This is a genomic window from Micromonospora zhanjiangensis, from assembly GCF_042650605.1.
Taxonomy (GTDB): domain Bacteria; phylum Actinomycetota; class Actinomycetes; order Mycobacteriales; family Micromonosporaceae; genus Micromonospora_J; species Micromonospora_J zhanjiangensis.
The window spans coordinates 54,340-110,504 of sequence record NZ_JBHSBN010000009.1 but is presented as its reverse complement, the minus strand read 5'-3'; the positions used below and the strand labels follow the sequence as shown (position 1 = coordinate 110,504).

Sequence of the window (56,165 nt, the reverse complement as noted above, 5' to 3'; positions counted from 1 at the left end):
GGGGGATCGCGCTCTGCCTGGCGATGCTGGCGCGCGGCCACGGCTGGTCCCTGCGGTACGGCCACCGACCCGAACGGCACCGGCCCGGTTGGGTGGTGGCCGGCTGGCTGGTCGCCGCCTGGCAGGTGAGCCTCGGTTTCGGCATCGGCCTGCCGCTGGTCTACTTCCTGCTGGGCGCCGGGCTGGTGGTGGCCGCCCGGTTCGCCTGGTCCCGGGTGCGGACCGGCCGGTGGCCGGCGTTCGGCCGCCGGCTGCTGGTGGCGGACCTGTGCGGGGGCGTGTTCTTCGCCGGGGTGTGCGTCTGGCTCGGCACGGTCTTCCTGCGCGTGGTCGACCTGAACCCGCAGGCGAAGCGCGACCTGAGCTGGACGAAGATGTTCTCGCCGCCGCTGCGGGGTTTCTTCGTCGCGCCGGCCGACTCGTGGCTGTGGGGCGAGTGGTTCGCCGGGGCCCGCGCCAAACTGACCTGGCCGCCGGAGATGGCCCTGCTGCCCGGCGTCACGCTGATCGGCCTGGCCGTGATGGGCCTGGTCGTCTCGGTCTTCCCGGTCCGGCACCGGGTCGCCCTCGGGCTCGGGGTGCTGGCCACCGTCGCGCTCGGTCTGGGCGCCAACCTGGGCGACGGCGACCCGGGCTACCTGACGCTGTCCCGGCTGCTGCCCGGCTGGGACGCGCTGCGTACCCCCGGTCGGTTGATGGTGTGGACCAGCCTGCTGCTCGCGGTCCTCGCGGCGGGCGCGGTCACCGAGCTCGCGGCGCAGTTCCGCACGCCCGCCACGGGTCCCGGATCCCCGCCGGCCGGCGCCGGCGGCGCGGCGGACCCGGCGGGTGACGCCGGCCGCACGGACACCGTCAGGGCGGCCTCGCCGGGTGAGGCCCACGGCCCGGCCACCGTCGCGGCGGGCCCGGATGCCGCGGCGACCGTACCGCCGGGCGGGTCCTCCGGGGCGGCGACCATCCCGACGGCGCGGGCCCCGCTCGGCGCCGAGAGCCCGGCGGTCCCGGTGACCGGCCTGCGGCCGGCCGTTCCCGACGGCGCCGCGCTGCGGTCGGCCGTCCCGGCGGCCAAACTGCGGCTGGCCGTCCCGATGGGCGAGTCACAACCGGCGGGCCGGGCCGCCATCCCGGAGCCGGTCGGCGGTCCCGGGCGGGGCGGTCCCGAACGGGGCGGTCCCGGCCCGGTGGCGCGGGTCCTCCTGCTGATTCCGCTGCTGCTGGTGCTGCTCGAAGGGGTCAACCAGACGCCACATCCCGTCGTCCCGACGGCACCGGCGGCGTTCCGGGCGGCGACCGGGCCGATGCTGGTCCTGCCCAGCGACGGCCTGTTCGAGTTGCACGTCATGTTGTGGTCCACCGACGGGTACCCCAAGGTCGCCAACGGCCTGGCCGCCTTCGTCCCGACCGGTCAGCAGCGGATCCGGGACACGACGGTGTCCTTCCCCGACCCGGCCAGCGTCGCGTTCCTCCGGGAGACCGGCATCCGCACGGTGGTCGTCTTCCCGGACCGGCTCGCCGGCACGGCCTGGGAGGGCGTCCCGGCCCGGCCGGTGGACGGCCTCGGCATCACCCGCGAGGAGATCGACGGGGCGCTCGTCTACCGCCTGGATCAGCCCCGCTGACCACCGCCGGCGGCCCGGCGCCCCGGTCCGCGTGGCGGCGCCGGGCACCGTCCGCCGCGTCGGGGGTGAACAGCCCGGCCTCGACGCCGATGCCCCGCTCGGCGAGCAGGGCCGCGACCTCGGTCGCGCCCGGTTCGTGCCAGTTGACGCTGGCGAAGTCCGGCCCGATCGGCGGTCCGGACCAGCGGGCCAGCAACCGCAGCCGGTCCGGCAGGTCGGGGACGATCTCCTGACGGGTCGACACGCCGACCGGCAGCCCCGGGCAGCCGGCCCGGACCGCGGCCACCGCTGCGGCGACGTCCGGCCAGGCCAGGCTCTCCGCGCCGGCCCGGTCCCGCGGGTGCAGGTGTACGGCGTCGGCGCCGGCCGCCCGGACCGCCGCCGCGTCCTCGGCCAGCCGCTGCGGGGTGACCGGTACGCCGGGATGCGCGGCCGCGTCCCGGTCGCCGTTCAGACACGCCTTGAGGGTCGGCATGGTCGCTCTCTCCTTCGCACCGGACCGGCTCCCGCCCCGGGGTCGGGGCCCTCGTCGATTCCTACCATCGCTCGACGACTTTCGTCGTGTTCGATAAAAGTTCCCGGGGGTCAATCGAAAGATGTAGACACGTTGTTGAAAGGCGATTAAGGTCGCACGTACCCCCAACCCCCACGGCACCACGTACCCCCGAACCACGACACACCGAACCCGGCGCGACGGGATCGGTGCGGTCTGCCTCGCCGTGCCCTCCGCCGGTCCGTGCGGAGTTCCCACGGCGCACCGTCGAACGCCCTGCGCCGATTCCGCGGAGGTTAGCCCGACATGCCCATTCTCCCTGCGCGTCGTACGCCAGCACGAACTCACCGACGCGGACGGTGGCTGCTCACCAGCCACGCCGGCCGCGGCTTCAGCCGACCCACCGCCGCGTTCGCGGCGCTGGCGGTCGCGCTGACCAGCATCGTCGCGGCGGTGGGCCTGGCCGGCGGCCGCCCCGTCGCCGCCGAGCCGAGAGCGGCCACCCCGTCGAAGCAACTGCAGGCCCAGGTGCTCACCTGGACGGCCGGCAACAGCACCACGGAGTACACCTCGGCGCCCACCACCGCGGTCGCCGGCGCGACGACAATCGTCTTCGAGAACAGCGCCGCCACCGGCAACACCAGCGGGATGCAGCACACGCTCACCTTCGACACCGGCAATCCCGACTACAACGACGACGTCGCCGTCAACATCCTCGCCGACCCGTTCGACGCCAACCAGGGCCGGCACAGCGTGGACGTGGTGCTCACCCCGGGCACGTACCGGTATTTCTGCGCCATGCCCGGCCACGGTCAGATGACCGGCCTGCTGGTGGTCACCGGCGGCGCCGACGACACCACCGCACCCGAGGTCGACGCGCAGGTCAGCGGCGAGCGGAACGCCGGTGGTGAGTACCTCGGGGCCGCCACGGTGACGGTCACCGCCACCGACGCCGGCTCCGGCGTCAACCGGATCGAGTACGCCCTGGACGGCGGCACGTACGGCACCTACTCGGCCCCGGTCACGGTCAACCAGCCGGGCCGGCACACCGTCCAGTACCGGGCGACCGACCGGGCCGGCAACACCTCCGCGGTGAAGTCCGTGTCGTTCACGGTGGTCGCCGGCACCGATCCGGACACCACGGCGCCCACGGTGACGGCCGCGGTCACCGGTGACCGGGACGGCAGCGGCGGGTACGTGGGCACCGCCACCGTGACGCTCACCGCCACCGACGCGGGCTCCGGCGTCGACAAGGTCGAGTACGCCCTGGACGGCGCGGCCTACGCGGCGTACACCGCCCCGATCACGGTGAACCAGCCCGGCGCGCACACGGTGGCGTACCGGGCCACCGACCGGGCCGGCAACACGTCGAACCCGCAGCAGGTCGCCTTCCAGGTCGTGGCCGCGCCCGACCCGGACACCACGGCGCCCACCGTGACCGCCGCGGTCACCGGCACGACGAACGACAGCGGCGCCTACCTGGGCAGCGCCACGGTGACCCTCACCGCCTCCGACAACACCGGCGGCTCCGGGGTCGACCGGGTCGAGTACGCCCTGGACGGCGCGGCCTACGCGGCGTACACCGCCCCGATCACGGTGAACCAGCCCGGTGCGCACACGGTGGCGTACCGGGCCACCGACCGGGCCGGCAACACCTCGACGCCGAAGACGGTCACCTTCCAGGTGGTCGCCGGCACCGATCCGGACACCACGGCGCCCACGGTGACGGCCGCGGTCACCGGTGACCGGGACGGCAGCGGCGGGTACGTGGGTGCCGCCACGGTGACGCTCACCGCCACCGACGCGGGCTCCGGCGTCGACAAGGTCGAGTACGCCGTGGACGGCGCGGCCTACGCCGCGTACACCGCCCCGATCACCGTCAACCAGCCGGGCCAGCACACCGTCCGGTACCGGGCCACCGACCGGGCCGGCAACACCTCCGCCGCGCAGTCCGTGACGTTCACCGTGGTCGCCACGCCCGACCCGGACGACACGGCGCCGACCGCCACCGCCACGGTCACCGGCCAGCGGGACGGCGCCGGCGCCTACGTCGGCGCGGCCACGGTGACCGTCACCGCCACCGACAACACCTGCGGCTCCGGGGTCGCCACGGTCGAGTACGCCCTGGACGGCGCGGCCTACGCGGCGTACACCGCCCCGATCACGGTGAACCAGCCCGGCGCGCACACGGTGGCGTACCGGGCCACCGACCGGGCCGGCAACACCTCGACGCCGAAGACGGTCACCTTCACCGTGGTCGCGCCGGCGGACCCGGACACCACCGCGCCGACGGTCACCGCCGCCCTCACCGGCCAGCAGAACGGCAGCTGGGCGTACGTCGGCAGCGCGACCGTGACGCTCACCGCGGCGGACAACACCGGCGGCTCCGGCGTCTACCGCGTCGAGTACGCCCTCGACGGGCGCGGGTACGTCGTCTACACCGGCCCGGTCACCGTCAACACCGTCGGCTCGCACACGGTCAGCTACCGGGCCACCGACCGGGCGGGCAACACCTCCGGCACCGCCTCCGCCGCGTTCACCGTCGTGGCGGCCGGACCACCACCGCCGAGCTGCCGGCTGGCCGACGACCGGCCGACGGTCTGGATCGGCACGCTGAACAGCGGGGTGGCCAACCGGCCGGCCGAGGGCGGCTGCACGATCAACGACCTGATCCGGGACGAGGCGGTCTGGCCCGACCACGCCAGCTTCGTCGAGCACGTCGAGGCCATCGCCGACCGGCTGCACCAGCGCGGCCAGCTCCAGCTCAAGGAGCGCAACACGCTGGTGCGTACCGCCCGGGAGTCCGGGGTCGGCAAGGCCGACGCCCAGCAGGGCTACCAACCGCTGCTGGACCGTACGGTCGCCTCGTTCAACCTGTGGGAGCAGGTCGGTCCGGGCGGGTTCCGGCGCAACGCCGACGGCTCGATCACCAGCAAACCGGTCGACGGCCTGGGGATGCTCTGGTTCCCGGTCCGCACGTACGGCGACTTCTCGGTCAAGCTGCAGTGGCGCGACGACGCGCCGGGCGACGGCCGGGCCAACAGCGGGGTCCTGGTCCGCTTCCCGCAGGTGCACCAGCACCCGCAGGAGCCCCGGCCCGAGTGGGTGGCGGTCAAGTACGGGCACGAGGTGCAGATCTTCGACAGCCCCACCGGTGACGCGTACAAGACCGGTTCGGTGTACGGCTTCGACCGGGTCGACCTCGACGGCGCCCGGGTCACCCCGAAGGGCACCTGGAACGACTACGAGATCCGCGTGGTCGGGCAGCACTACTCGGTGTTCCGCAACGGCGAACTGATCAACCAGTTCAGCAACGCCCCGGGCGGCGTGTTCGACCCGCCCCGCTCCGACGACCCCGGCACGGACGGGCGGCAGAACGCGGTCGGCTACCTGGGCCTGCAGAACCACAGCGCCGCCGACATCGTCAGCTTCCGCAACGTCCGCGTCGCACCGCTGACCCCGTGACCGGAGAGGAGACCACAGTGGACACCGAGAGCACCCGGACCGGACCGGACGGGACCGCCCGTACCGGATCGGTCGTCGGACCCCGGCTGCTGGCCGCCGCGGTCCTGCTGGTGACGCTCGTCGGCGTGGGCGTGCTGCGCACGGTCGGCGCGCCCGGTCCGGCGGCGGCCGCCGCGCCCGCGCCGGAGCCGGCCGACGCCGGCCCGGCGATCGCGGCGGCCGACCGCCCCGACGGCTGCGTCACCCCCGACCGCCGGATCCAGTTGTACGCCGTCGAGCTGCCGAAGGACCCGATCACCAAACAGGTCCGGCTCGGCTACGGCCTGACCCCGCAGACGGCCGCCTACCCGGGGCCGACGATCGAGATGATCGAGGGGGAGTGCCTGGCGATCACCCTGCACAACCAGGTGCCGGCGGCCACCCTGGAGGCGCTGCGCACCGATCCCAACCATCCCGTCGCGGTGTCCCTGCACACCCACGGGGTCAAGTACACCCAGCAGTCCGACGGCACCCTGCACAGCAACTCGTACGTCGCGCCGGGCCAGTCTCGGACGTACGTCTGGTTCGCCAAGCCCCGCAACCCGGCCACCGGGTCGCAGGGTACGGCGGGCTACTGGTGGTACCACGACCACCTGGTCGGCGGGCCGCACGGCACCAAGGGGATCGCCTCGGGGCTGTTCGGCGCGCTGATCGTCCGCCGGCAGGGCGACCCGCGACCGGACCGTACCTACGTGACCGCCTTCGGCGACCGGCAGACCATCAACCTGCGACGCAGCAGCGAGGCCGACACCTGCGACGAGCAGAACCCGGTCCCCGGGCCGACCTGCCTGGTCGCCAGGCTCGGTGAGCGGGTCGAGTTCGTGGCGATCGGCCTGGGCGACGACATGCACACCTTCCACCTGCACGGCCACTCGTGGGCGGACAGCCGCACCGGCGTGGTCGACGGCACCAACCGGGCCCTGGTCGACTCGGTCCCGGTCATCGACAACAAGACCCTCGGCCCCGGCGACACCTTCGGCGTCACGGTGCTGGCCGGCGACTCGGTCGGTCCCGGGCACTGGATGCTGCACTGCCACATGCAGTTCCACTCCGACCTGGGCATGTCGACGATGTTCCACGTCCTGAACCCGGACGGCACCATGCCGCCGCACCCGGCCGCGGCCCCGACCGGCGCGAAGGCCGCGTCCACCGGCACCGGCGCGAACGCCGCACCGGCGCCCGCCGCCGGGCACGCGAACCACCACAGCTGACCCGTCTCGCGAGAAGGAGGAGCAATGGCCCACCATTCGCGGCGCGGTCGCGCCGCCACCACCCGCCGTCGGGCGGTAGCACTGGCCTCGGCCGTCGTGCTGCTGCTCGGCCTGGCCACCGGCCCCGCGGCCACCCCCGCCGCGGCCGCCATCCCACCGGCACCACCCACCTGGGGCGCCAACGCGGTAAACGTGCTGGTGTTCCACGGCCCGGCGGACCGGCAGGACGACCCGGTCGCCCGCGCCGTCACCGCGATCCGCAAGCTCGGCGCGGAACACGGCTTCGGCGTCACCGCCTCCAGCGACCCGGCCGTGCTCACCGCCGACAAGCTGTTCCGCTACCGCAGCGTGGTCTTCCTGTCCGCCAACGGCGTCGTCCTCGACGACGCGCAGGAGGCGGCGCTGCAGGCGTACGTCAAGGGCGGCGGCGGGTTCGTCGGCGTGCACGACGCGGCCCGGCTGCAACCGGACTCGGAGTGGTTCACCGGCCTGATCGGCAGCCGGCCCGCGCCGAGCCTGCCGAACGCCGAGAAGGTCGCGTCGGTCACCGCGAGCGGCAACAACCCGCCCGACGAGACCGAGGCGAAGCTGGTCGACGGGTCCACCCGGACCAAGTGGCTGGTCCGGTCCACCACCGGCTGGGCGGTGGCCAAGCTCGCCGCGCCAAAGGTGGTCAACCGGTACGCCCTCACCTCGGCCAACGACTACCCCGGCCGGGACCCGAAGGACTGGAAGCTGCAGGGTTCCGCCGACGGGCAGAGCTGGACCGACCTGGACACCCGCACCGGCGAGGTGTTCCCGCAGCGGTTCCAGACCCGTCAGTTCGCCTTCGACAACGGCACCGCCTACCAGTACTACCGGTTGAACATCACCGCCAACAGCGGCGAGCCGCTGATCCAGCTCGCCGAGCTCTGGCTGATCGGCGCCGACGCCGCGCCGCCGCCGGACACCACGGCGCAGGAGGCGGTGGTCAGCGTCACCGACCGGCAGCACCCGGCCACCAAGGGCCTGCCGCTGACCTGGAAGCGGTCCGACCAGTGGATCAACTGGGACCCGAACCCGATCGGCAAGGTGCACACGGTCGCGCAGGTGCAGGAGAACACGTACCAGGCCGGACTGAGCGGCAACGGCGCCTTCCACCCGGTCTCCTGGTGCCGGGACTACGACGGCGGCCGGTCCTTCTACACCGGCATGGGCCGCACCGAGGCGAGCTACACCAGCGACACCCGGTTCCTCGGCCACCTGCTCGGCGCGATCCAGTGGACCAGCGGCACGGTCCGCGGCGACTGCCAGGCGACCATCGCCGCGAACTACAAAATCGAGCGGTTGACCGCAACCAACCAACCCGGTCAGCTCGACCAGATCGGCGAGCCGCACGGCCTGACCATCGCGCCGGACGGCACGGTCTTCTACATCGGCAAGGCCGCCTGCCCGACCGGTCCGGTGGCCAGCTGGAACGACCCGAACGTGGGCCTGGGCTGCGGCACCATCCACCGCTGGGACCCGAAGACCAAGCAGGTCAAGCTGCTCACCACGCTCAAGGTGATGGGCAACCGGGGCAGCGGCGACGAACTGGTGAAGAACGAGGAGGGCCTGGTCGGCATCACCCTCGACCCGAAGTTCGCGCAGAACGGCTGGATCTACGTCTACTGGATGCCGCACGAGTCGATCGACCGGGACCGGCGGATCGGCCAGCGGACGGTCTCCCGGTTCACCTACGACGCCGCGAAGGGCACGCTCGACCAGGCCACCCGCAAGGACCTGCTGCACTGGGACACCCAGATCCACAGCTGCTGCCACGCCGGCGGCGGGATGACCTTCGACGAGTCCGGCAACCTCTACATCGGCGCGGGTGACAGCAACTCGTCCGGCGGGTCGGACGGCTACTCCGGCAACAACTGGACGCAGGACTACAAGGGCGTCTCGTTCCAGGACGCCCGGCGTACCGCCGGCAACACCAACGACCTCAACGGCAAGATCATCCGGATCCACCCGGAGGCGGACGGCACGTACACGGTCCCGGACGGCAACCTGTTCACCGGCCAGGAGCAGGGCGGTGGCAAGACCCGGCCGGAGATCTACGTGATGGGCGTCCGAAACATCTCCCGGATCGCCTGGGACCCGGTCAACCACTGGCTCACCGCCGCCTGGGTCGGCCCGGACGCCGGCGGCCCGAACCCGGAACTCGGCCCGGCGAAGTACGAGACGGCCACCATCATCACCTCGGCCGGCAACCACGGCTGGCCGTACTGCATGGGCAACCGGCAGCCGTACCGAGACCGCAGCAACACCGACGCGACGAAGCTGACCGGCTGGTACGACTGCGACAACCCGAAGAACGAGTCGCCGCGCAACACCGGCCTGGTGAACCTGCCACCGGTGCGGGACAACATGATCTGGTACTCGCCGCAGGGCGGGGGCCCGGTCTACCCCAAGCGCGCCGACGGGATCCCCAGCTACAAGGTCGAGGAGGCCACCTACACCCAGCCGTACCTGTCCGGCGGTAGCCAGGCGGTGATGGACGGACCGACGTACCAGCGGTCCAAGGTCGACGTCAACAGCGGCGTGGCCTGGCCGGCGTACTGGGACAACAAGTGGTTCATCGGCGACCAGTCCAGCAGCAACAACCGGATCGCCGTCACCGTCGACCCGGAGGCGGTGCCGTACGCCGGCGCGCCGGCCTTCGCCGAGGACCTGCGCGCCATCATCCAGCCCGGCGGCGGCGCAAACCAACTGCAGTCCTGGATGGACGCCAAGTTCGGCCCGGACGGGGCGCTGTACATGCTGGACTACGCGGGCGGCTTCTTCAGCCTGCACAACAACCAGAAACTGATCCGGATCACGTACACCGGCGGGGCCGCCACGCCGAACCCCGGCCTGGCCACCGCCCGCTCGGTCGCGCCGACCGAGCCGCGCACCGTCGCCTTCTCCAGCGCCCGGGTCGGCGGGGTGGCCTGGGAGTGGGACTTCGGCGACGGCAGCAAGGTCTCGACCGCGCCGCACCCGCGGCACACCTACAAGCGGTACGGCACCTTCACCGCCAGCCTGAAGGTCACCTACGCCGACGGGTCGACGGCCACCTCCGCGGTCCCGGTCACCGCGGGCTGCACCGCGCCGGACGCCCGACCGACGGTGTGGCTGCTGGACACCGACACGCAGATCGCCAACCACCCGGCCGGTGGCGGCTGCACGGTCAACGACCTGATCGACGACGAGAGCACCTGGCCGAACCGGGGCGCCTTCGTCGACCACCTGGAGACCGTGCTCACCGAGTTGACCGCGGCTCACGTGGTCGACAACCGGGAGGCGAACGCCCTGCGCCGGGCCGGCGCCCAGTCACCGATCGGCGCCACCACCGGGTACGGGACCGTCTTCGACGGCTCGGCGTACTCGTTGGCCGGCTGGCGGCAGGCACCGGGCGGGTCGTTCGGGCTACGCCCGGACGGGTCGATCCGCTCGGCCGGCGGCCTGGGCATGCTCTGGTACGCCGGCCAGGCGTACGCCGACTTCTCGGTCCGGGTGCAGTTCCGCGACGTCGCGCCGGGCGACGCCCGGGCCAACAGCGGGCTGCTCGTCCGGTTCCCCGATCCGCGTACGCCGCTGGCGCAGCGACCGGCGGGCAGTTGCGGCACGGTCGGCTCGGCCCGCACCTCGCAGGCCTGGGTGGCGATCTACTGCGGCCACGAGATCCAGCTCTACGACGGCGAGACCGGCGAGCCGCAGAAGACCGGCTCGGTCTACAACTTCTCGCCGCGCGGCCTGGCCGACGCCCGGATCACCCCGAAGAACCAGTGGAACGACTACGAGATCAAGGTGCTCGGCCAGCACTACACGATCAGCCGGAACGGCGTGGTGATCAACGAGTTCGACAACACGCCCGGCAAGAAGTCCTCCCGGGACGGTGACCCGCCGACCGACCTGCGCCAGTTCCTCAGCGGGTACCTCGGGTTGCAGAACCACAGCGACACCGACGCGATCGAGTTCCGCAACATCCGGGTCCGCGAACTCTGACCCGGCGGCGGGAGGGGTCCGGCCGCGCACGGCCGGACCCCTCTCCGCCGGCCATGTCGTGACCTCGGGCCCCGGCAGCGCGGCCGGGCCCGAGGTCACCGGCTGCGCGGCCCGCCCGTCTGACGAGGAGCCGCCGGGTCCCCGCTGGCGGCCTTGGGCGTCCCGGCATCAGCACCCCGGCCCGTGGTCGGGCCTGCCGATTGCCTCCGTTTCGGCCTGCCGGCCGGGCCGGGTCCGTAGCATCGGCATCGACCGGCGGGGCACGGGCGGAAGCGGACCTGTTCTACAGCCGGCGCGCCTACGACGCGGTCGGCGGCTCCTGACCGGCTCGTGGGATCACTCCGCTCGTGGGATCACTCCGCAAGGAAGAGGCAGAACGGGTGACCGGCCGGGTCGAGGTAGACCCGGACGTCGTCCTGCGGCTGGAACCCGGCGAGCGTCGCCCCGGCGGCCTCCGCGTGCGCCCCGGCCACCGCCAGGTCGTCCACCGCGATGTCCAGGTGGACCGACATCTGCGGATCACCCGGCCCGGCCGGCCAGACCGGTCGCACGTACGCCGACTCGGTCTGGAACGACAGGCCCGCCCCACCGCCGGGGGCGCGCAACGTCACCCAGTCCGGCTCGTCCTGCCGGGTCTCCCAACCGAGCAACCGCCGGTAGAAGGCGGCCAGCTCGCGGGCGTCCGGCGCGTCGAGTACGGCGGAGTGCAACTCCAGGCGTGGACGGCTGGCGGTCACGTTCCCTCCTCGGTCGACGTTTCCCCGCGACCGTAGTGCGGCCGTACGACATCGACAGCGCCCCGGTGGCGCGGCCGGCGCCGGGATTCCCCCCGGATCGTCGCGGCGGCCGGCCCACTGGCGGTGACCGCCGCCGTACTGGTGCTGTTGCGGGGGCGCGGTGGACCCGGGCGCGCCCACGAGCCGGCGTGTCCTGCGGTCGTGGGCGGGTCAGGCGTACCGGCCGGGCCGCTCGTTGGACGCCCGGGCGTGGGCGGGTCAGGCGTACCGGCCGGGCCGCTCGTTGGACGCCCGGGCGTGGGCCACGGAGTCGCCGTGCGCGCCGCGGGCCTGCTCTCCGGCCCGACCGGGCCGCGCGTTGGGCGGCCGGTCTTGAGCGGCGGAACCGCCGTGCGCACCGCGGGCCTGCTCTCCGGCCCGGCCGGGCCGCGCGTTGGAGACCGGCAGCCGGGCGGGCTGGAGGCCGGCGAGCTGGACGAAGACCTCCCGCCTGGCCAGCGCCTCGCCGGTCGGGCCGAGTTCGTAGCCGGTGAGCCAGACCCAGCCGTGACAGCCCGACTTGTGGCTGACCGAGGTCAACCGGAACAGCAGCTCGCGCTCCCCGCCGAACTGCACCGACGCCCGTCGGTCGAGCCGGAAGACGTCCCCGGGCCGCAGTTCCAGCCGCCGCCGGCAACACCGCTCGGTGCAACCGTCGCGAGCCGGATCGGATGATGCCGAGGACCGCCGAGACGTAGCCATGGGTCACCTTCCACGAACGGGCAGGTCCGGCCACGGAGCCGTTGTCACGTAACCGGACCGCTTCCCTGTACGCGTCCGCCACCGTTGCCGCGGCGACGAACGCCTCCGATACCGTGCCTGACACATATGCTAACTGCCCAGGTCCGTCAGTCTGCGCTATATGTCAACTGGCACATATGCCCTTAGTGCACCGCCTAGCGTCGGCTCCATGGCTGGCCGGCGGAAGAGGTTGTACGGCGCCCAGGAACTCAGGGAGCGTCTTGGCGTCTCGCGCACCCGGGTGCTCCAGCTCGTGGCACGCCCGGATTTCCCGGAGCCTTATGAGCGACTGGCCGGTGGTGCCATCTGGCTGGCGGAGGATGTGGAGCGGTGGATCGCTGAACACCAGCCATGGAAGAACGACCAGGAGTCGAACGACGAACCCTGACCGGACCGCCGACTGGAGACAAGGCGGCCCTGAGCGGAGTCGGACGGGTCGGTTACGGCGTCATGCTGCCGCCGGGTCCGGATCATATGTGCGGGCGGTGGGGCGTACTCCGCCGAACCCGGCCCGTCGAGCCGGATGAGACGTCCGGGTGATGTGGGTGGCCGGACTCCGCCGCTTCGGCCGGTCAAGCCCGGATCAGATGCGCAGGTGAGGGCGGGGATTGCGGCGTGGGGTCCGGGCCGGGTCGAGCCAGGGTGGCGGCAGGAACTCGGGGTGGCCGTCGGCGGCGAGGCGGACCTGCCAGTCGGTGTGGTGCACGGTCCGGTGGTGGAACCGGCAGAGCAGTACGGCGTTGTGCAGCGCGGTGTCCCCGCCTCGGGACCACGACCTGATGTGGTGCGCGTCGCACCACCGGGCGGGCCGGTCGCAGCCGGGAAAGGCGCAACCCCGGTCGCGCAGCACCAGGGCCCGCCGGAGCGGTCCGTCGATGAGTCGCCGTTGCCGGCCCACGTCGAGGACCTGGCCGGCGCCGCCGAGCACGGCGGGCAGCAGCCTGGCGTCGCAGGCCAGCCGGCGCACCGTCGCCGGGCCCACCGGCGCGCCGGTGTCGAGGGTGCCGGCGGTCAGTTGCCCGCTGAGCGTGTCGTACCGGGTGGTGACGACGACCTGCGGCCGGTCGCCGCCGTTGTCGGGGAGCCGTCCGGTGGCCAGGGTCAACCGGCAGACCTCGGCCAGCGCGTCGTGCCGGCGCTGGCCGGGGCCGCGGTCGTCGCCGAGACCGTGTGGCCTGCACAGCGGGTCGACGGCGGCGTGCAGCAGGGCGGCCGTCTCCGCGTCGAGCCGGCCGGTGAGCCAGGTCGACCCGTCCGAGCGGGTGGACCAGGTGAGGTCCCGCCGGTCGTGCTGGCGGCGCTCGGCCCGGCGTAGCGCGCGCTCCTCGGCCGCCTCGGCCAGGTGCGGGGCGACATGGGCGAGCACCCGCGTGCCGAGCTTGCGCAGCGCGCCCGAGTCGAACTGGCCGGCCCACCCGAGCAGCAGGTCGGTGGCCCGCCGCGCGACCTCGGCCGGTCCGGGATCCGCAGCCACGTCCCGGCCACCGACGCCGCCCGTCCCGGCCGCCGGACCGGCGTCGCCGCAGGTGGCGCCGATCCCACCACGGTCACCAAGGCCCGGACCCACACCCGCGCCGGTCGGGCCGCTGTCCACCCGATCCGGGTACGCCCCGGCGCCGACCGTGCCGCCTCGATCGTCCGCTGCGGCGCCGGCCCGGTCGTCGGCCTCTGCTCCCGGGTGGGTGCGATCGCTGTCCTCATGGCGCAGGGCATCAGGGTCACCGCCACCGTCGGTCGGCAGGTCGGCGATCGTCTCGGCGATGACCAGCGCCTGCTCCACTGTGATCGCCCCGGCGTCGAGGGCCGCCCGCACCGGCTCCGGGGCCCGGTCCAGTAGCGATGCTGTGGTCACCAGCCGGCGGCCGGCCTGCACCGGCAGGCGCAGCCGCTCGCGCAGCAGCACGGCGGTGGAGGTGCAGCCGTACCGCGCGGCCAGGCCCCGACCGTCGACCTCCCGCACCAGGGCGAGCTTGGCGGCGACCGCCCGTTGCTCCCGGACGTGTGCGGCGTCCAGGGCGGCGAGCAGGTCCGCTTCGGGCAGCGCCCACAGCGGCCTGTCCGAGTGGGCATCGAGCCCCTCGTCCAACTCCGCCAACGCCGCGAACACCCGTCCAGATTAGAACGTGCGTACGACAATTTTCCTGCGTGGCGGCGGCCGCGCACGACCCCGGCGGGGAGATTTCGGGTCGCTGTCGCAGGCCGCTGTCACTGCTGGTCGAGGGCGGCAGCGACCTGGTCGATGATGCTCTGCCAGTGGGTTCGTTGCTGTTCGCGTTCTTCGGCGCTCGCCAGGTGCTCTTGGTGGAAGCGCAGTATCGTCCGGGTCCCGCCGGCGGCGGGAGTCAGGGCGACCTGCATCGTGGTGGTTCCGTGGGTGACGCGGATGCGATCTGCTGGGCGGTAGCCGCGCACTTCGCCCACGACTCCCGCCGCCGTCTGGTAGCGGGCGCCGCGTTCGGGAGTCAGGACTGCGTCGGGGCCGAGCCAGAGGGCGAGCCCGTCCGGGCTGCTGATGAAGTCCCAGACGACGGCCAGGGGGTGGGGCAGCGTGCGGGACACGCCGATCTGCCAGCCGGCGTCCTTGGTGAGTCCTGTAGGCACGGCGGTCATCCTTCCTCGTGGTGGCGGGCGCGTAACGCCCTGACCTTGTGACGGTTGCCGCAGTGCTCCATCGAGCACCAACGGCGGCGACCAGGGCGTGAGGTATCGACGTAGATGAGGTGGCAGTCGTCGGCGGCGCAGGTGCGGACGCGGTGGGCGAAGGGGCCGGTCAGCAACTCGATGGCGTCCCGGGCGACGGTGGCCAGCAGGTGTGTGCCGCTGTGGGTTGCGGCCCACTGGCGCTGCCCGTCCGGTGTGATGGCGGGCGCCAGGGCGGGATGGCGGGCCGCCTTGTTGAGGATCTCCAGGTCGTCGGGCGGGTCCTGCTCGCCACGCGTGCGGGCGGTGACCACTCGAAACAGCGCATCACGCAGTCGTCGCGCGTCCGTCACCTCGGCCGCGGAGACCTTCAGGGCCGGCGTGGGAGCCAGCCGCGACCGGTCCACCCAGGCGGTCAAGTCGGCAGGCTCGTGCAGGACCTCGTACCGACGGTAGGGGCCAGGGCCGCCGGTGACCAGCAACTCCAGGCACAACGCACCCGGGTCGAACTGGTAGGCGACGCCGGTATGGGAGCGCAGCGTCAGTCCCTTGGTTGCGAGGGAGTCCACGTAACCAGTATAAACAGTTACATGGCATTGAGCTGGAAGCTGGTCATCGACAGCACGAACGCACCCGCCCTCGCGGACTTCTGGGCGGCCGCCCTGGAGTACGAGGTGGAAGATCCCAGCATGTTGATTGAGCAACTGCTGGCCGCCGGCCGCATCGGCGACGAGGCGGTCCGCGAGCATCGCGGCCGCAAAACCTTCCGCGGCTACGCCGCGATCCGCCACCCCGAGGACCCGTTCGACGTCACCAGCGGCGTCGGCCGCGGCCGACGGCTGCTATTCCAGGACGTTCCCGAGGGCAAGTCCGGCAAGAACCGCCTGCACCTCGACGTCCACAGCGAGCCTGGCGGACTCGCAAAGCTGGTGGCCCGGCTGGAAGACCTGGGAGCGACCCGCGTCCGCGAGGTCAACAAGGGGCCCGCCGGACATTGGTGGATCATGCAGGACCCGGAAGGCAATGAGTTCTGCGCGGCGTAGATTCCGCCGATCCGTCGCTGCGGCGTCGGGCCACCGGTCCGCGTGAACGCTCGGCGCGAGTCGGCATGGGGGCGGTGGGTGCGGGGTAGCGTCGGGCCATGCGGTTCGCCCAGATCGAGACCACCAAGCCCATTTCCAAGATCGGCCTCGGCGCCTGGCAGTTCGGCTCGCGGGAGTGGGGCTACGGTCCGGAGTACGAGAAGCGGGCCCACGAGATCGTCCGCCGGGCCCTGGAACTCGGGGTGACCCTGTTCGACACCGCCGAGATGTACGCGTTCGGGCGCAGCGAGCGGATCCTCGGCGCGGCGCTCGGCGAGGACCGGTCGAAGATATTCCTGGCGTCCAAGATCTTTCCGCTGTTGCCGGTGGCGGCGGTCGTGCAGCAGCGCGCGGTGGCCTCGGCCGGGCGGCTCGGTGTCACCTCGCTGGACCTCTACCAGGTGCACCAGCCGAATCCGGTGGTCCGGGACGGCACCACCATGCGCGGCATGCGGACCCTGCAGGACGTCGGCCTGGTCGACGAGGTCGGGGTCAGCAACTACGGCCTGCGGCGCTGGCGGTACGCCGAGGCGGTGCTCGGCCGGCGGGTGCTGTCCAACCAGGTGCAGTACAGCCTCGCCCACCGTGCCCCGGAGGACGACCTGCTGCCGTACGCGCAGAGCGCCGGGCGTCTGGTGATCGCCTACAGTCCGCTGGCCCAGGGTTTCCTCTCCGGCCGGTACGGCGCGGACAACCCGCCGGCCGGCGCGGTCCGGCGGGCCAATCCGCTGTTCCTGCCGGAGAACCTGGACCGCGGTGCCCGGCTGCTGGGCACGCTCCGCGAGGTGGCCGACGCGCACGACGCGACGCCGAGCCAGATCGCCCTCGCCTACCTGATCCGGCACCCGTCGGTGGTGGCCATCCCCGGCGCGTCGAGCGTGGAGCAGATGGAACGCAACGCCGCGGCGGCCGACCTGGACCTCACCGACGACGAGTACGCCGCCCTGGCCCGCGAGGCCCGGGCCTTCCGGCCGATCACCGGGGCCGCCGCCCTGCCCAAGCTCATCCAGGCCCGGCGGGCCCGGCGATGACGTCATGTTTGACCCGGAAACAGCAAGGAGAACAGCGCCACCATGGACGACATCACCGCTTTGATCCTGGACGACCACCACGCCTTCCGGAAGGGCTTCGCCCGGCTGGACGACGCCCGCGACGAGGCCGAGCTGCTGGCCGTCTGGGACGCCCTCGCGCTGCACCTGGACATCCACGCCGAGGCGGAGGAGACGATCCTCTACCCGCACCTGGTCAAGCGGGGCGACGACGGTGAGGAGGAGACCGACGACGCGATCGGCGACCACAACAAGATCCGGGACGCCATCGCCGCGGCGAAGACCCACCAGGTCGGCTCGGCCGCGTGGTGGCAGGCGGTCGGCCGGGCCCGCACCGAGAACAGCGAGCACCTGGCCGAGGAGGAGGACGAGGCGCTGCCGGACTTCCGGCGTAACGCCAGCGTCGAGCTGCGGGCCGAGTTGGGTGCGCAGTGGCTGAAGTTCTATGGCGAGCACCCCCGGGGTCGTGGCCTCACCTTCGCCGACAAGGACCCGCAGCAGTACATCGAGGACCATCGGTAGGTCGGGCCAGGCCCGGCCGGCCAGGCGCCGTAGCACCCGCACCGGCGGACCCGCGGGCGGCGGCGGGCGCGGCAGCCGGGTGGTCCGCAGCGACGTCGAACCCGGCCGCGCACCCCTCGCCCGGGGGAGGTGCGGGCCGGGCCGGTCGGCCAGAATGGTCGGCGTGTCCATCCGCGCCGTGCTGACTCCGCTGGTCAGCGGCAGCACCTACCGCCGGGGCGTGTTCCTGCTGCTCGGCGGGGTACTGCTGCTGCCGTACCTGCTGCTCGCCTCGGTGTTCGGGCAGATGCTGGTGCGCGCGGACGTACCCCGGTCGTTGGTCGGGCTGCTGATGGCGGTGGCCGCGGTGATCGGTACGGTCCCGCTGTTCCTGGGCGGCGCCCGGGCCCTGGAGATCACGGCCGCCCGCTCGTTGCTCGGCGTCGACCTGCCCGACCCGGCCCCTGGCCACCCGCCCGACCGGGAGACCCGGCTGCGGGCCGCGCTGTGGATCGCCACCCACCTGGCCGCCGGTGGGCTGGTGATGTTCGGCCTGATCAGCGCGTTACCGATGGCACTGGTGTTCGTCGCGCAGCAGCTCGGTCTCGGCGCTGACGTCGTGGCCGGGCAGCCGCTCGGACCGCTCACCGGGTACGCCCCGGGCCGGCTCGCCCTGCTCGGCGTGCTGGTCCTGGTGGCGATGGCGTACGCGGTGGCCGGGCTGGGCGCGTTGGCCCGGTTGATGGCGCCGGTGCTGCTCGGCCCGTCGCAGACCGAGCGGATCGCCGCCCTGGAGGCCCGAGCCGGGCGGCTGGCCGAGCGCAACCGGCTGGCCCGCGAGCTGCACGACTCGGTGGGGCACGCGCTGACCGTGGCCACCCTCCAGGCCGGCGCCGCCCGGGAGCTGCTGGACCGGGACCCCGAGTTCGCCCGGCGCGCCCTGACCGCCATCGAGGAGACCGGCCGCGCCGCGATGGACGACCTGGACCACGTCCTCGGCCTGCTCCGCGAACGCGACCCGGAGAACACCGCACAGGACCGGGACGACGCGGCGCGGCGGTCCGGGGGCGGCGTCGGGCCCGGCCCGGACGACGTACCGCCGGGCGCCGGACCCCGGCCGGCGCCGCAGCGTACGCTGGCCGACCTCGACCGGCTGGTCGCCGACACCCGGGCCACCGGGATGCCGGTCGCCGTCGAGGTGAACGGGCCGCTCGACGGGTTGCCGGCCGCCGTCTCCCGGGAGGGGTACCGGATCGTGCAGGAGGGGCTGACCAACGCGGCCCGGCACGCCGGTGGTGCGCCGGTGACGCTGCGGCTCGACGTACCGGAAGGGATCCTGGAGATCGAGCTGGTCAACGCGCTGGCCGGCGGTCGGGCGGTGACCCGGTCCGGCCGGGGCCGCGGTGGCCGTGGGCTGCCCGGCATGCGCGAGCGGGTCACCCTGCTCGGTGGGTCGATGAGCGCCGGACCGGACGGTACGACCTGGCGGGTCGCGGTCCGGCTGCCGCTGTCCGACGCGGCGGGCGGACGGCGGTCGTGATCAGGAGGACTTCGGCCGGCCCGGGCTCGGCATCATGAGCGGGCGGGGGAGCGGCGACATGAGCATCGGGGTGCTGATCGTCGATGACGACGAGCTGATCCGGGTCGGCCTGCGGGCCATCATCGACGCGCAACCGGACCTCACCGTGCTGGGTGAGGGCGCCGACGGGGCCGAGGTGCCGCCGCTGGTGGCCCGGCTCCGACCCGACGTCGTGCTGATGGACGTCCGGATGCCGGCCATCGACGGGATCCAGGCCACCCGCCACCTGGTCACCACCTCGGCCACCCCGCCGCGGGTCCTGGTGATCACCACCTTCGAGAACGACGAGTACGTCTACGAGGCGCTGCGCGCCGGCGCCAGCGGGTTCCTGCTCAAGCGGGCCCGGCCGACGGAGGTGGTCGAGGCGATCCGGGTGGTGGCCCGGGGCGAGTCGCTGCTCTTCCCGGCGGCGGTCCGCCGGCTGGTCGCCGCCCACGCTCCCGCCGGATCCGGTGACCGGTTGCGCGGTGCCCGGCTGACCGACCGGGAGGCCGAGGTGCTGCGGCTGATGACCACCGGCCGGTCCAACCAGGAGATCGCCGGCGAGCTGGTGGTCGGGGTGGAGACGGTGAAGACCCACGTCGGCAACGTGCTGATGAAGCTCGGCGTCCGGGACCGCACCCAGGCCGTCATCGCCGCGTACGAGTCCGGCTTCGTCACCCCGGCGGGCTGACGGGGCGAGGTCTGGGTTCCGGCGGTCGTCGTGGCTCCGTCGCGGCGTCGGCGGGCCGCGGTCGGGGTCGTTACGCGGCCTCAGGGGCGGCAGCGGATCTCGCCGTGCGGGACGACGATCCAGCCGTCGTCGTCGGCGGCCCACTCCCGCCAGCCGGCCGCGATCCGGCGCAGGTCGTCCCGGGTCGCCGCCCCGCTGTCGACGAGCTGGCGGGCCAGGTCCGACTCCTGGATCCGGTGCGCCCACATGTCGCCCCACCAGCTCCGGTCCGCCTCGTCGGAGAAGCACCAGATGCTCGCCGTGGCGGTGATGTCGGTGCAGCCGGCGGCCCTGGCCCACGACTTCAGCCGGCGCCCGGCGTTCGGCTCGCCGCCGTTGGCCCGGGCCGCCCGCTGGTAGAGCGCCAGCCACTCGTCCAGTGCCGGTACGGCCGGGAACCAGGCGAAGGCGGCGTAGTCGCTGTCCCGGGCGGCCACGATCCCGCCCGGCCGGCACACCCGGCGCATCTCGCGCAGCGCCCGGACCGGGTCGGCCACGTGTTGCAATACCTGGTGGGCGTGCACCACGTCGAACGAGTCGTCGGCGAACCGCAGCGCGTGCACGTCGGCCACGACGAAGTCGACGGTGTCCCGGGCGCGGCCCGCCACCTCGGCGCGGGCCAGGTCCAGCACGGCCGCGTCCGGCTCCACCGCGGTCACCCGGCCGGGCGCCACCCGGGCGGCGAGGTCGGCGGTGAGGGTGCCCGGCCCGCAGCCGATGTCGAGTAGCGTGGCCCCGGCCGTCAGGTGCGGCAGCAGGTAGCCGGCCGAGTTCTCCGCGGTGCGCCAGCGGTGCGAGCGCAACACCGACTCGTGATGCCCGTGCGTGTAGCGAGCGGCTCCGGTCGTCATGCCGCCGACGCTATCTCTCTATCCCATATTGTAGAACATATCTCTCACGTTGTGGAATGCGGCGGTAGGTGAGGGGCGGGTCCGGTGAGTTTGTGCGCGTTGAGTGTCGTTCCCGTGACACTCGATGCGCACGAACCGGCGGCTGCCGGGCCCGGCGCCGGGCCCGCGCCGGGCGGGTGAGTTGATGGGCGCTCGAAGTGGCGGCGAGATAGCGTCGGTCGGGTGACAGAGACCTATCTCGCCCCACCGGCCGAGCTGCCCGGCACGCTCGGTGCGCTGCGCGCCGCCGGGCACCGCCACCGGAGCGTCAAGGCCGAGCTGCGGGACAACCTGCTGGCCCGGATGCGGTCGGGCGCCGAGCGGTTCCCCGGCATCGTCGGCTACGACGACACGGTCCTGCCGGAGGTCGAGCGGGCCCTGCTCGCCGGACACGACATGGTGCTGCTCGGCGAGCGCGGGCAGGGCAAGACCCGGCTGATCCGGGCGCTCGGGCAACTGCTCGACGAGTGGACCCCGGTGATCCCCGGCTCGCAGCTCAACGAGCACCCGATGCACCCGGTCACCCCGGCCGCCCGGCAGGCGGTCGCCGACGCCGGCGACGACCTGCCGATCGGCTGGCTGCACCGGTCGATGCGGTACGGCGAGAAGCTGGCCACCCCGGACACCAGCGTCGGGGACCTGATCGGCGACGTGGACCCGATCCGGATCGCCCAGGGGCGTACCCTCGGCGACCCGGAGACCATCCACTTCGGCCTGGTACCGCGGACCAACCGGGGCATCTTCGCCGTCAACGAGCTGCCCGACCTGGCCGAGCGGATCCAGGTGGCGCTGCTCAACGTGCTGGAGGAACGGGACATCCAGGTCCGCGGCTACCAGCTGCGGCTGCCGCTGGACCTGCTGCTGGTGGCCAGCGCCAACCCGGAGGACTACACCAACCGGGGCCGGATCATCACCCCGCTCAAGGACCGGTTCGGCGCGGAGATCCGTACCCACTATCCGCTGGACCTGGAGCTGGAGCTGGACCTGATCCGGCAGGAGGCCGAGCTGGTCGCGTCGGTCCCGGAGCACGTGTTGGAGGTACTGGCCCGGTTCGCCCGCAACGTGCGCGAGTCGCCGTCGGTGGATCCCCGGTCCGGCGTGTCGGCTCGGTTCGCCATCGCCGCCGCGGAGACCGTCTCGGCCGCCGCCCTGCGCCGCTCCGGCCTGCTCGCCGGGGCCACCGCCGCCGGGTCCGCGGCAGCCGCCGCCGGGTCCGCGGCAGCCGCCGCCGGGTCCGCGGCCACGGCCGCCGGGTCCGAGCCGGCAGCCGGGGCCGCCGCGCCGGCCAGCGCCGATTCCGTCGCGTCCGGTGCCGAGCAGCCGGTGGCGCGGGTGGGGGACGCGGTGTCGGTGACCAGTACGTTGCGCGGGAAGGTGGAGTTCGAGTCGGGCGAGGAGGGTCGGGAGATCGAGATCCTCGGCCATCTGCTGCGGACCGCGACGGCGGAGACGTTCCGGGCCCGGCTGGCCGGGTTGGACCTGTCCGGCTTCACCGCGCTGGTGACCGAGGGCGCGGTGATCGAGACCGGTGAACTGGTCGACTCGGCGGAGCTGCTGCGCCAGGTCGGCACCGTACCGGGGCTGGCCAAGGTGCTCGACCGGCTCGGACTCGGCGACGCGCCGAGCCCGGGTGAGGCCGCCGCCGGAATCGAGTTCGTGCTGGAAGGGCTGCACCTGACCCGGCGACTGGCCAAGGACCTGACCGACGACGGCCGGACCCGCTACGGCGCGGGCCGCGGCGACGGCGGCCGGTCCTCGGGCGGGTTGCGGGGCTGACCCGGTGGACCGGTATTCGCACGGCAACCGCTTCCGGTACGGCTCCTGGCGCGGCGGCCCGGATCCGCTCGCCCCGCCGTACGACGTACGGGCGGCGGTGGACGCGGTCGGCGAGCAGGTGCTGGCCGGCGGCAGTCTCCGGGACGCGCTGCGGGACCTGCTGCGGCGCGGCCCGGACGGCCGCGGCGGCCTGGACGACCTGCGCGCCCGGGCCCGCCGGCTGCGCCGGGAGGCGATGCGCCGGGGCGACCTGGACGGCGCGGTGACCCGGTCGCAGGCCCTGCTCGACCAGGCCCTCGCCGCCGAACGGGAGGAACTGGCCGGCCGGGACGACGACACCGCCCGGTTCAACGAGGCGGTGCTGGACAACCTGCCCCGCTCCACCGCCCGCGCCGTCGAGGAACTGTCCGGCTACGACTGGGCCAGCGACGAGGCGCGGCAGACCTACCAGCGGATCCTCGACGGGCTCCGGGACGAGGTGCTCGGCCAGCGGTTCGCCGGGATGCGGGACGCGCTGCGGTCGTCGGCCGCCGACCCGGCCGCCCAGCGCCGGCTGGCCGAGCTGATGCACGACCTCAACGACCTGCTGGCCCGGCACGCCCGGGGCGAGGACACCACCGACGCGTTTGCCGAGTTCATGCGCCGGCACGGCGAGTTCTTCCCGGAGCGACCCGAGTCGGTCGACGAACTGGTCGACGCGTTGGCCCGCCGGGCCGCGGCCGGGGAGCGCCTGATGAACTCGCTCTCGCCGCAGCAGCGCGAGGAGCTGTCCCGGTTGATGGAGCAGTCGCTGGGCGCCGGGCTGGCCGGTGAGCTGGCGCAACTGGACGCCAACCTGCGTACCCTGCGTCCCGACCTGGCCTGGGACCGGCGCGAGCGGATGCGCGGCGACCAGCCGCTCGGCTACGGCGAGGCGACCGGGGCGCTGTCCGAGATCGCCGAACTGGACGACCTGCTCGACCAGCTCGGCCAGGAGCATCCCGGCGCCACCCTGGACGACGTGGACGTCGACGCGGTGCGCCGGTCGCTGGGCCGGGACGCCGCCGACGACGTACGGCGGTTGCGGGAGCTGGAGCGGGAGCTGCGCCGGCAGGGCTGGGTCACCCGGGACGCGGAGGGCCTGACGCTCAGCCCGAAGGCGCTGCGCCGACTCGGCGGCACCGCGCTGCGTACCGTCTTCGCCGACCTGGCCGGCGGCCGGCGCGGCCAGCACGACCTGCGCTCGGCGGGCGCCGCGGGCGAGGTCACCGGCGCGTCCCGACCCTGGGAGTACGGCGACGAGCAGCCGCTGGACGTGGTCCGCACGATCGCCCGGGCGGTCCGCCGGGGCGGTGCCCGGGTGCCGGTCCAACTGGCCGTCGAGGACTTCGAGGTGGTGGAGACCGAGCGCCGGGCGTCGGCCGCGGTGGCCCTCTGCGTGGACCTCTCCTTCTCGATGATCTCCGAGGGTCGCTGGGGGCCGATGAAACAGACCGCCCTGGCCCTGTCCCACCTGGTCGCGACGAGGTTCCCGCAGGACGCGCTGCAGATCATCGGCTTCGGCCGGGAGGCGGCCCCGCTGACCCAGCAGGAGCTGGCCGGCGTCGAACCGGACGGGCTGCAGGGCACCAACCTGCAGCACGCGCTGCGGCTGGCCGGCCGGCACCTGCGCCGGCACTCCGGGTCCGAACCGGTCGTGCTGGTGGTCACCGACGGCGAGCCGACCGCGCACCTGGATCCGACCGACGGCGAGGCGTTGTTCCACTGGCCGCCACTGGCCGAGACGATCGAGGCGACCGTGGTGGAGGTGGACAACCTGACCCGGTACGGGGCCACGCTGAACCTGTTCATGCTCGGCGAGGACCCGGGCCTGCGCCGGTTCGTCGACGCGGTGGCCCGGCGCAGCGGGGGCCGGGTCTTCACCCCGGACGCGGCTGACCTCGGCCGCTACCTGGTCGCCGACTACCTCCGCGCCCGCCGCGGCCGCCGAGCCGGCTGACCCGCCGGACCGGCTGACCCGCCGAGCCGGCTGACCCGCCGGACCGGCTGACCCGCCGGACCGGCTGACCCGCCGGGCCGGCTGACCCGCCGGGCCGGCTGACACCCGGGAGGGTTGCGTCCGGTCGGTGGCCGGCCGGCGGTCGGTGGGGCCCCCTATCGTGAGCGGCATGGACACCGCCGTGCTGCGCCGGGCGTACGACGTGTTGTTCGCCGAGATCGCCGCCGGCGGGTTCGGCCGACCGCCGGACGGGCAGTGGACCGCCGAGCGGGTGGTGGCGCACGTGGTCAGCAGCGACGTGCTGTTCGCCGAGGCCACCGAGGCGGTGCTCGCCGGCTCGCCGTACGCCTACTACGACCACGACGCGATCGGCCGGTCGCAGCTGGACGAGCTGGTGACCGAGTGCGCCGGCCTGGCCGGTCTGACCGATCGGCTGCGGTCCGGCAGCGGGCGGATCTGCGCGCTAATCGACCGGCTCGGCCCGGAGGCGGCCGGCGTGCCCGTCGAGACGCACATCCACGACGGCGACCGGATCGTGATCGACGAGCCGCTGCCCTGGGGTCGGGTGGTGGATATCCACGAACGGGTGCACCTGCCCGCGCACACCGACCAGCTCCGGGCGCTGCGCCCGGACCCGGCGTGATCCGCGGATGGCACGGACCGCGCCGCGGCGCCGCCACCGCCGGCCCGTGGAGGTGGACGGCCGGTCGGTCACGGTCCGGAACCGGTCCGTGGCGCCGGCTGATCCACCCGCCCTACGGGTCACCATGAAACGGATTCCGGGGCAACCCGCATTGGCGACCATGGCTCTATCCTGAGAGGCTTCACAGGAAGAATCGTCGGCACGGCCGGCCGGTCATCGACACCGGCGAGCGACGAGCACGTATCCGGCACGGGGGCACCGGCACGCCGCCCCCGCCTGCGAACTGGCGTTTGCGCCATCGGCCCGCGAGGGGACTGGTACACCATGCGACGAGTGAACGCACGGTTGCGCACGACCCGGGACCGGCGATGGACGCGGTGAGCGACCTGATCGACCGGGCCCTGCAGGTCATCACCGGCTGGGATCCGACCACGCTGGCGCTGATCGCCGGGGGGTTCGCCGCGCTGGAGGCGACCGCGCTGGTCGGGCTCTTCCTGCCCGGGGACATCGTGGTGCTGCTGGCCGGTTCCACCGCGCACACACCGGCGCGGTTCGCCCTGGTGGCGGCGGCGTCGACGGTCGGCACCTTCACCGGCGAGCTGGCCGGCTACACCATCGGCCGGACGCTGGGGTCGCGGCTGCGGACCGGGCGGATCGGTCGGCTGATCGGTCCGGACCGCTGGGACCGCGCCGAGGCGTACCTGAGTGGCACCGGCGGTCGGGTGCTGGTGCCGATCCGGTTCGTCTCCATGCTGCACGCGGTGGCACCGATCGTGGCCGGTTCGGTGCGCATGCCGTTGCGCCGGTTCGCCGGCTGGGCCGGGTTGGGCGCGGCGGTCTGGGCGCTGGTGTACGTCGCCGTCGGCGCCGCCGCCGGCACCGCCTACCGGCAGTACGGGCACCTCGGGCTGGGCCTGTCGGTGCTGGTGCTCGCCGGCGCGGCGGTGCTGCTGGGCGTCCGGTCCCGGCTGCGGGCCCGCCGCGCCCGCAAGGCCGCCGAGGAGTCGGCGGTGCGGGTCACGGCCGCGACCGACCCGGCCACGACCGATCCGGCGGGAGCCGCACCCAATTTGTCCGGGACGTCATCGGCGGCGACGCCCGGCGAGGGTTCCGCGTCGTACCCGGCGGAACCCCCGGCGCCGGCCGGCGACCCGGACGAGACCGCGGCAGCGGCGCGGGCGGTGGCCGGGCAGACGGGCGGACGCGGCGGGATCCGGTCCGGCCGCCGGTGACCGGACGGGCCGGTCAGACCGGGGCGCGCAGGTCGTCCTCGGGGGCCCGGAACGTCCGCCGGTAGGCGCTCGGCGAGACCCCGATCCGCCGGTGCAGTTGCTGCCGCAGCGCCGCGGTGGTGCCGAACCCCGACCGGTGGGCCACCTGGTCGACCGCCAGGTCGGTGCTCTCCAGCAACAGCCGCGCGTGGTCGGTGCGCTGCTGGAGCAGCCAGTCGGTGGCGCTCATCCCGGTCTCCTCGCGGAACCGCCGGGTGAAGGTGCGGACGCTCATGTTGGCGTGGCCGGCCAGGTCGCGCAGGGTCAGCGGCTCGTGCAGCCGGCGCCGGGCCCAGTCCCGGGTGGCCCCGGTGCCGCTGTCGGTGACCGCCGGCACCGGTCGCTGGATGAACTGCGCCTGACCGCCGTCGCGCCAGGGCGGCACCACGCACCGCCGGGCGGCCAGGTTGGCCACCGCGCTGCCGTGGTCGGTGCGCACCAGGTGCAGGCACAGGTCGATCCCGGCGGCGACCCCGGCCGAGGTGAGCACCTGTCCGTCGTCGACGAACAGCACGTCCGGGTCGAGCCGGACCCGGGGGTGCAGGGTGCGGAACCGGTCCGCCCAGGCCCAGTGCGTGGTGGCCGGCCGACCGTCCAGCAGCCCGGCGGCGGCCAGCACGAACGCGCCGGTGCAGATCGACACGATCCGCGCCCCCCGGCGGTACGCGTCGCGCAGCGCGGCCGTCACCGTCGGGTCGACGGTGCCGTCGGTCAGCGGCGGACCGCCGTGTACGCCGGGGACGATCACCGTGTCGGCCTGCTCCAGCAGCTCCAGGCCGTGCTCCGGCAGGACCTGGTAGCCGGCCGAGGAGCGGACCGGCGCGCGGCCGGGGGTGCAGACCTCGATCCGGTAGAGCGGGACGTTGCCGTCGGCCGTACGGGCGCAGTGGAAGACCTGGCCCGGGGTGCCCAGGTCGAGGCCCACCACGTCGGGCAGGGCGAGGACGGCGATCCGGTGCCGGGAGAGGGCCATGGCCCGATTGTTGCGCAGCATGGCTTTCCGGCCACTCGTCGGGGCGTACCCGGCGGGGTGAGACTGCCCGGGTGAGTCGTCATCGCCTGATCCACCCGGCCTGGCTGGTCGCCGCCGTCACCTTCGTGGCGCTGGTCGGCGCCGCCGGTTTCCGGGCCACCCCGTCCGTGTTGCTGCATCCGCTGCACGCCGAGTTCGGCTGGCCGTTGGCCACCATCTCGGCCGCCGTCTCGGTCAACCTGATCCTGTACGGCCTGACCGCCCCGTTCGCCGCCGCCCTGATGGACCGGTTCGGCGTACGCCGGGTGGTGGCCGGGGCGCTGGTGCTGGTCAGCGCCGGCAGCGGGCTGACCGTGTTCATGACCGCGAGCTGGCAGCTCGTGCTGTGCTGGGGCGTCCTGGTCGGCCTGGGCACCGGCTCGATGGCGCTGGCCTTCGTGGCCACCGTCACCGGTCGCTGGTTCGTCCGGCACCGGGGCCTGGTCACCGGGGTGCTCACCGCCGGCGGGGCGGCCGGTCAACTCGTCTTCCTGCCGCTGCTCGCGGTGGTGGTCCGCGACCACGGTTGGCGTACCGCCGCGCTCATCGTCGCGGCGGCGGCGCTGGTGGTCGTACCGCTGGTGGGTTGGCTGCTGCGCGACCACCCGGCGGATCTCGGCCTGCCGCCGTACGGGGGCGAGGAGCTGGTGCCGGTGCCGGCCGCGACCGGTGGTGGGGCGGCGAGCCGGGCGCTGCGCGCCCTCGCCGCGGCGGCCCGGACCCGGCCGTTCTGGCTGCTGGCCGGCGGGTTCGCGATCTGCGGCGCGACCACCAACGGCCTGGTCGGCACCCACTTCATCCCGGCGGCGCACGACCACGGCATGCCGGAGACCACGGCCGCCGGGCTGCTCGCGCTGGTCGGGCTCTTCGACATCGTCGGTACGGTCGCCTCGGGCTGGCTCACCGACCGGGTGGACAGCCGGCTGCTGCTCGGCGCCTACTATGCGCTGCGCGGCGCCTCCCTGCTGGTGCTGCCCAGCCTGTTCGCCGCGACCACCGGCCCGAGCATGCTGGTGTTCATCGTCTTCTACGGCCTGGACTGGGTGGCCACCGTGCCGCCCACGGTGGCGCTGTGCCGGGAGTACTTCGGCGCGAGCGGGCCGGTGGTGTTCGGCTGGGTGTTCGCCGCGCACCAGTTCGGCGCGGCGCTGGCGGCCACCGCCACCGGTCTGGTCCGCGACCAGCTCGGCAGCTACGCGCTGGCCTGGTACGTGGCCGGTGCGCTGTCGGTCGGCGCGGCCGTGCTGTCGGTGCTGCTGCGCCGGCGCCGGACCACCGGCCCGATCTTCGAGGTGCCGCCCGCCCCGGTCCCGGCCGCCGCCGGCTGGCGCCTGCGTCCCGAGGACGCCTGAGGCCCCGGGTCAGGCGGCGGTCCATTGTTGGTTGGCGCCGCCGTTGCAGGTGAACTGGCGCAGTTCGGTGCCGGGTTCGGTGCTCAGGTCGGGCACGGTGAGGCACTTGCCGCTGTTGACGTTGACGGCCGTCACCGCCCCGTCGCCGTTCGGGCCCGGGACGACCCGCCACTGCTGATTCGGCGCGGCGGTGCAGGTCCGCTGGTGCACCTCGGCCTCCTCGTCGGTGCTGGCGTCGTCGACGTCCAGGCACCGGCCGCTGGCCGAGTTGACCAGCGTCACCCAGTCCGACCCGGCCGAGGTGGCCAGCCAGAGCTGGTCCGCCGCGCCGGTGCACGGGTCCTGCCGGGCGGCGGCACCCTCCGGGTCCGCCGTGCCGTCCACGGCCAGGCAGAGCGACGACGCCAGGGATCGGAACGCCCGGGGCGCCGGCTCGCCCGGCGGGGCCGACGCGGACCCGGCCGGGGTCGGCTGCGCGCTCGCGGCCGGGTCGTCGGTCACGGTGTCGCCGGGCGTCCCGGTCGCGCCGGCGGCGGAAACCACGACGGGGTTCGGCTCGTCGTCACCGCGGAGCACCCCGGTGGCGAAAAGGACCCCCAGCAGTACGCCGACCGCGCCGACGGCCAGCGCGACCATCATGGGCCGGTCCCGGTGCGGCTTCGCCCCGACCGTCCCGCCGTAGACCGTGCCCCCGACCGGCCGACCGGCCGACGTTCCCGGCGTCGACGCTGCCGGACATGGCCGCGAAGACGGCGTACCGGCGGGCAGCGCTCGCGGCGGCTGCGCCCCCGGGGTGTCCGAGGACTGCGCCGGCAGTGCCCGGGTCGCTCCTGCGGGGGGTGCCGACCGCGCGGCCGGGAGCGCCGGCGGTTGTCCCGCGGAAAGTGCCCGGGGCGGTGCCGCCGGCCGGCCGGTCGGCGCGGCGGGTGATGCCGGCCGGTCCTGGTCGGATGAGGAACTGGGCATGACCGCATGGTGGCCCACCCGCCCCGGTCAGGGCCAATCGGCCCGCCGTGGGGCGGTCATCGGACCGGGGCGCGGGCCGGACCCACCCGGCAGGATCGCGGGGCCCGTCAGGTCGGGTAGCCGCGCAGCAGGCGGGCCAGCCGTTCCACGACCGGGCGGGCGTGCGGGTGCAGGCGGTCGGGCTCCAGGCCGGCGTCGCCGAGCACGGCGAGCAGCGCGGAGTCGCTCAACGCGTACACGGTGAACGAGCCGGAGTCGGTGCGGACCGTCGAGTCGCGGAACGGCCGGTGGTGCAGCGCCATGGCGCTCTGCCGGCCGATCTGCATCACCGCGGCGGCCAGCGTGGCGACGTCGTACGGCTGGGTGTCCGGGCCGAGGTCGTGCGCGATGAGCAGCCCGTCGATGCCGGCGACCACGCAACCCCGGACGCCGGGGACCCGGTCCCACAGGGCGGCGAACTCGGCGTGCAGGGCGGGCCCGTGCTGGGCCATCGGCGACGGGTCCAGCGTCGGCGGCGGCCCGAGGTCGCGTTCGGCGAAGGACGCCGCCGGTGCCCGGCGTGGCAACGGGGAAGCGGACACCCTGGGTGCGGTGTCCATGGCGTCGCGGTACGACACTGGTCGGCCTCCGATGCTTTGCAGCGCGTAAGAGGGGTCACGCCCGGCTGTCGGAGCCTGCACTGACGGGCGTGCGCGAGGACGTCCGGGAAGAACCGCCCCTGCGGGCACCTAACTTACTGTGTTCGCCGCTCCTCGTGAAGAGGCAGGAACCGGCAGAAATTCGCAGGCCAGAGGCGTTGATCACGTACCGTTTGGATACGTAGAGTAATTACGGGCGAGGGGTGGGCGGGATACCCGGATCCGCCCGTACGGCTCGAACACGGTCGATGCGACGGGGCGGCGCTGGTAGACAGCCGGTAGTAGGTTTCCTGTTACCGGACGGACACGAAGAGGGGTGGTGCGCGTACCGTGCGATCCCCCTTCGAGGACCCGCCCAGTCAACCGGTCGACGAGCCGTTCGGCCCGCCGGACATCGAACCGCCTCCGCGTTCGTCGGCCGGCCGGTCCACCCGGCAGGACCTCACCGACACCACCCTGCTGGTGATCGCGGTCGTCGCCGGCGCGCTGTCCAACGGCTGGCCGGAGACCCGGTTCCAGTGGATGCTGCTGGTGCTGGCCGCGCTGCTGGCGGCCGTCGCCCCGCACACCCCGCTGCGCGACTACCTGCGCGAGCGGGCCGGCCGTGGGCTGCGCGGCCGGTGGTTGCCCCGACCGCCGTCGCCGCGCCGGGCGGCCGGGCGCTCGCCCGGGCCGTCCCGCCGGCGCCGGTGGTTGCTGGTCGCCCTCGCCGTGCTGCTCGCCGCCGGGTTCGGCCGGTCGCTGGTCAGCGCCGGCAGCGGCGCGCTGGAGTGGACGTCGGTCCGGCTGTTCGGCTGCGACCAGCCGACCGAGTTGGCGGTGCTCACCACCCCGGAAGGGCTGACCACCGCCCGCCGGCTCGTCGACGCGTACACGATGGACAGCGCGCGGCGGCACCAGGGCTGCCCGACGGTGGGTGCGCACGTCTACGCCGCGCCCGCCGACCAGGCCCGGGAGGCCCTGCGGGGCGGCTGGCAGGGCAGTGCGCTGCGGTCGATCGGGCCGCGGCCCGCCGTCTGGCTGCCGGGCTCCAGCCGGTACGCCCTGGGTGACCCGGCGGTCAGCTCCAACGGCCTGCTCGTCGCGGCGCCCCGGGTGTCGCTCGCGGCCACCCCGCTGGTCCTGGCGGTGCCCAGCCGGACACTGCCGGAGAACGCGCAGCGGACCGGCCTGACCTGGACGGATCTGCTCGACGGGCTACCCGCGCTGGGATTGGCCCCCGGGGTCGCCCGACCCGACCCGCTCCGCTCGGTCACCGGCGAGTTCGCCACCGTGGCCATGTACGCCAGCGCCGGCGGCGACCCGAGCCGGCTGGCCGAACCGGCGGTCGATCCGGGACTGGCCCCGGCGAGCCGGATCCGCGAGATCGAGAGCGGCGTCGCGACGGCCCTGGACACCGGCGGCTACCCGATCGGCGACGCGCTCGACCTGCTCTGCCGGCAGCGCGGCCTGGACCGGCCGGCCGCGGCCCTGGCCCTGACCGAACAACAGGTGGTCCAGTACAACTCCGGCGAGCCGCTGGGGGACCGGTGCCCGGGCGCGGGCGAACCACCGCCGGAGCGGACCCTGACGGCGCTCTACCCGAGCGACACGCTCCACCTCGACCAGCCGCTGATCGAACTGCGGTGGAAGGACCAGTCGGCCCGGCAGGCGGCCCAGGTGACCGAGCTGCGCTCCTGGCTGACCGCCGAACCGGGCAAGCGGGCGCTGACCTCGGCCGGGTTGCGTCCGCCGAACTGGCCGGTCAGCGGCCCGCTCAGTGAACGGTTCGGCGCGCGCTCCGACGTCGTCTTCCCGCCGGTCCAGCCCACCGACCGGGTGCTGTCGGACGCCCGGACGAACTGGCAGGCCGCCCAGCGACCCGGCCGGGTGCTGCTGCTGTTGGACGGTTCCGGGTCGATGCGCGAGCCGGTCGGCCCGGCCGGTCCGACCCGGTTCGACGTGGCGACCCGCGGCGTCGGCCGGCTGTCGGACCGAATGGGTGCCCGGGACGAGTTCGGCCTCTGGGTGTTCCACGGTCCCGGCCGGACCCCGCAACGGTTGCTGCCGTTCGCCGCCGGCGGTGTCACGGCCGACGGGACGCCCCGCCGGGACGCCGTGGCCGCGGCCCTGCGGACGGTACGCCCGGCCGGCGACACGCCGCTGTACCGGGCGATCGTGGACGGGGTCGGCGCGCTCGGACCGGCTGGCCCGGACCGGGTCCGGGCGGTGGTGGTGCTCACCGACGGTGTCGACGAGGGCAGCGACGTGACCGCCGAGCAACTGGTGGCGGCCGGTCGGGCCGCCGCGGCCCGGGTGTTCGTCGTCTCGGTGGGCGAGGCGCGCTGCTCCGCCCCGCCGATCCGGCAGGTCACCGGCTCGACCGGCGGAGCCTGCTACGAGACGGACTTCACCAGCCTGGCGTCCCGGCTGGACGCCTTGGTGGACACCCTGTGGAGCGGCGGAGGGGGGCAACGGTGAGGCGGCCGGACCGGACAGCGGTGGGTGCGGCGGTGCGGCGGCACCCGGGCCGTACCGGATTCGTCGCGGGCCTGGCGGTCGGCGCGGTCGTGGCGATCCTGGTCGCCGTGGCGCTGCCGGTGCTGCTGCGCGACCGCGCCGGGCCGGAACCGGGCACCCTGGTGATCCTCAGCGGCACCGACGACGGGTACGGCGGTCAGCGCCAGGCGCTGATCGACCAGTGGAACGCGCTCGGCGACCGACCCCGGGCGGAGATCGTCCCGGTGACCGGCGGCACCGACGCCGAACGGGACGAGATGCTGGTCCGGGCCCAGGCCGGCGGCGGTGACGTGGACATCTACAACCTGGACGTGCCGCGGATGGCCGAGTTCGTGGACGCCGGGTACCTTCGCCCGCTGGACGAGGACCGGCTCACCGACCTCGACGGTTTCCTGGAGAACCCGCTGAACAGCTGCCGGCGCGCCGGCCGGCTCTGGGCGTTGCCGTTCAACACCGACGCCGGGCTGCTCTACTACCGGGCCGACCTGGTCCCAGCCGCCGAACCCCCGTCCAGCTGGCCGGGGATCGTCAGCTGGACCGAGAAGGCGCTCGCCGGCCCACCGCCGAAACCGCCGGTGGGCGGCGGCCCGGCCGCACCGGCGCCGGTGGCCGGCTACACCGGGCAGTTCGCCGACTACGAGGGCCTGACCGTCAACGCGCTGGAGGCGATCTGGGCCGCCGGCGGCGACGTGGTCGACCGGGACGGCAACGTGGTCATCGACAGCCCCGAGGCCCGGGACGGGCTGACCCGGCTCGCCGTCGGCCTGGGCCGGGGCAACCCGCAGATCGTCCTGCCCGACTCGACGACCTTCAAGGAGGCCGAGGCGGCGCAGGCGTTCCGGGACGGCAAGGTGGTGTTCATGCGCAACTGGCCGGTCTGGTACCAACGGTTCGCCGGCGGGGAGTCGGGTCGCCCGCCGGTGCCGTTCGGGGTGACCCGGGTGCCCGGCCGCAGCGTCCTCGGTGGGCAGAACCTGGCGGTCGCCGCGCACAGCCGGCACCCGCGGGCGGCGCAGGAACTCATCGAATTCCTCACCAGCGCCCGCAGCCAGCAGATCCTCTTCGAGCGCGGCGGGTTCGCCGCCACCCGCGAGGTCGTCTACCACGACCAGCAGGTCCGCAAGGTCTACCCGTACGCGGACACCCTGCTGGACGCGGTCAAGCAGGCCCGGCTGCGCCCGGACACCCGCTACTACGCCGAGTTCAGCCGGGTGTTCCGGGAGGGCGTACGGCAGGCGCTGGCGAACGGCGGGCAGCTGCCGGCCGGCTTCTCCGACCGGTTGTCCAGGGCACTCAAGGGGGTCCGCTGAGCCGGCCGCCGGGCTACTCGGTTCTGCGGCGTCGGTCAGGCGCCGCTCAGCGGACTTTCAGGTCACGGTGGTGCAATGGACGGCACGCGCCGGGACACCGCGGGGAAGGAGATCGGAATGGGTTGGTTTTCCCGGCGGCCGCGCGCCGCCGAACCGACACCGACGAAGCTCGACCGGGAGGCCACCGCCCAGGACTTCGCCGAGCTGGCGGCGTTCGTGGCCGCGCGGCACGGCGTGGAGTTCTACCTCGAACCGGAGACCACCGCCACCGACACCACCGTGGTCGCCATCGCGCACGACGGGGAGTGGATCCGGCGGCGCACCGGTTCGCCGTACGCGGCCGGCAAGTTCGCCCGCAAGCACGGCGTTCCGCTGTACGAGGCGGCCAAGGTGGGCTACCCGGAGCGGATGCGGGTCTGGAACCGCAACCACCCCGAACGCCACGCCCGCTGAGCCGGGGCGCCTACCCCTCGGCCCGCCTCCGGACGAAGACACCCTCGCCCTGGCGTCCTTCGATCAGGCCCTCCGCCTTGAGGATCAGCAGCGCCGTCCGGACCGAGCCATAGGACACGCCGTACGTCTCGATCAGCCCCTGGGTGGTCGGTAACTGATCACCGGGTTTGAGCGTTCCGGCAATGATCTGGTCACGGATGGCGGACGCCACCCGCTCGTACTTGGGTGTGTTCACGGTGTCTCCCTGGCTCGCGGAGCCAAGTCAATCACCCGGAAGTTGACAGCGTCTATAACGTCGACAGTGTCGACAATGTCGACGTCCGGCTATAGGCTGTGGTCGTTCTCCCTGGCTCGCAACCGGGAGAGCGTCGATGCGAAGGCGGCCCGGGGCGGAGTTCGCAGCTCCGTTCCCGGGCCTTGACCGGGAAGGAGCCCGGCCCATGCGCAATCTACCCAACCCTGCTCATCCACCCTGGTGTCTGTGCGGTCCGGACTGTGCGTCGGGTGGCGGTCTTCATTTGTCCCGGCTGGTCAGCGCGGCCGCGCGGGGCGACGAGGTGATCCAGGTGAGTGTCGCCCGATGGCGAATGGACGTCGGGCCGGCCAGCCCGGACGGTGTACTGCTGGAGCTGTCGGTCGGTGCGGACGTCGAACGGTGGCCGATTGACCGTGCTCAGGCGACCAATCTCGTGTCGATCCTGCTGGACCTGCTACGCCAGCCGGGTCGGTCCCTGCCCCGCGTCGCCTGAGTACGTCGGTCAGGGGTTCCCCACGTCAGTTGAGATCGCAGTTGCAGTTTGCGGTTCATGCCTTCGGTCGTTCGGCGATGCCGCCGTGCTGCGGCATCGCCGAACGGTCCGGGGTCTGGCCGGCCACCGTCGGTCCCATGTGTCGTTCTGCGGTTCGGCTGAGCCAAGAGGTTCGATGAGGCTGGGTGCGGTTGTTGTCGTCCGGGCAGCAAGAACTGTGCAATGCCTGGGCGATTACGGTCAGAGGTCGCGGCGCATGCAGAGGCGGGGCCAACGGTCGAGGCCGTGGGCGGCCTCCCGGGCCCGGACGGCCCGCAGACCGGGGGTCACCTCCGCGTCGGCGAGCGGCCGGAAGCCGCAGCGCCGGTAGTACGGCGCGTTCCACGGCACCTCGACGAAGGTGGTCAGGGTCAGCGCCGGGACTCCGGCGGCCCGGGTCAGCCCGGCGACGTGCTCGATCAGGGCCCGGCCGAGGCCACGGCGGGCGACGTCCGGGTGGACCGAGACCTGCTCGATGTGCCGGTTGCCGTCGACCGGGTCGGCGATCAGGTACGCCACCGACCGGTCCGTCCCGTCGACGGTGACCCAGGCGTTCCCACTGCGCTGGTAGCCGGCCAGCTCGTCCAGCGAGGCGGGCTCGTCATCGGCCACCTCGGGCATCCCGAAATCCCGGAAGGCCCGGCCCGCGGCGATCTCGATCTCCTGCAACCGGACGAAGTCGTCGGGTCGCGCCGCTCGGATCCGCATCGGCCCATTGTTCGACCCCGGTCGTGCCGCACGCCACTCGATTTCCGGCGCCCCGTCCGGCGCCAGGTGCGTGCGGTGGCGTTGGTGGGTACACCAGGGATGTGATCATTCTTTTCGGCTTCCGTACCTCGGTGCACCGGCTCGGTGTCGCCACCTTCGTCTGCCGCAACTGCGGCAACGCCGCCGGGCAGGTGGTCAGCCGGCGGGTCACCAAGTTCACCCTGTTCTTCATCCCGCTGATCCCGGTCCGCACGAAGTACGGCACCCAGTGCACCTTCTGCGGCGCGGCGTACGACATCAGCCGGGAGGAGGCGACGCGGCTCACCGTGGCCGGGTGATCTCCGGCGGTTAGGGTGGGCACGACATCGGGGGGAATCGTGCGAAACCATCCGACCGTCGTACTGGTGGCGGTGCTGCTGTCGACGGTCACGCTGCCGATCTCGCTGACCGGGGCGTCGGTGGCGCTGCCGGACATCGGGGCCGACCTGGGCGCCGGTCTGGCCCCGGTGCAGTGGGTGGTGAACGGCTACAACGCCACCTTCGCCAGTTGCATGCTGGCCGCCGGGGCGCTGGCCGACCTGCTCGGCCGGCGGCGGGTCTTCGCCGTGGGGGTCGCGACCTTCGTGGTGGCCGGGCTGGCCAGCGCGCTGGCCGACGACATCGTGCTGCTCGACGTCGTACGCGCGGTCGCCGGGATCGGCGCGGCCGCCGCCGGCACGGCCGCGTCCGCCCTGCTGGCCGGGGCCTTCTCCGGGCCGGCGCGGACCAGGGTGTTCGGGTTGTTCGGCACGGCGATCGGGGCCGGGCTGGCGTTCGGCCCGTCGATCGCCGGGCTGCTGATCGAGGCGTTCGACTGGCGGGCGGTGTTCGCCGGTCCGGCGCTGGTCGGGTTGCTCGTGCTCGGCCTGGTGCCGCTGCTGCCGCCGGACCGGCAGGCCCGCGCCGTCGAGGCGGGATCAGGTGCGGCCCGCGCCGTCGGGGCGGGAGCTGGTGACGCCGGAGCAGGTGGCGCAGGCGTGGCCGGCGGCGGGCGGCGGATCGACTGGGCCGGCGCGGCGTCGTTCACGGCCGCGCTGCTGCTGTTGATCTTCGGATTCGTCGAGGGACCGGCACTGGGCTGGGCGGATCCGGTCATCGTCGTGGCGTTCGCCGGTTCGGCCGTACTGCTGGGGGTGTTCGTGCTGGTCGAGCGGCGCCACCCGGAGCCGATGTTCGACCTCGGCCTGCTGGCGAGCCCCCGGTTCCTCGGCATCTGCCTGGCGGCGGGCGTGATCGTGACCGTGCTGGTGCCGCTGCTGGTCTACCTGCCGTCGTATTTCACCGGGGTGCTGCGGTGGGGTCCGGGCCGGGCCGGCGCGACGTTGATCCTGCTCACCGCGCCGACCCTGGTGCTGCCCCTGCTCGGTGCCGTGCTGAGCCGGTTGCTGTCCGCGACGGCGGTGATCGTCGCCTCGGTGGCGCTGGTCGGGGCCGGGGCGGCCTGGCTGACCGTGCTCGGCCCGGGCTCCGGGCCGGGCGGCCTGGCGGGCCCGCTGTTGACCATGGGAGCGGGGATCGGTCTGTCGATCGGGCTGCTCGACGGGTTGGCGGTGGGCAGCGTGGCGCCGGCCCGGGCCGGCACCGCCGCCGGCATGATCAATACGGCCCGGCTGGCCAGCGAGACCATCGCCATCGCGGTGGTCGGTTCGGTGCTGGCCACCACCACCTGTGGCCGGCTGGCCGATCCCGGCTTCACCGCCGGCCTGCACACCGTGCTCTGGTCACTGGCCGGGCTCGCCGGGGTGGCGGTGTTCGCGACGGCGGTGCTGCTGCGACGCGGTACGTCGGCGGTCGACCGGATGGCGCACGACGGCGTCACCGTCGATTGAGCATCCGCCGGAAAGCCCGATCAGAAATATCACCCTCAGTAACCTTGCATGAGGTCATCCATATGACAAAGGCACTTATTGCTGGAGGTCACCGGTACTTGTACGTTTGCTCGGATGGGGGACTCCGCGGAAGAGCTCGAACGCCACATCTCGGCCCTGAGAGCTGCGGTGCGGGACGCCGTACTGGCCGGTGACCGGGCGCGCAGCGACCGGCTGCGGGACGAGCTGCGCGCGGTGGAACGCGGCTGGGACGAGGCCGTCGCGGCGCTGGAGGTCACTACTTTCCGTGGAAGTTCCAGGCTCGTCCCGGCACAGCGTCGCCCGGGTCGACCGCCCGGCCCTCGGCTGTCGATCCGGGAACAGGTGCACCACGCCCTGACGCTGCTGTCCGTACCGGCCGCCCCGAAGCTGATCATCGAGGTGCACGCCGCCTTCCTGGGCGCCGGGGAGATCGTCAACGCCCGGCTCACCCATCAGCGGCGGGACGAGGAGCGCTCGTTCCGGACCGCGCCGTACACCCGGCCGTACTACCTCTGCTCGGCGCTCAACCTGGACCTGCTCGGCCCGGTCCGGGGGTTGCTCGCCGTCTCCACCTGGCCGCTGGAGCGGCGGATCATCGGACCGCTCAGCCCCCGGGTCGACTTTCTCACCGCGGCGATCCAGGTTGCCGGCCAGGTGGACCGGCTGCCGTCCCGGCCGGACGGGCCGGCCCCGGCGGTGGCCCGGCTGCTGTGGCGGTTCGCCGCGAACATCCCCGGCGCGGCGGACAGCCTGGACACCATGCACCCGGCCGCGGTGGCCGAGGCGGCCCGCGCCGAACGCGCCGTGCACGAGGCGGCCGACGCCGAGCACCGAGCGGCCGGCGCGGTCCGGGCGCGCGAGCGGCTCGACGAGATCGAGCTGCTGTTCGGCGCCCGTTCCCGCTGACGGAAACACATCCGGGAATCAGTGACGCAACCCGAACGGTCCGTCACGCGTGTTTGCCTCGACGGGATCGTCGCCTCGCCACGGTCGAGGCGGAGCGGGACGTCGAGGCGGAGCGGGATGACAGGGGACGGATGGTGAATCGTTGGTGGCAGGTGCCGGGGCGGCGGTACCGACAGTTGCGGGAGACCCGCCGTACCGCGATCGAGGCGCTGCGCCTGGCGACCGAGACCGCGCGGGCGCTGGAACGGGTGCTGCAACGGGAAGTCGAACTGGAGCGGGACCTGGCGGCGCTGCGTGAATCCCGCCCGGAGCGGGACCGGTGAGGCTCGGCTGGGGGGTCGACGGCGACACCTGGCGGCTGCGCATCGGGCTGCACCCGGAGGACACGCTGGCCGGCATCGGGCAGGACGGGCGGGACATCCAACTGGTGACCGACGGTTGCCGGATCGAGCTGCCGGAGTCAGCCGGCGAACCGCACCCGGACCTGCGGGCCCTGTCGGCCTGGCTGGTGGCGCAGCCGTGGGCGAAGCGGCGGGTGGTGTTCGACCTGCCGGTCTCGCCGGCCTTCGCCGAGGCGGTCGGTCGCGGCTGGGCGGTGGAGGTCGGCCCGGTCGACCCGGAGCTGGCGCCCCGGGCCGCGGGGACGGTCGCCGGCCTGTCGTACAGCGGCGGCCTCGACTCGGTCGCGGTGAGCGCGATGCTGCCGCCGGGCTCGGCGCACGTACACCTGCGCCGGGTTCCGCACCCGCGGGTGCCGAACCGCCGCGGGCTGGCCGAGGTGGCCGCCGCCGAGCGGCTCGTCCGCGCCGCGGGCGAGCGGGACCGCGACGTCCTGGTGGTACGAACGGACCTGGAGTTCCTGACCCTGCCGTTCCCGATGCTGCCGACCTGGCCGGCGTTCGCGGTCGGCCTGGTCCTGCTGGCAGACCGGCGACGGCTGGGCGCGGCCGCCTTCGGTACGGTGCTGGAATCCCGCTTCCTGCGCAACGGTGTCAAGTTCAGCACCGCGGGCGCGTCGCCCTGGGCGGAGCCGTTCGCGGTGGCCGGTGTGCCGATGCTCCGCCCGGCGGCCGGCATGACCGAGGTGCTCACCATGCGGGTGGCGGGCACCTCCGGGCTGGGCGACCTGGCCCGCTCCTGCTTCGCGGGGGAATCGCAACTGCCCTGTCTGGCCTGCGCGAAGTGCCTCCGCAAGGAACTGCTGAACGCCGCGGCGCGGCGCGGCCGGCTGCCGACCCGGCTGCGCCGGCGGCTCCCCGAGTCGCATCCGGTGGCCCGGCGGCTGCTCGACCGGGAGCCGCCGTACTACTTCCAGGACATGCTGGAGTACGCGCTGGCCCGGGTGGACGTGTCCGGACACTGGCTCGATCGGCTGCGGGACCGGTTGCGTCCCACGGTGGCCGGGACCGCCTGGGCCGAACACTACTATCCGCTGGCCCTCGATCTGGAGGTGCCCGCCGCCTGGCGGCCGGCGGCCGAACGGTACGCCCGGGAGCGGATCGGACTGATGACCCCGGCTGAGGTCGAGACGGTCCGTACCTGGGACGCCGCCACCCGGATCGCCGGGAGCTGATCCGCTGGTGCCCGGGGCGGTCGGCCGCCTAGCATGTCGGGCCATGCGTACCCCACCGCTGGACATCGACGGGTTGGCCGGGCCGCTGGTGGTGGACACCGCGCCGATCACCGGCCGGCACGCCATCAGCGTGGGCGGCGAACCGACCTCGGGTACGCCGGCCGGGGAGTACCTGCTGCCGCTGGCCAACGGTGGACTGGTCACGGCGCGGCTGCGGCGCGGCGTGCTCGACCCGTACCCGCGGGTCGAGATCGACGGGGTGAGCCACCGCACCGGGCCGCCGGTGCCGACGGTGCTGCGGGCGCTGGCCCTGCTGCCGCTGTCGCTGGTGCTGCTGAGCGGGTTGCTCGGCGTCGTACTCGGGTTGGCCGGGCTGGCCGGCAACCTGGCCGTGCTGCGGACGGCGTGGCCGGTCGCGGCCCGGGCGGGGTTGATGCTGGTGGTCTTCGCCGCGGCGGTCGCCGGCTATCTGGGGGTCGCCCGGATCGTCGGCTGACCTGCCGCCCGGCTCAGATGTTGGCCCAGTTCAGGTCCTCGAAGACGTAACCGACGAGGTGCCGGTCGGTGTCGAACAGCTCCGCCTCGCCCCGCTGGACCGCGACCAGCGCGTCGGCCGAACGCCACCAGGAGTCGGCCAGCCCGGCCACCTCGGGCAGCGGGGTGAGGGCGGTCATCGCCTCGGTGAGCGTGCGTACCGCCGGGCCGGTCACCCGGCGGACCCGGCCGGCGTTGTCCCGGGCCGCGTAGGCCAGCGCCAGCGACTCGACCCAACCCTCGACCGAGGCGTGCAGGCCGACCCAGGTGTCCATGCCGCAGATGCCGAAGTGGCCCTGGGCGTTGATCCCGAAGCCGTACGGCAGGGCCGAGCGGGGATTGCCGACGGTGACCAGGATGCCGTGCGCGTTGACGTCCGGATCGTCCCCGTCCAGGGTCAACGGCCCGCCGTCGTAACCCGGCGCGGGCGGCAGCACCAGTCCACCCCACCGGGCCTGGAACCACAGCAACTGGTCGACCGCGACCGGTGGTCGGCCGGCCCGGGCCCAGTGCAGCCGGTGCTGCTCGATCATCCAACCCGGCACGTGTACGCCGTGCTGCTGCACGAACCGGCGGGCCCGGTCGGTCAGCCCGGACGAGTCGTCGAGGACATGCTTGCGCTCCGACAGATCCACCGTCCCGCCCCCTCGCACCCACCGCGTTGCCCGGACCGCAGCCGATTGTGCCCCTGCCGCCAGATCCGCGATCGAGGCGGGTCGGCGCGTCCGGTACCCGGTGCGATCGCCGCCGTGACCGGCGCGGTGGCCGGCGCGGGGCGGCAGGCGTCGGTCACCTCCGCGGTCAGTCGTGTTCGGCCTCGACCAGGCGGCGCAGGCACTCGCCGGCTATCGCGGCGGTGGCGGTGAACTCGTCGCCGTTGCCGATCAGGGCGGGAATGCGCTGACACATCAGCCGGACCATCTCGGTCCACAGGTCGATCGGGTCCAGCCCGGTCGGCGCCCCGGCCACCAGGTCGCTGACGGTGTCCCGGATCAGGGCGTGACGCTGGTCCATGCTCGCCGCCCGATCGGGCGTACGCTCCCAGCCAATCGGCACGATCGTCTCCTCCCGGCGCTGTCGGTGGCGTCCCGGCGAGGGCCACGCGCACACGTTGTGCAACGACAGACATCGACGGGGGTGGCGGGAAGCGCCGGGCACGCCGACACACCGGCGGGGCGTGGAGCGCCGGGCCGGCCCGGGCACCCGGCGGGTCGCCGGGCTGGGCCGACCACCACCCGGCCGGGAGCGCTGTGCTCAGCGACGCCCGGGGCGGCGTGGCCAGCTGGGCCGGCCGAACCGGCGCAGCAGGGCGTTGACGGCGTCGAGTTCCCGGCCGGTCAGCGCCGGCCGGGTGGTGGTCCGCTCGCCGAGCGGGGCCGGCACCGGCTCCGGGTCGGACCGCCGGACCACGTGCACCTGCACCCAGGTCGGCGTCAAACGCAGCAGCACCAGGTCGTACCGGGCGGGCCGCAACCGGCGCGGCAGCGCCACCCGCAGCGGGCCGGGCGGCTCACCGCGCACCGGCAGGCCGCGGTCCCGGGCCCAGCCGGTGAGGACGGGAGCCGGGTCGTCGCCGGAGGTGAAGCGGGCGAACTCCGAGCCGGCCCGCTGCCGTTTGGGGTAGTGCAGCCCGTCGGGCAGCGGGATCCGGCCCCGTTCGTCGGGATCGGGAAACCGGACCCAGTCCGGGTCCACGAAGTCGATCAGGTCGATCAGGGCGCGCTGCGCCAGCGAGATCCGCGGCCCCGCCGGTTCGCCCCGGACGAGTCGTTCGACGTCCCGGTCCAGGCCGTCGAACCAGCGGGCGAACTGCGGTTCCGTCTCGAACCGGCGGACGAACTCGCCGTAGCCGAGGCTGTCGCTGCGGTGCCGGTCGTCGACGCCGCGCTCGACGACCATCAGCTCCCCGACGGCCCGCTGCGTCGCCCGGAACACCCGGAACGTCGGGTCCCCGATGCCGCCGGTGGCCAGGATGTCGACCACCTCGAACAGGTGCCGCTGCAACGCCGTCGTGCGCCGTACGTCGCCGGCGTCGATGACCTGTACCTCGCGCCGGACGATCTCCAACCAGGCGAGGAACTGACCGAACAGCCACAGGGTGCTGAGCCGGCGATAGTCCGCCGGGATCCGCTCGTCGGTCAGGAAACCCTGGCCGCGGATGTTGTACAGCCGGCTCTGCAGGTCGAAGGCGGCCCTGGCCAGCGGCTCCGAATAGCGCGCGAGCACCTGTTCGGACCGCTGCCGGGCGCCCCGGCGGGCGTCCAGCCGGTCCTTCCAGGCCGGACCGTAGAAGGTCGCCACCAGGGTGGTCGCGACGCTCACGGCGGCGGTGACGAGGACGGTCGGCAGTTGGCTGTCCACGGTGTACGGCCCCATCCTGCTAACCCGAGCGGCACATCGCTGGATCATCCGCTGGCGGTCGTCCAACCGTCAACCACGAACGGGCGGAGGCCGACGAAGCGGGTTGTCCCGCGGCGGGCGTCGTTCGCTGTTCGCGGTGAGCGTGCCGACCAGGGTCGCAACGGCCGGGTTCGTCGTGCAGGGTGGGCGGATGGATGTCGCCTTCGTTCTGGTCCACAGCCCGTCGGTCGGCCCTTTGACCTGGGCTCCTGTCGCGCAAAGAATGGAAGCCTCGGGCGTCCGGGTCGTCGTGCCGTCGCTCGTGGGCGTCGCCGATGCGAGTCCACCGTTCTGGCGGCCCGTGGTCCGCGCGGTCCGGGAGGCGATCGAACAGATACCGCAGGGTCAACCAATCGTGCTCGTTGCGCACAGCAACGCTGGTCTGTTCGTGCCGGTCATCGTCGACGTAAGCCCGCGGCGGGTTGCCGGCTGCCTGTTCGTCGACGCCGCGCTGCCGTCACCAGCCGGGCCTACCCCCGTCGCCCCGGCTGAGCTGTTGGATTTTCTTCGGCCGAAGGTCGCCGAGGGCCGGCTGCCGCAGTGGACGCAATGGTGGGACGAGTCCGACGTCGCGCCGATGTTCCCCGACGCGGAAACCCGCTCGGCGGTGTCCGCCGAGCAGCCGCGGCTGCCGCTGAGCTACTACGAGGAGGTGGTACCCACTCCGACCGGTTGGAACGACCGTCCGTGCGGTTACCTGCTGTTCGGCCCGCCGTACGAGCCGCTGGCGAAGGAGGCGACGGAGCGAGGGTGGGCTGTCGAGCATGTTCCTGGCCGGCATCTCCATCAACTGGTGGACCCGGAGGTGGTAACGGCCAGGATCGTCGCCATGGCTGCCGGGTGGCAGTGACTCGCCGGCTACGACGAGGCGGCCCGTTCGCCGACCCGTAGCCGGCCGGGGCGCAGCACCTCGGCGTAGCTGCCGAAGCAGGCGGCCCGGCCGAGGTCGGGCAGGTCGGTCCGGTAGTCCCGGGCCAGGGTGGCCAGCAACGCCCGGTCGGCCGGCAACGTGCCCTGGGCCAGGCCGGGCACGACGCAGCGCGGGGTGCGCACCAGCACCCGCAGCACCACCTCGCCGAACCGCAGCCGCGCGCCGGGCTCCGGGTCGCGGTCCGCGTCCAGCACCAGGTTGGGCCGGAACCGGTCCGGCGACACCTCGGTACGCCCGATCCGGTCGGCCAGCTCGGCGAGCGCACCGGTGGTGACCAGGTGTACGGCGCCGAAGTCGACGAACCGGCCGGAGCGGGCGCCCGCGACCGGGGTCACCGTCTCGGTGCCGGGGTCGATCCCGGCCATCCACTGCGGGACGAGTCCCGGCTCGTCCGGCAGTAGCCGGTGCAGCCTGGCGTCCGGGGGCGCCACCCGGGTCAGCCGTACCGGATGGTCCAGGTGGGCGCCGAGCGCGGCGTCGGTCGCGGCGCTGCCGGCGGTGAAGGTCCGCCCGTCCAGTTCCAGCGTCACCGCCGGGTCGCCGGCACCCTCGACGTACCGGGCCGGTACGTCCAGCAGCCGGCCCCAGCGGCGGGGCAGCTTGGCGCTGCCCACCGTCCCGTCGGCGGCGTCCAGCCCCGCCGCAGCGGCCCCAACCATCGCGTTGCGCAACCAAGTCCGCCGCCCCCGCCGGCCCCGGCAGGTCTGTCGGAACCGCGGGTCACCGGGGCGCCGGTGGTCCGCCACGGCCGGGGCGCGCAGCGGGACGACCCCGCCGCGCGTCCCGGCTCGGGCCGGCCGCGGTCAGCCGACGAACTGGGTGAGCTGGATCAGGTTGCCGCAGGTGTCGTCGAGCACCGCGGTGATCACCGGTCCCATCTCCGCGGGTTCCTGGGTGAACCGCACCCCGAGGCCGCGCAGTCGCTCGTGCTCGGCCCGGACGTCGTCGACGGCGAACGACGTGGCCGGGATGCCGTCGTCGACCAGCGCCGTCTTGAACGGCCGCACGGCCGGGTGGCCGCTGGGTTCGAGCAGGAGTTCGACGCCGTCCGGGTCCTCCGGTGACACCACGGTCAGCCAGGAGTCCTCGCCCAGCGGGACGTTGTGCTTCTCCTTGAAGCCGAGCACCTCGGTGTAGAAGCGCAGCGCCTTCTCCTGGTCGTCCACGAACACGCTGGCCAGGTGGATTCTCATCTCAGTCCTTCCCGGTCTTCTTGAGCCACCGTTCGACGATCGGTTCGAGCGGCGCGGTGTTGAGGTGGTGGAACTTGTAGCGGCCCTCGCGGCGGGTCTCGACCAGGCCCGCCTCCGCCAGGACGTCCAGGTGCTGCGAGATCGCCTGCCGGGACGAACCGAGCCCGTGCTTGTTCGTCAGGCGCGCGCAGATCTCGAACAGGGTCTGACCGTCGCGGTCGGTCAGCTCGTCGAGGATCGCACGGCGCGTAGGGTCCGCCAGGGCCTTGAAGACGTCACCCACGCAACCGAACGTTATGCAAGTGACCACTTGCCTGTCAAGGCAGGCCGGTTCGGCGCGGCGGCTCGGCGCGGCGCGGTGACCTGGGACGCACACGCACGGCTGACGGGTCCGCGACCCGTCAGCCGTGCGGCTGTGCTGTCTGTCCGCTACGGGCGCTGCGCCCGCAGGACGGCCCTGGCCGACTCGGCCGGGTGGTCCGGGAAGATGTCGTCGAGCGCGCCGTGCACGCTCAGCACCTCCGTCGCCGGGGGTGGACCCGGTTCGAGGGCAATCTTGTCGAACAGCGGCTGCAGATCCGCCGCCGGACGCTACACCGGAGGCGGCGGGCGACGGCCGTACGGGGCGTGACGAGGAATTGTCGCCGGTGATCAGCCGCTGCGGCGGTTTCCCCACTGCCGTGGACCCTGGACCGAACCGCGGCCACCGAACTGCTTGGCCTTGCCCTCGATCTGCCGCTGCTTGGCGGCCGTCGTCTTCGCCCGCCGGGCGGCCCGGTTCTGGAAGACGGCGGACTCGTCCTCGGCCGGCGACCCGTCCGTCCCGGCGTCGGCGTCGGTCACGGTCTCGGCGGCGTCGTTCTCTTTCGGCGTACCGGGATCGGGCATGTTGTACTCCCTGGGTTTCTCGTGCGTGAGCCGCACGGTACGGCACGGGGAAACCTTAGCGCCGGGGACGCCGCGCACCCCACCGCCCCGGCCGTCGGCCCGACCCTCGGGGCGGAGGCGGTCCGCGGCCCGGGTGATGAGTTCTCGGGCCCGTACCCGTCACACCTACGACCGGACACGACGAGACGGAAGGATGGCGTGATGGGTGTGGACGTGCGGTTGGGCGAGGTGGACGAGTCGGCGTTCTCGGGGTTGGCGCAGCGGCACCGGCGGGAGCTGCACGTGCACTGCTACCGGATGCTCGGGTCGTTCGAGGACGCCGAGGACACCGTGCAGGAGACGTTCCTGCGGGCCTGGCGGCGGCGGGAGACGTTCGAGGGACGGTCGACGTTCCGGGCCTGGTTGTATCGGATCGCCACCAACGCCTGCCTGGACCTGCTGGCCAGCTGTCGTCCGGAGCCGGCCATCGGTGGTGAGGTGCGGTGGCTGCAGCCGTACCCGGACCGGTTGCTGGACGAGTTGCCCGCGGCCGGCGCGGACGAGCCGGAAACTGTGGCCGTCGCGCGGGAGACGATCGAGCTGGCATACCTGGTCGCGGTCCAGCACCTCGCGCCCCGGCCGCGGGCCGTGCTGATCCTGCGGGACGTGCTCGGCTGGCCGGCCCGGGACGTCGCGGAGTTGCTCGGGGACTCGGTCAACTCGGTGAACAGCGCGCTGCAGCGGGCCCGCGCCGGGATGCGGGAACACCTGCCGGCGCAGCGGCAGGACTGGACCGGCGGCGACGAGGACGCCGGCACCCGCGAGCTGGTACGCCGCTTCACCGACGCCAGCGTGGCCACGGACATCGACCGGCTCGCCGCCATGCTGCGCGAGGACGTCCGGTGCTCGATGCCGCCCACGCCGGGCCTGCACGTCGGCCGCGACGCGGTGGTGCGGGACTGGATCGACGACGGCTTCCCGGGCATGACCGGTCTGCGCGCGGTCCCCACCGCCGTGAACCGGCAGCCGGCCGTCGCCTTCTACCACTGGCGGGAGCGGGAGGGCGCCTACCTGCCGTTGACGCTCGACGCCCTGCGGATCACCGGTGGGATGATCACCGAGATCGTCACGTTCCACGCCGACCGGTTCCCGCGGCTCGGACTGCCCGACCGCCTCCCGGCCGACGGGGTGACGCGATGAACAGGATGAAGGACACCGGGATCGCCGCAGCCCGGGGAACGGGTCGCACCCGCCTCCTCCTCGGGCTCGCCGGCACCGGCCTCGTCGCCACCCTCGCGGCGATGGTGGCCACCACCCTCGCCGCCGCGCTCGCCCGGGCCGTCGGCGCCGACTTCGAGATCCCCGACGGTGGCGAGGCCATCCCGTTGGCCGGGTTTGCCGTGGTGACCGGCTTCTTCTCGGTCGTGGGCACCGGCATCGCCGTCGCACTGCTGCGGTGGAGCGCACGTCCTGCCGAGCGGTTCGTCTGGACGGCCGGGTCGCTGACCGCGATCTCGTTGGTCCCGCCGTTCGTCTCCGGGGCGAACGCCGCCACCGTCGCCGCCCTGGTCGGGCTGCACCTCGTCCCCGCGACGGTGATGATCCAGACCCTGACGCGGAGCCTGCGCGCGCGAGCCGGTTGACGGTTCCGCCATCGCTCGTCTCCAGTGCGGATTCCAGCCGGCGCTCCGGGTAGTCGCTCTGGTTACTCGCGCCTCGGGCGTACCAGCAACTGGGCGGCGGGGGCCGATCCGGGCCGGCGTCGGGTATGGTTCCACCCGTGGTGCGTACGTATCGATGGTTTAGTCAGCCGGCCAGCGGAGCCGGTGACTCGGCCATGACCTGACGTCACCAGATCCAGCAGAGCCGGCTGAAAGCAGGGACATCCCGTCCCTGCTTTTTTCGTGGAATCAGCCGGCTCGGCTCCCGGGCGCCGGCCCCGGGATCGGCGGTCGGCGGAAATAGGAGCCTGACGATGCCCACCATCGGGATGGGTCGGACCAGTGACCAGCGGATCGACCGGATCGTGCCGCTGACCACCCCGGCCCTGCTGCACCACGAACTACCGCTGGACGAGTCCCTGGCCCGCGTCGTGCTGGACGGCCGACGATCGGCGGCCCGGGTGCTCGACCGGGAGGACGACCGGTTGCTGGTGGTCGTCGGCCCGTGCTCGGTGCACGATCCGGCGGCCGCCCTTAACTACGCGCGGCGGCTACGGGTGGCGGCGGCCGAACACGCCGACGACCTGCTGGTGGTGATGCGGGTCTACTTCGAGAAACCCCGCTCCACCGTCGGCTGGAAGGGCCTGATCAACGATCCCGGGCTGGACGGCTCGGGCGACGTGAACGCCGGGCTGCGTGCCGCCCGGGCGCTGCTGCTGGACGTCCTGCGGCTCGGCCTGCCGGTCGGCTGCGAGTTCCTGGACCCGATCACCCCGCAGTACATCGCCGACACGGTCTCCTGGGGCGCCATCGGGGCCCGTACGGTCGAGAGCCAGGTGCACCGCCAGTTGTCGTCCGGCCTGTCCATGCCGATCGGGATGAAGAACCGCCCGGACGGCAGCGTCGGCACCGCGGTCGACGCGATCCGGGCGGCCGGCGTGCCGCATGTCTTCCCCGGCATCGACGTCTCCGGCGCACCGGCGATCATGCACACCCGGGGGAACGCGGACTGCCACCTGGTGCTGCGCGGCGGCCGGGGCGAACCCAACTACGACGCCGGGTCGGTGGGCCGGTCGCTCGCCCTGCTGCGGGCCGCCGGCCTGCCCGAGCGGCTGGTGATCGACGCCAGCCACGACAACAGCGGCAAGGACCACCGCCGGCAGCCGCTGGTCGCGACCGCCCTGGCCGAGCAGCTGGCGGACGGCCAGGGCGGCATCGTCGGGGTGATGCTGGAGTCGTTCCTGGTGCCCGGTCGGCAGGACCTGGACCCGACCCGGCCGCTGGAGTACGGACAGTCGATCACCGACGCCTGCCTGGGCTGGCCGGAGACCGAGGGCGTACTGGCGGACCTGGCGGCGGCGGTCCGGGCCCGCCGGGCGGCGACACCGACCGGCGCGGCCCGCGACTGAGCCGTGAGCTGGGGCGCCGGTGCCGGCCGGCGCCCAGGCGGCTAGCTGGTCTTTCCCGCCTTGTCGACGAACCTCGCCGCCACTCGGGTGATGGTGAACTGGACCTCGCCCCGCTTGATGTGCAGCGGCCCGTCGGGCGCCTTGAACGTGTAGTCCTTGGCGGCCACCGAGCGGTAGCCCACGAACTCGTGCGTACCGGCGTCCAGCAGGAGCTGCTCGGAAGACGCGGACCGCCACCTGACGCTGCGGGACGGTCGGCGCCGCACTCGGTCGGCGCGGAATGGGGGGCGTATCAGCGGCGAATTACACAGAAAACAGATGATTGATCCGGTATCGGAGTGTCGTCACGCGGTCCAGTGAACACTGTGATTAGGTTGCCCGGTCTGCGTCCGGCACGGTTGTGGAGGATCGGAATGAGTGACGACATCCGGGAGATCGAGGTCAAGTACCGGATTATGGACGTCGGCGCCGTTCTGGCCGCGCTGCGGCAGCGTGGCGTGACCATCTCCGCCCCCGTCGAGCAGGACGACCAGGCGTACGCGATGCGAGGCTGGGCCTACGGACAGAGCAGAGCGGGGCTCGCCTTCGCCCGGCTACGTACGCAGAGCGGGCGGCACACCTTCTGCGTCAAGCAACCGCTCGACAATGAGCTGGCGTGTGCCGAGCACGAGACCGAGGTCGCCGACCGAGCTCCGATGCACGCGGCGATTCTCGCCATGGGCTTCTACCCAACTACGCGGATCGTCAAGACCCGGCGCACGGGGCGCCTCGGGCACCTCTCGCTCTGCTTGGACGAGGTGGCCGGCTTGGGCTCGTTCCTGGAGATCGAGGCGCTCGTGTCGGACAAGCGGTCCGGCGTCGAGGTGCAACGGGAGCTGGACGAGTTCGCCCGGTCGCTCGGGGTTGACCTGGAGCGCAGCACCGATACATACGACTCCCTCGTCCATTCCGCCCAAGCGGTCGGCGTCTGACCGCCCCTACGGCAGCCTGGCCCGTACCTGGTCGAAGATGGCGGCCGCCACCTGCTCCGGCCGGTGATCGCGTACGTCGTGCACCAGCACGGGGAAGCCGGCCTCGGACAACTCCGTCGCCACCCTGAGATAGAGATCGTTTTCGGTTCGTCCCGCGTCCTCGCCGCCTCGGTGGAAGCGGCTGTGGATGCCGCGGGCGGCTGCCCTGGCCCGGGAGCTGGCCGGATCGCCGGTGAGGATGACGGTCAGGTCGGGTCGGTCGATGTGCCGATTGATGGCCCACAGAAAATCCGGCTCCACGCCGTCCAGACGTTGCAGCACCAGTGAGGTGGCCAGGTAACGGTCGCAGACCACAACCTTTCCGACGGCCAGGGCGGGTCGGATCTCGCGCTCCAGATGGTGGTAGCGATCCGCGGCCACCAGGCACGCCAGGGTGAGCCCGCGATACTCGTCGGTGCCGTACCGAGCGGTGCTGCCCAACGTCGATTGGGTGGGTTCCTTGGTCGCGACGACCTCCCAACCGCCTTCGGCGAGGCGGTCGCAGAGCAGCGCCGTCGTGGTGGTCTTTCCCACGCCACTGGGGCCGTCGATCACAATGAAGCGTCCCGGACCGGTCATGCCCGACTTCGCCGATCGTGCTGCTCACGGGCCAGCTTCACCAGTTGACGACGCAGGTAGGACAGTTCGACTTCACCGAACTGTATGTTGACCGAGAAGTTGAACTCGTCCCTCTCCCGCATGGCTTCCTCCAACCCGTCACCGGTCAGGTCGACGGCGGTGTAGTCGAGTAGCTGGCTCGGCTCGTACCTGCCGGTGGCGAGTAGTCGGTGCCATTCCGGTGTCCCCGGATAGGGGCGGAACTCGAAGACGCTCGCCCGGAACGAGCCCGGGCCGGCTGCGGAGATGTCCCACAACTCGTGGACGTGCCGGACGGTGGCGTCCAGTTCCTCGCGGGTCTCGGTCGGCAGACCGAGGATGAAGTAGCCCTTGACGTTGATGCCCGCGCGGGTCAGTCGCCGCACCACCTGCCGGGTCAACTCCGGGGTGATCCGCTTGCCGATGTGGCGCAACATGCGCGTGCTGCCGGACTCCACTCCCAGCGCCACCTCCCGGCAGCCGTTCTCGGCGAGGGTCGCCAGCAAGGAGTCGTCGGTGCGGGCCAGCACGTTGATCCGTCCGGTCGCGTCCCAGACGTACCGGTCGCCGACCCGCGCCGCGCCGAAAGCGGCCATGCAGGCGCGGATGAACCGCTCGTACCCGAGAAACAGGTCGTCCACGAGGCGGAATGCGGTGACGCCGTAGTCGGCGTGCAACGCGTCCATCTCGGCAATGATGTTCTCCGGCCCTCGGGTGCGGATGGTGACGTCCGGGTTGGCGCTGACGGCCGCGCCGCAGAACGAGCAGTCATACGGACAGCCACGGGCGCCCACCATTGCGGCCTCCAGGCGTCCATCACCGCCGTCGTACGGGTCGGCGGCGAAGTAACGACGGTCCACGAACGGCAACGCGTTGATGTCCGGCGCGAGGTGGAAGGATCGGCCCGGCATGCCGCCGGTGACCGGTGTCCTCATGATCGGGTCGAGCCACATGACGCCCGGCAGCTCGGCGCGGGTACGCCGATCGCGCAACAGTTCGGCAACCCGGCTTTCGGCCTCGCCCACGACAAGTGCCTCCAGTCGGTGGAACCGGGGATCTTCGAGCACCGCCAGCGGCATGGCCTTGGCCTGGTGGCCACCCACCATGACCGCGATCGCCGGATCGAGACCGGCCGCCAGGCGAGCGGTCAATTCATAGGTGGGAGCGAGCAGGTTGAACCCCACCCAACGAGGAGCGCGCTCGTTGATGACGTGCCGCATCCGGTCGAGGCCCAGCCCGAGAGACTCCCCATCCAGGACTCCGACGTTGAATCCGCAAGCGGCGGCGTAGGTCGCGATGTAGCCCATTCCCAACACGGGCAAGGTGAAATCGTTGACCCGGGGCCGCAGACCGTAGTCCCGCAGCGGAGCGTTGACCAGCAGCAGGTCGAGCGGCGCGTGGGCGCCCGCGCCGAGTATCGGGTCAGACCGATCCGCCGTGCCTGCCCGCCCAGGCGAGGGTGAGTAGGGTGAGGCTGGCGAGGTGGTCACCGGTCACCTGCCGCCACATCCGGGCGAACGCGGCCTCGTCCGCGGGCCAGGGATGATCCGGCGCGGCGTGCCGGGCCCAGGTGCGGACTGCCAGGTCGCCGTAGGGATAGAGCGACCAGTCGTTGCTCCAGTCGGCGACTGCGGCCCCCGCGCTCCACGGACCAACGCCGGGGATGGTCTGAAGTTCCTTGACCAGTACGGAAGGTGAGAGTTGCGACCAGGTTTCGCCTCGGTCGAGGAAGGCTTCGGCAGCGTGACGCAACGGTCTTCTCTTGAAGGCCATGCCACACTGAGTGAAGTCGCCATCGCTCAGAGCTATCACATCTGCGGGAGATGGAAAAGAGCGAATGTCGGTGTGATCGGATAGCGCGATCCGTGGACCGTAGGCATCGCAGAAATTGCGGTACAGGAGCCGAGCCTGAGCGGCTCGGATCACCTGACGGACAATTGCCGTCGCCAGTGCGTCCCACAGGCTCGGGTTGCGCAGCCGGCCGACGCGGCCGAGTTGGGCAAGGGGCGCGGCGATCGGAGACGCCCGCCTGCCTGACGACCGAGATGTTGCGAAAACATCGGGGCTGGGCGGGGGAGCGACGCCGTCCAACAACGTCCACGTGGGCCGGCCCTCGCGCACCTCGACCAGCCAGGCGGTCCCGCTATCGACCGACAGCACGCGGCGGAAGCCACCACCCGAAGGCCGCCACGAGGGATGATCCGTCAGCAGGAGGTCAAACTTCACGGCCCCTCCGATGATCGACTCCGCGATCAAGCGATTGTTTCACCTCGATCGGCGCACGCGCGGTCGCCTCGCCGTTACCGGGCCTGCCCTGACGGAGTGGTCCGCCCGTGCGCCGGCATTCGACAATCGGATACGGCGGCGCGCGGGCTCAGATCATCTTGGGCTGAGGAGGCAGAACTCGTTGCCCTCCGGATCGGCCAGCACCGTCCACGGGACATCCAGGTCGATGACGGTGGCGCCGAGCGCTACCAGCCGGGCCGTCTCGGCCGCCAGGTCGTCACCCGGGTACGGGCGCAGGTCCAGGTGCACCCGGTTCCACCCGGTCTTCACGTCGGGCGTACGGAGGAACTGCAGGTACGGGCCGACGCCCTTGGCCGAGCGCAGCACCGCGTTCTGGTCGGTCACCTTCAGCACGGTCCAGTCCGTGGCCTCGCCGTAGAAGCGGGCCATGGCCAGCGGGTCCGCGCAGTCGACGACCACCGAGGCGATCTGCCCGGTGTCCTGGTCCGGGTCGTGCCAGTCCAGCACGCAGAACTCGTTGCCCTCCGGGTCGGCCATCACCTGCCACGAGACGTCGCCCTGGCCCACGTCGACGGGGGTGGCGCCGAGCTCGGTCAGCCGCGCGACTAGCTCCGCCTGGTGGGCCTTCGAGGTGGTGGCGAGGTCGACATGCACCCGGTTCTTCACCGTCTTGGGTTCCTCGGACACGACCAGGTCGATGAAGATGGCGGCCGGGTCGGGGTAGGTGAGGCCCTTGGGTTCGAGGTTGATCACGCCGGGTCCCTCGCTGGAGATGTCCCAGCCGCCGAGCACCTCCGCCCAGAATGCGCCCAGCGCGGCCTCGTCCCGAGCCTTCATGTTGATCTGCACCAGCCTCGTCGCCATGCGGCGATGGTAGGGCCTGTCTCCGGTTCGACGGTGGAGGCACCCGCCCCGGCCAACGAACGGGCGCAGCTCGGTCCCAGGAGTTGACGCAGCTCAGCCAGGGGCTGAACGTCCGAGTCCCGGGTCCAACCCGTGCTATAAGTATTATCCGAGGAGGCTGCGTAATGCTTATATCGACACGGGTGTGGCGAGCGTTGCTCGACGCCGGGGTCACTCTCGTGCCACTCGGCGCGGACCGGGTCGAGCTGACCTCTTCCGGTGTCGGAGGGACCAGCACGGTCGTAGCCTCTACGGCGCCGTTGAATCCGAGCGACATCGCGGCACTGGCCGACCGGCACGGGGAGCCGGGGCTGATCATCGTGCCGGCGGCGACACCCGCGGCTCGGGCCGCCGCGGAGGCCGCAGGCTGGTCGTGGCTCGTGGACGACGGTCACCATGTCGTCGGAACTCTCCGGATCGGCGGACAGCGGGTCCGCCTTGACACGGCCACCGCGCCGACCCGAGAACGGCCTCGCCGGGTCAGGCCGGGTCGCCTGCCATGGGGCACCTTGACGCTGGTCCGGCGACTGATCGAGCGGCCGTACGCCACGCAGACCGAGTTGGCCGAGCTGACCGGCGTCTCGCAGCCGCGGGTCTCCCAGTCGCTGCGAACCCTGAGCGAACAAGGTCTCGTGCGACGGACCTCGACGGGCTGGACAGCCGCAGACGTGGATCGGCTCGCCCGCTGGTGGCTCGACGCCTATCCCGGTCCCGGCGGAATCAGTACCTTCTGGTTCGGTCTGGAGCCGCCGGTGGCCCAGGCGCGAGCGGTCGTCGCCCTGTTCGACACGATCGCTGCCAGGAGCGAAACGGCAACCACCCGGCACCCCAGCGTCGCAGTCTCCGGCGATGTCGCCGCAGACTTCATTGCCCCCTGGCACACGCCCAGCCGCGCGATCGTCTACGCCCGTACCGGATCGGACCTGGCGCCCGCCGGGCTCACCCCAGCGGGCGCGGACGAAGCCACGTTGGAGCTGGTGGTAGCCAGAGATCCCGGTGTCTGGCCGGGCGAGCGGATCGGGGATTCGCTGCCCCTGGCCGACCCGCTGCAGATTCTCTGGGACGTGCGGCGCTCGACGGGTGCCGACACGGAGGAGGCTGCCGACCGGTTGTGGCAGGTGCTGCGCCGCCGGACCTGGCACACCGGTGGAGGACATGCGGCATGACCGGACCGAAGATGACCCAACCGGCGGTCCCGCCGCCACGTTCGGTATCGCTCGTGTCGACGAGCCGCGCCGCCGACGCCGGTTTCCTGACCCTTGCGGACCTGTCGGCCATCGCGACCGAACTCGCGGTCGACTACCGAATCGTCGGGGGTCACATGGTCACGTTGCTGGTGGCCGCTGATGGCGTCGAGGCCCAGGTGCCCATGCGGGAAACGGCAGACGCGGACTTCGCCGCGCTGCCCCAGGTCATCGCCGATCCTCGGCTGACCGCCGCCCTGACCCGGCACGGCTACCGCAGCCGGGAGGCGGCCAACCGATTCGTACGGGGACATGACGACGCGTACGGGCGACTGGACCTGGTCGTCGACATTCTGGCTCCCTCGTTTCGCGGCAGAATGGTGCCGAATCAGCGGCACGGCGAGCTGGTTGTCGACGAGGTGCCGGGTCTGGCGCTCGCCCTGCACCGCCCGGCGGTGCTGCTGGATCTGCGGGTACGACTCACCGGCGGGCCGCAGCTCACCATGCGGGTCGCGTTGCCCGACCTGACTTCGGCGCTGTGCCTCAAGGCGATGGCCTACCGGGGTCGCTACGCAGCCAAGGACGCCGTGGACCTGTGGCGGCTGCTGAACGCCGCTCACGCCGCTGGACTGCGCGCGGCGGCGTGGCCGGACAGCGTG

General features: G+C 73.1%; 56 protein-coding genes (2 of these 56 only partly in view). 32 read left to right on the top strand and 24 right to left on the bottom strand.

Annotated features, from left to right (window positions below):
- Window positions 1-1,619, top strand: partial view of a hypothetical protein gene (locus tag ACFOX0_RS34365; protein ID WP_449288859.1) — the 3' portion only. It extends 490 nt beyond the left edge of the window; only the last 1,619 of its 2,109 coding nucleotides appear in the window; the start codon falls outside the window, past its left edge; the stop codon is at window positions 1,617-1,619.
- Here ACFOX0_RS34365 and ACFOX0_RS15665 read toward each other — a convergent pair.
- Complete coding sequence (locus ACFOX0_RS15665) at window positions 1,564-2,094, bottom strand: 3-keto-5-aminohexanoate cleavage protein (protein ID WP_377546161.1); 531 nt, start codon at window positions 2,092-2,094, stop codon at window positions 1,564-1,566. The two genes, ACFOX0_RS34365 and ACFOX0_RS15665, sit on opposite strands and share 56 nt — an antisense overlap.
- 324 nt (window positions 2,095-2,418) lie before the next feature.
- Between ACFOX0_RS15665 and ACFOX0_RS15660 the strand changes: the two genes are divergently transcribed.
- The 3 genes from ACFOX0_RS15660 to ACFOX0_RS15650 are packed head-to-tail and all read left to right on the top strand — an operon-like array spanning window position 2,419 to window position 10,838.
- The gene (locus ACFOX0_RS15660) at window positions 2,419-5,577 is read left to right on the top strand and encodes an OmpL47-type beta-barrel domain-containing protein (protein WP_377546159.1); all 3,159 of its coding nucleotides are present in this window, start codon (window positions 2,419-2,421) and stop codon (window positions 5,575-5,577) included.
- A gap of 17 nt (window positions 5,578-5,594) precedes the next feature.
- Entirely contained in the window at window positions 5,595-6,827 is a 1,233-nt protein-coding gene (locus ACFOX0_RS15655) for a multicopper oxidase domain-containing protein (protein WP_377546157.1), read from the top strand.
- 24 nt (window positions 6,828-6,851) lie between these two features.
- Window positions 6,852-10,838, top strand: a complete 3,987-nt coding sequence (locus ACFOX0_RS15650; RefSeq protein WP_377546155.1) for a ThuA domain-containing protein — start codon at window positions 6,852-6,854, stop codon at window positions 10,836-10,838.
- Between the two features lie 353 nt (window positions 10,839-11,191).
- Here the strand turns inward: ACFOX0_RS15650 and ACFOX0_RS15645 are convergent, their stop codons facing one another.
- Window positions 11,192-11,575, bottom strand: a complete 384-nt coding sequence (locus ACFOX0_RS15645) for a VOC family protein (protein WP_377546153.1) — start codon at window positions 11,573-11,575, stop codon at window positions 11,192-11,194.
- Window positions 11,576-11,833: 258 nt separating this feature from the next.
- Window positions 11,834-12,316, bottom strand: a complete 483-nt coding sequence (locus ACFOX0_RS15640) for a hypothetical protein (RefSeq protein ID WP_377546151.1) — start codon at window positions 12,314-12,316, stop codon at window positions 11,834-11,836.
- A gap of 208 nt (window positions 12,317-12,524) precedes the next feature.
- On the opposite strand from ACFOX0_RS15640, the gene ACFOX0_RS15635 reads away from it, so the two are divergent.
- On the top strand, window positions 12,525-12,743 hold the full coding sequence (locus ACFOX0_RS15635; RefSeq protein WP_377546149.1) for a helix-turn-helix transcriptional regulator: 219 nt from the start codon (window positions 12,525-12,527) through the stop codon (window positions 12,741-12,743).
- 195 nt (window positions 12,744-12,938) lie between these two features.
- On the opposite strand, the gene ACFOX0_RS15630 is transcribed toward ACFOX0_RS15635, so the two are convergent.
- The 3 genes from ACFOX0_RS15630 to ACFOX0_RS15620 all read right to left on the bottom strand — a co-directional run bounded on the left by ACFOX0_RS15630 (window position 12,939) and on the right by ACFOX0_RS15620 (window position 15,564).
- Window positions 12,939-14,462 carry an HNH endonuclease signature motif containing protein gene (locus ACFOX0_RS15630; RefSeq protein ID WP_377546147.1) on the bottom strand — a complete coding sequence of 508 codons (1,524 nt, stop codon included), beginning with the start codon at window positions 14,460-14,462 and terminating at the stop codon, window positions 12,939-12,941.
- A 98-nt stretch (window positions 14,463-14,560) separates the two neighbouring features.
- On the bottom strand, window positions 14,561-14,956 hold the full coding sequence (locus ACFOX0_RS15625) for an SRPBCC family protein (RefSeq protein ID WP_377546145.1): 396 nt from the start codon (window positions 14,954-14,956) through the stop codon (window positions 14,561-14,563).
- 5 nt (window positions 14,957-14,961) lie between these two features.
- A complete protein-coding gene (locus ACFOX0_RS15620; protein ID WP_377546143.1) occupies window positions 14,962-15,564 on the bottom strand; it encodes a CGNR zinc finger domain-containing protein in 603 nt (200 codons plus the stop codon).
- A gap of 21 nt (window positions 15,565-15,585) precedes the next feature.
- Between ACFOX0_RS15620 and ACFOX0_RS15615 the strand changes: the two genes are divergently transcribed.
- From ACFOX0_RS15615 to ACFOX0_RS15595, 5 genes are all read left to right on the top strand, one after another.
- Complete coding sequence (locus ACFOX0_RS15615; protein ID WP_377546141.1) at window positions 15,586-16,038, top strand: VOC family protein; 453 nt, start codon at window positions 15,586-15,588, stop codon at window positions 16,036-16,038.
- A gap of 98 nt (window positions 16,039-16,136) precedes the next feature.
- Window positions 16,137-17,108 carry an aldo/keto reductase gene (locus tag ACFOX0_RS15610; protein ID WP_377546139.1) on the top strand — a complete coding sequence of 324 codons (972 nt, stop codon included), beginning with the start codon at window positions 16,137-16,139 and terminating at the stop codon, window positions 17,106-17,108.
- Window positions 17,109-17,150: 42 nt separating this feature from the next.
- On the top strand, window positions 17,151-17,648 hold the full coding sequence (locus ACFOX0_RS15605; RefSeq protein WP_377546137.1) for a hemerythrin domain-containing protein: 498 nt from the start codon (window positions 17,151-17,153) through the stop codon (window positions 17,646-17,648).
- A 163-nt stretch (window positions 17,649-17,811) separates the two neighbouring features.
- Window positions 17,812-19,167 carry a sensor histidine kinase gene (locus ACFOX0_RS15600; protein ID WP_377546135.1) on the top strand — a complete coding sequence of 452 codons (1,356 nt, stop codon included), beginning with the start codon at window positions 17,812-17,814 and terminating at the stop codon, window positions 19,165-19,167.
- Between the two features lie 58 nt (window positions 19,168-19,225).
- Window positions 19,226-19,879 carry a response regulator gene (locus ACFOX0_RS15595; RefSeq protein WP_377546133.1) on the top strand — a complete coding sequence of 218 codons (654 nt, stop codon included), beginning with the start codon at window positions 19,226-19,228 and terminating at the stop codon, window positions 19,877-19,879.
- A gap of 80 nt (window positions 19,880-19,959) precedes the next feature.
- Here the strand turns inward: ACFOX0_RS15595 and ACFOX0_RS15590 are convergent, their stop codons facing one another.
- Window positions 19,960-20,769, bottom strand: a complete 810-nt coding sequence (locus tag ACFOX0_RS15590; protein ID WP_377546131.1) for a class I SAM-dependent methyltransferase — start codon at window positions 20,767-20,769, stop codon at window positions 19,960-19,962.
- Window positions 20,770-20,991: 222 nt separating this feature from the next.
- Here ACFOX0_RS15590 and ACFOX0_RS15585 point away from each other — a divergent pair, with 222 nt between their 5' ends.
- From ACFOX0_RS15585 to ACFOX0_RS15570, 4 genes are all read left to right on the top strand, one after another.
- On the top strand, window positions 20,992-22,584 hold the full coding sequence (locus ACFOX0_RS15585; protein ID WP_377546129.1) for a magnesium chelatase: 1,593 nt from the start codon (window positions 20,992-20,994) through the stop codon (window positions 22,582-22,584).
- A 4-nt stretch (window positions 22,585-22,588) separates the two neighbouring features.
- Window positions 22,589-24,562 (top strand): vWA domain-containing protein, encoded by a 1,974-nt coding sequence (locus ACFOX0_RS15580; protein ID WP_377546128.1) that lies wholly within the window; start codon window positions 22,589-22,591, stop codon window positions 24,560-24,562.
- 169 nt (window positions 24,563-24,731) lie between these two features.
- Window positions 24,732-25,205 (top strand): hypothetical protein, encoded by a 474-nt coding sequence (locus ACFOX0_RS15575; protein WP_377546126.1) that lies wholly within the window; start codon window positions 24,732-24,734, stop codon window positions 25,203-25,205.
- Between the two features lie 368 nt (window positions 25,206-25,573).
- Window positions 25,574-26,437, top strand: coding sequence for a DedA family protein (locus ACFOX0_RS15570; protein WP_377546124.1), 864 nt, complete (start codon window positions 25,574-25,576; stop codon window positions 26,435-26,437).
- Between the two features lie 13 nt (window positions 26,438-26,450).
- On the opposite strand, the gene ACFOX0_RS15565 is transcribed toward ACFOX0_RS15570, so the two are convergent.
- Window positions 26,451-27,449: a GlxA family transcriptional regulator gene (locus ACFOX0_RS15565; protein ID WP_377546122.1), complete on the bottom strand. Its 999-nt coding sequence runs from the start codon at window positions 27,447-27,449 to the stop codon at window positions 26,451-26,453.
- 71 nt (window positions 27,450-27,520) lie between these two features.
- On the opposite strand from ACFOX0_RS15565, the gene ACFOX0_RS15560 reads away from it, so the two are divergent.
- Complete coding sequence (locus ACFOX0_RS15560) at window positions 27,521-28,840, top strand: MFS transporter (RefSeq protein ID WP_377546120.1); 1,320 nt, start codon at window positions 27,521-27,523, stop codon at window positions 28,838-28,840.
- A gap of 9 nt (window positions 28,841-28,849) precedes the next feature.
- Here ACFOX0_RS15560 and ACFOX0_RS15555 read toward each other — a convergent pair whose 3' ends face one another.
- A complete protein-coding gene (locus ACFOX0_RS15555; RefSeq protein ID WP_377546118.1) occupies window positions 28,850-29,479 on the bottom strand; it encodes an RICIN domain-containing protein in 630 nt (209 codons plus the stop codon).
- Window positions 29,480-29,913: 434 nt separating this feature from the next.
- The gene (locus tag ACFOX0_RS15550) at window positions 29,914-30,405 is read right to left on the bottom strand and encodes a roadblock/LC7 domain-containing protein (protein WP_377546116.1); all 492 of its coding nucleotides are present in this window, start codon (window positions 30,403-30,405) and stop codon (window positions 29,914-29,916) included.
- Window positions 30,406-30,774: 369 nt separating this feature from the next.
- Between ACFOX0_RS15550 and ACFOX0_RS15545 the strand changes: the two genes are divergently transcribed.
- The 3 genes from ACFOX0_RS15545 to ACFOX0_RS15535 all read left to right on the top strand — a co-directional run bounded on the left by ACFOX0_RS15545 (window position 30,775) and on the right by ACFOX0_RS15535 (window position 34,706).
- Entirely contained in the window at window positions 30,775-32,904 is a 2,130-nt protein-coding gene (locus ACFOX0_RS15545) for a VWA domain-containing protein (RefSeq protein WP_377546114.1), read from the top strand.
- 32 nt (window positions 32,905-32,936) lie between these two features.
- On the top strand, window positions 32,937-34,253 hold the full coding sequence (locus ACFOX0_RS15540) for an extracellular solute-binding protein (protein ID WP_377546112.1): 1,317 nt from the start codon (window positions 32,937-32,939) through the stop codon (window positions 34,251-34,253).
- A gap of 117 nt (window positions 34,254-34,370) precedes the next feature.
- A complete protein-coding gene (locus ACFOX0_RS15535) occupies window positions 34,371-34,706 on the top strand; it encodes a hypothetical protein (protein ID WP_377546110.1) in 336 nt (111 codons plus the stop codon).
- A gap of 10 nt (window positions 34,707-34,716) precedes the next feature.
- Here ACFOX0_RS15535 and ACFOX0_RS15530 read toward each other — a convergent pair whose 3' ends face one another.
- Entirely contained in the window at window positions 34,717-34,941 is a 225-nt protein-coding gene (locus tag ACFOX0_RS15530; RefSeq protein WP_377546108.1) for a winged helix-turn-helix domain-containing protein, read from the bottom strand.
- 331 nt (window positions 34,942-35,272) lie between these two features.
- Between ACFOX0_RS15530 and ACFOX0_RS15525 the strand changes: the two genes are divergently transcribed.
- Window positions 35,273-35,455: a hypothetical protein gene (locus tag ACFOX0_RS15525; RefSeq protein WP_377546106.1), complete on the top strand. Its 183-nt coding sequence runs from the start codon at window positions 35,273-35,275 to the stop codon at window positions 35,453-35,455.
- Window positions 35,456-35,695: 240 nt separating this feature from the next.
- Here ACFOX0_RS15525 and ACFOX0_RS15520 read toward each other — a convergent pair whose 3' ends face one another.
- On the bottom strand, window positions 35,696-36,202 hold the full coding sequence (locus ACFOX0_RS15520) for a GNAT family N-acetyltransferase (protein ID WP_377546104.1): 507 nt from the start codon (window positions 36,200-36,202) through the stop codon (window positions 35,696-35,698).
- A gap of 101 nt (window positions 36,203-36,303) precedes the next feature.
- Here ACFOX0_RS15520 and ACFOX0_RS15515 point away from each other — a divergent pair, with 101 nt between their 5' ends.
- From ACFOX0_RS15515 to ACFOX0_RS15490, 6 genes are all read left to right on the top strand, one after another.
- Window positions 36,304-36,540: a zinc-ribbon domain-containing protein gene (locus ACFOX0_RS15515; RefSeq protein ID WP_377546102.1), complete on the top strand. Its 237-nt coding sequence runs from the start codon at window positions 36,304-36,306 to the stop codon at window positions 36,538-36,540.
- A gap of 39 nt (window positions 36,541-36,579) precedes the next feature.
- Entirely contained in the window at window positions 36,580-38,070 is a 1,491-nt protein-coding gene (locus ACFOX0_RS15510; protein WP_377546101.1) for an MFS transporter, read from the top strand.
- A 114-nt stretch (window positions 38,071-38,184) separates the two neighbouring features.
- Window positions 38,185-38,997 carry a hypothetical protein gene (locus ACFOX0_RS15505; protein ID WP_377546099.1) on the top strand — a complete coding sequence of 271 codons (813 nt, stop codon included), beginning with the start codon at window positions 38,185-38,187 and terminating at the stop codon, window positions 38,995-38,997.
- Between the two features lie 131 nt (window positions 38,998-39,128).
- Window positions 39,129-39,320: a hypothetical protein gene (locus ACFOX0_RS15500; RefSeq protein WP_377546097.1), complete on the top strand. Its 192-nt coding sequence runs from the start codon at window positions 39,129-39,131 to the stop codon at window positions 39,318-39,320.
- Entirely contained in the window at window positions 39,317-40,570 is a 1,254-nt protein-coding gene (locus ACFOX0_RS15495) for a DUF6395 domain-containing protein (protein ID WP_377546095.1), read from the top strand. The genes ACFOX0_RS15500 and ACFOX0_RS15495 overlap by 4 nt, the downstream gene beginning before the upstream one ends.
- A 43-nt stretch (window positions 40,571-40,613) precedes the next feature.
- A complete protein-coding gene (locus ACFOX0_RS15490) occupies window positions 40,614-41,066 on the top strand; it encodes a hypothetical protein (protein ID WP_377546093.1) in 453 nt (150 codons plus the stop codon).
- A gap of 13 nt (window positions 41,067-41,079) precedes the next feature.
- Here ACFOX0_RS15490 and ACFOX0_RS15485 read toward each other — a convergent pair whose 3' ends face one another.
- From ACFOX0_RS15485 to ACFOX0_RS15475, 3 genes are all read right to left on the bottom strand, one after another.
- The gene (locus ACFOX0_RS15485; RefSeq protein WP_377546091.1) at window positions 41,080-41,739 is read right to left on the bottom strand and encodes a hypothetical protein; all 660 of its coding nucleotides are present in this window, start codon (window positions 41,737-41,739) and stop codon (window positions 41,080-41,082) included.
- 166 nt (window positions 41,740-41,905) lie between these two features.
- Window positions 41,906-42,160 carry a hypothetical protein gene (locus tag ACFOX0_RS15480; protein WP_377546089.1) on the bottom strand — a complete coding sequence of 85 codons (255 nt, stop codon included), beginning with the start codon at window positions 42,158-42,160 and terminating at the stop codon, window positions 41,906-41,908.
- A gap of 198 nt (window positions 42,161-42,358) precedes the next feature.
- A complete protein-coding gene (locus ACFOX0_RS15475; protein WP_377546087.1) occupies window positions 42,359-43,480 on the bottom strand; it encodes a hypothetical protein in 1,122 nt (373 codons plus the stop codon).
- Between the two features lie 121 nt (window positions 43,481-43,601).
- Between ACFOX0_RS15475 and ACFOX0_RS15470 the strand changes: the two genes are divergently transcribed.
- A complete protein-coding gene (locus tag ACFOX0_RS15470; protein ID WP_377546085.1) occupies window positions 43,602-44,354 on the top strand; it encodes an alpha/beta hydrolase in 753 nt (250 codons plus the stop codon).
- 8 nt (window positions 44,355-44,362) lie between these two features.
- Here the strand turns inward: ACFOX0_RS15470 and ACFOX0_RS15465 are convergent, their stop codons facing one another.
- The 4 genes from ACFOX0_RS15465 to ACFOX0_RS15450 all read right to left on the bottom strand — a co-directional run bounded on the left by ACFOX0_RS15465 (window position 44,363) and on the right by ACFOX0_RS15450 (window position 46,516).
- Window positions 44,363-45,094, bottom strand: coding sequence for an MOSC domain-containing protein (locus ACFOX0_RS15465; protein ID WP_377546083.1), 732 nt, complete (start codon window positions 45,092-45,094; stop codon window positions 44,363-44,365).
- Between the two features lie 144 nt (window positions 45,095-45,238).
- Window positions 45,239-45,628, bottom strand: coding sequence for a VOC family protein (locus ACFOX0_RS15460; protein ID WP_377546081.1), 390 nt, complete (start codon window positions 45,626-45,628; stop codon window positions 45,239-45,241).
- A 1-nt stretch (window position 45,629) separates the two neighbouring features.
- On the bottom strand, window positions 45,630-45,911 hold the full coding sequence (locus ACFOX0_RS15455) for an ArsR/SmtB family transcription factor (protein ID WP_377546079.1): 282 nt from the start codon (window positions 45,909-45,911) through the stop codon (window positions 45,630-45,632).
- A 368-nt stretch (window positions 45,912-46,279) separates the two neighbouring features.
- Entirely contained in the window at window positions 46,280-46,516 is a 237-nt protein-coding gene (locus ACFOX0_RS15450; protein WP_377546077.1) for a hypothetical protein, read from the bottom strand.
- Between the two features lie 201 nt (window positions 46,517-46,717).
- Between ACFOX0_RS15450 and ACFOX0_RS15445 the strand changes: the two genes are divergently transcribed.
- From ACFOX0_RS15445 to ACFOX0_RS15435, 3 genes are all read left to right on the top strand, one after another.
- Window positions 46,718-47,695 (top strand): RNA polymerase subunit sigma-70, encoded by a 978-nt coding sequence (locus tag ACFOX0_RS15445; RefSeq protein WP_377546075.1) that lies wholly within the window; start codon window positions 46,718-46,720, stop codon window positions 47,693-47,695.
- Window positions 47,692-48,138, top strand: coding sequence for a DUF6069 family protein (locus ACFOX0_RS15440; RefSeq protein ID WP_377546073.1), 447 nt, complete (start codon window positions 47,692-47,694; stop codon window positions 48,136-48,138). Before ACFOX0_RS15445 ends, ACFOX0_RS15440 begins: the two co-directional genes overlap by 4 nt.
- Window positions 48,139-48,470: 332 nt before the next feature.
- On the top strand, window positions 48,471-49,565 hold the full coding sequence (locus ACFOX0_RS15435) for a 3-deoxy-7-phosphoheptulonate synthase (RefSeq protein ID WP_377546071.1): 1,095 nt from the start codon (window positions 48,471-48,473) through the stop codon (window positions 49,563-49,565).
- A gap of 41 nt (window positions 49,566-49,606) precedes the next feature.
- Here ACFOX0_RS15435 and ACFOX0_RS15430 read toward each other — a convergent pair whose 3' ends face one another.
- On the bottom strand, window positions 49,607-49,747 hold the full coding sequence (locus ACFOX0_RS15430) for a hypothetical protein (RefSeq protein ID WP_377546069.1): 141 nt from the start codon (window positions 49,745-49,747) through the stop codon (window positions 49,607-49,609).
- 231 nt (window positions 49,748-49,978) lie between these two features.
- Here ACFOX0_RS15430 and ACFOX0_RS15425 point away from each other — a divergent pair, with 231 nt between their 5' ends.
- Window positions 49,979-50,536, top strand: coding sequence for a class IV adenylate cyclase (locus tag ACFOX0_RS15425; RefSeq protein WP_377546067.1), 558 nt, complete (start codon window positions 49,979-49,981; stop codon window positions 50,534-50,536).
- Between the two features lie 6 nt (window positions 50,537-50,542).
- Here the strand turns inward: ACFOX0_RS15425 and tmk are convergent, their stop codons facing one another.
- The 4 genes from tmk to ACFOX0_RS15405 form a co-directional block, all read right to left on the bottom strand.
- The gene (tmk, locus tag ACFOX0_RS15420; RefSeq protein ID WP_377546065.1) at window positions 50,543-51,154 is read right to left on the bottom strand and encodes a dTMP kinase; all 612 of its coding nucleotides are present in this window, start codon (window positions 51,152-51,154) and stop codon (window positions 50,543-50,545) included.
- Window positions 51,151-52,488 carry a B12-binding domain-containing radical SAM protein gene (locus ACFOX0_RS15415; RefSeq protein WP_377546353.1) on the bottom strand — a complete coding sequence of 446 codons (1,338 nt, stop codon included), beginning with the start codon at window positions 52,486-52,488 and terminating at the stop codon, window positions 51,151-51,153. The genes tmk and ACFOX0_RS15415 overlap by 4 nt, the downstream gene beginning before the upstream one ends.
- A 106-nt stretch (window positions 52,489-52,594) precedes the next feature.
- Window positions 52,595-53,398: a hypothetical protein gene (locus tag ACFOX0_RS15410; protein ID WP_377546064.1), complete on the bottom strand. Its 804-nt coding sequence runs from the start codon at window positions 53,396-53,398 to the stop codon at window positions 52,595-52,597.
- A gap of 153 nt (window positions 53,399-53,551) precedes the next feature.
- On the bottom strand, window positions 53,552-54,283 hold the full coding sequence (locus tag ACFOX0_RS15405; RefSeq protein ID WP_377546062.1) for a VOC family protein: 732 nt from the start codon (window positions 54,281-54,283) through the stop codon (window positions 53,552-53,554).
- Between the two features lie 182 nt (window positions 54,284-54,465).
- Here ACFOX0_RS15405 and ACFOX0_RS15400 point away from each other — a divergent pair, with 182 nt between their 5' ends.
- Both ACFOX0_RS15400 and ACFOX0_RS15395 read left to right on the top strand, forming a co-directional pair.
- Window positions 54,466-55,488: an ArsR/SmtB family transcription factor gene (locus ACFOX0_RS15400; RefSeq protein ID WP_377546060.1), complete on the top strand. Its 1,023-nt coding sequence runs from the start codon at window positions 54,466-54,468 to the stop codon at window positions 55,486-55,488.
- 11 nt (window positions 55,489-55,499) lie between these two features.
- Window positions 55,500-56,165: the 5' portion of a hypothetical protein gene (locus ACFOX0_RS15395; protein ID WP_377546058.1), read on the top strand. The gene runs 138 nt beyond the window's last position; the window shows 666 of its 804 coding nt (coding positions 1-666); its start codon is at window positions 55,500-55,502; the stop codon falls past the right edge of the window.

Bases quoted from the DNA above. Each gene is read 5' to 3' on its own strand.
- ACFOX0_RS15440 (WP_377546073.1), top strand. From the start codon at position 47,692: ATGAACAGGATGAAGGACACCGGGATCGCCGCAGCCCGGGGAACGGGT.
- ACFOX0_RS15435 (WP_377546071.1), top strand. From the start codon at position 48,471: ATGCCCACCATCGGGATGGGTCGGACCAGTGACCAGCGGATCGACCGG.
- ACFOX0_RS15660 (WP_377546159.1), top strand. From the start codon at position 2,419: ATGCCCATTCTCCCTGCGCGTCGTACGCCAGCACGAACTCACCGACGC.
- ACFOX0_RS15615 (WP_377546141.1), top strand. From the start codon at position 15,586: ATGGCATTGAGCTGGAAGCTGGTCATCGACAGCACGAACGCACCCGCC.
- ACFOX0_RS15605 (WP_377546137.1), top strand. From the start codon at position 17,151: ATGGACGACATCACCGCTTTGATCCTGGACGACCACCACGCCTTCCGG.
- ACFOX0_RS15595 (WP_377546133.1), top strand. From the start codon at position 19,226: ATGAGCATCGGGGTGCTGATCGTCGATGACGACGAGCTGATCCGGGTC.
- ACFOX0_RS15650 (WP_377546155.1), top strand. From the start codon at position 6,852: ATGGCCCACCATTCGCGGCGCGGTCGCGCCGCCACCACCCGCCGTCGG.
- ACFOX0_RS15505 (WP_377546099.1), top strand. From the start codon at position 38,185: ATGGGGGACTCCGCGGAAGAGCTCGAACGCCACATCTCGGCCCTGAGA.
- ACFOX0_RS15520 (WP_377546104.1), bottom strand. From the start codon at position 36,202: ATGCGGATCCGAGCGGCGCGACCCGACGACTTCGTCCGGTTGCAGGAG.
- ACFOX0_RS15460 (WP_377546081.1), bottom strand. From the start codon at position 45,628: ATGAGAATCCACCTGGCCAGCGTGTTCGTGGACGACCAGGAGAAGGCG.
- ACFOX0_RS15550 (WP_377546116.1), bottom strand. From the start codon at position 30,405: ATGGACACCGCACCCAGGGTGTCCGCTTCCCCGTTGCCACGCCGGGCA.
- ACFOX0_RS15535 (WP_377546110.1), top strand. From the start codon at position 34,371: ATGGGTTGGTTTTCCCGGCGGCCGCGCGCCGCCGAACCGACACCGACG.
- ACFOX0_RS15635 (WP_377546149.1), top strand. From the start codon at position 12,525: ATGGCTGGCCGGCGGAAGAGGTTGTACGGCGCCCAGGAACTCAGGGAG.
- ACFOX0_RS15610 (WP_377546139.1), top strand. From the start codon at position 16,137: ATGCGGTTCGCCCAGATCGAGACCACCAAGCCCATTTCCAAGATCGGC.
- ACFOX0_RS15570 (WP_377546124.1), top strand. From the start codon at position 25,574: ATGGACGCGGTGAGCGACCTGATCGACCGGGCCCTGCAGGTCATCACC.
- ACFOX0_RS15590 (WP_377546131.1), bottom strand. From the start codon at position 20,769: ATGACGACCGGAGCCGCTCGCTACACGCACGGGCATCACGAGTCGGTG.
- ACFOX0_RS15490 (WP_377546093.1), top strand. From the start codon at position 40,614: ATGCGTACCCCACCGCTGGACATCGACGGGTTGGCCGGGCCGCTGGTG.
- ACFOX0_RS15575 (WP_377546126.1), top strand. From the start codon at position 24,732: ATGGACACCGCCGTGCTGCGCCGGGCGTACGACGTGTTGTTCGCCGAG.
- ACFOX0_RS15555 (WP_377546118.1), bottom strand. From the start codon at position 29,479: ATGATGGTCGCGCTGGCCGTCGGCGCGGTCGGCGTACTGCTGGGGGTC.
- ACFOX0_RS15640 (WP_377546151.1), bottom strand. From the start codon at position 12,316: ATGGCTACGTCTCGGCGGTCCTCGGCATCATCCGATCCGGCTCGCGAC.
- ACFOX0_RS15500 (WP_377546097.1), top strand. From the start codon at position 39,129: ATGGTGAATCGTTGGTGGCAGGTGCCGGGGCGGCGGTACCGACAGTTG.
- ACFOX0_RS15450 (WP_377546077.1), bottom strand. From the start codon at position 46,516: ATGCCCGATCCCGGTACGCCGAAAGAGAACGACGCCGCCGAGACCGTG.
- ACFOX0_RS15475 (WP_377546087.1), bottom strand. From the start codon at position 43,480: ATGGGGCCGTACACCGTGGACAGCCAACTGCCGACCGTCCTCGTCACC.
- ACFOX0_RS15665 (WP_377546161.1), bottom strand. From the start codon at position 2,094: ATGCCGACCCTCAAGGCGTGTCTGAACGGCGACCGGGACGCGGCCGCG.
- ACFOX0_RS15445 (WP_377546075.1), top strand. From the start codon at position 46,718: ATGGGTGTGGACGTGCGGTTGGGCGAGGTGGACGAGTCGGCGTTCTCG.
- ACFOX0_RS15425 (WP_377546067.1), top strand. From the start codon at position 49,979: ATGAGTGACGACATCCGGGAGATCGAGGTCAAGTACCGGATTATGGAC.
- ACFOX0_RS15465 (WP_377546083.1), bottom strand. From the start codon at position 45,094: ATGGTTGGGGCCGCTGCGGCGGGGCTGGACGCCGCCGACGGGACGGTG.
- ACFOX0_RS15405 (WP_377546062.1), bottom strand. From the start codon at position 54,283: ATGGCGACGAGGCTGGTGCAGATCAACATGAAGGCTCGGGACGAGGCC.
- ACFOX0_RS15565 (WP_377546122.1), bottom strand. From the start codon at position 27,449: ATGGCCCTCTCCCGGCACCGGATCGCCGTCCTCGCCCTGCCCGACGTG.
- tmk (WP_377546065.1), bottom strand. From the start codon at position 51,154: ATGACCGGTCCGGGACGCTTCATTGTGATCGACGGCCCCAGTGGCGTG.